The following is a 57671-nucleotide window of genomic DNA, read 5'->3' on the forward strand; positions in this document are numbered from 1 at the left end:
CGGCGAATGTCTACACCCCTGCTGACTACGATCCCGCCAAAAAATACCCTGCCGTGGTGGTCGCCCATCCTAATGGCGGCGTAAAAGAGCAGGTTGCCGGGTTGTATGCCCAGCGCCTCGCCGAACAGGGCTACATCACCATTACCGCCGACGCGGCGTATCAGGGCGCCAGCGGTGGGATGCCGCGCAGCGTGGATAAACCCGCTAATCGCATTGAGGATATCCACGGCATGGCTGACTACATCAGCCAGTATCCTGGTGTCGATACCACCCGCCTCGGCCTGCTGGGTATATGCGGAGGCGGCGGGTATTCACTGGTTGCGGCCGAAACTGACAAGCGGTTCAAATCGATTGCCACCATCAGCATGTTTAACTCAGGTCTTGTGCGCCGTAACGGGATGCAGGATTCACAGCTGGATACTCTCCAGCAGCGTCTTCAGCAGGCTTCTGACGCACGTGCTCAGGAAGCCGCCGGTGGTGAAGTGCTTTACTCCGGCGATGCCAACCTGACCGATGAACAGATTGCTAAATTACCTTTTGCCTTGTACCGCCAGGGCTACGAGTACTACTGGAAAACCCACGCCCACCCGAACTCGACGTTTAAATACACCACCAGCAGTCTGCTGGATTTGATGAGCTTTGACGTCACGGACCATATCAATCTCATCAATAAACCGCTGCTGATGATTGCCGGTACAAAAGCCGATACGCTCTATATGACTGAAGATGCGTTCGCGAAAGCCACCGGGACGAAGGACAAAGAACTCTTCCTGATCGATGGCGCGACCCATATCGAGACATATTGGGTGCCAAAATACGTTGACGAGGCTTTGCAAAAGTTAGACGTCTTCTTCAATAAGAATATTTATTGAGTCTCCGGTGACGCCCCAGCCGCGCAGGCTGGGGTATGCCCATCAGCTGTAGCTACGAGCCGCTGCATTTCACATGACGCATTCATGCGGCAGTTACAGATTAACGAAGTTGCGGTTAAAGATAATTACGCTGCTTAAGTAGGCATTATGAGTTTGATTCATAAATGCTGTGGATAGGTGGTGGTCATTTTTTTAGCTGAACGGTCAGTGCCATCAGGGCGCTGGCAGCTGTAAACAACGCAATTATCCAGCACATCGTCCATGGCGTGCCGTCACTGAACAGAGCGAGAAGCAGTGAAGAGATGATGCCGCTGCCGTATTGCAACGCGCCCATTAGCGCCGAGGCAGAGCCTGCCACATTAGGCACTGCGTCCAGAGCGCAAGCCGTGGACGTCGCCGCGATGATGCCATTCATAGAGAAGAACACGAACACCGCGCCGACAATCACGGTCATTCCGCCTATGCCCAGGCCTGTTGTGACCGCCAGCACGATTGCCGCAATAGCGGCGATAAGTACGGCATTCCTGAGCAACGTTTCCAGTGGATAACGGTGAACCAGACGCCTGTTGATCATGCTCACCGCCATCAGTCCCACAATATTGACTGCAAACAGCCAACCGTAATGCTGCGGATCAACGCCGAAGTAGGTGATGTACACAAACGGAGAACCGGTGATAAAGGCATAGGCTGCTACGTAATAGAACGTCAGGCATAGCGTAAACCGCATGTATTTGGCATTGGTCAGTAATGCGTAGTAGTTGTGAAAGGCTTTGGCTACGGAGGCTGGCGAGCATTTTTCAGCAGATAATGTCTCCGGCAACCAGAATAACGACATCAGCATGACTGTTCCGATAATAGCCAGCAGCCAGAAAATGGCATGCCACGAGGTGACTTTAATCATCTGCCCGCCGATCAGGGGCCCGGCAATCGGCGCGATGGCCATGATGATCATCAGTGTTGACAGCATTTGCGCGGCACGCGTGCGGCTAAACAGGTCACGGATCATTGCTCGAGCCAGCATCGGCCCGGTACAGGCACCTAACGCCTGAAAAACTCGCCAGAAGACAATTTGTACAATATCTGTTGATAACGCGCAACCCACCGAGCCGATGATAAATAGACCTAAACCGATAAACAGCGGTAGACGGCGTCCATAACGATCGCTAATCGGTCCCCATATCAGTTGTGCGATGCAAAAGCCGATAAGGAAGCCTGTGATTGTCAGCTCTGCGTCACCCTGTAAATCTTTGGCCATCATGGGCATAGCTGGAAGATAGATGTCGGTTGATAAAGAGGTAACAGCCATCAGAGCGCTGAGAATGAGTAGAAACGATAGGCCGGTTTTTTTAGCTTTAACCGTCTGTGTATGTGCCTGTTGATTAAGCATGGTGATCCGTTGGACATGAATTGATAGGGGTATGTTAACGGGTTTGTGCTCGCTGATAATTACAGGCAGAAGGATTGGGACTATGAGTGATATTCATTAATCGAAAAAATCATTGCAGGTTTTGTGGGGCCAGCGATAAGCAGTTTTCTCATGGTGTTATCTCTTCCTGCATGTTGCTAAAGTCGCCAGTACAACATGTCAGGCAATAGCGTTCAGATGACCGCTATCGTCGAAAGCAATAAATGATTTTGCGAACATAGTATTGTGCCTTACTGCCAGACAACACGCAGACGTAAGCCGTCCCTGAAGGGCAGGCAGACGCCATGCTGTTGTTCAGATTAAAAGGATTGAGAAGGGTATCGCGGTGCGGTTGCCACACTATGGCGTTCTGGCGTAAAAATAGTCAGAAATCTCGGTATTTATCAACTCATCCTATGCTCATCTGAAATCTACGGGATAAGTTTAGTTTCAGATGGGGCGCTAAGGCCCCTGTTTAGTGTTCTCAGGTTTGTGCGGTGTAATAGACGAATGTCAGCTTGTTGCCATCGGGGTCTATGATGTAAGCGTTGTGAAAAACTTCGCCGTAATGCGGGCGCAGGCCTGGTGCTCCCTCGTCGGTGCCACCGTGATTTAAAGCTAGCGCGTGAAGCTGCTGGGTGTGTTCGGCAGAACGAGCAATCCGGCCGATCAGCACACCATTTCAAATTACTCGTCCGCTTTATGAGCCCAGGCGGGCATTGCCGTCAGATAACGTTTTGCCCGTTTTTTTGCTTCTTCCGGGCCGACTTTTTGCCAGGAATCAAGGAAGCTGGCTAAGCCTGATACCGCTTCTTCCCAAGGTTTAAGATTGCCGTTGCTGTCGCTGCAGTACGCACAATATTGATCGCTGGCACTGTGCGCATCGGGTGCCGACATCGGCATTCCGCAAGCCTGGCAGAAATGGTCATGTTGTGACATATGATGCTCCTTATGGTGATATCCTGATTAATAAACATACTGAATATGTATTGTGCAGGTGATGCATCAGATCAAAGCAAAGGCGAAGCCCCCGGTATATCCATTCAGAAATACCGGGAACCTGTTGTTACCTGGCGATGAGAGCGAACACGCCCCAGCCAAAGTATTCCCGCGCGTAAGTCACGTGGCGTTTCGGCGAAAATGTTAGCTCGGCCCTGACTTCCGCCGCGAAGTCGTCGTCAGGATTAGCTTCCAGCCAGCGGCGCATGGTCAGCCATTTCGCGGCTTCATATCGATCCCAGCCTTCCTGGTCTGCCAGTACCATTTCCACCACGTCATAGCCGAGTTCATCGAACGCGCTGACAAGCCCCGGCAGCGTCAGGAAATCGCTTGTCGAGCTGACGCCGCAGGCCTGGGCTATCTCTTCCGTCGCCGGTAGCTGCCGCCAGTAGGGTTCACCGATAAGTATCATCCCGCCCGGTTTCAGGCTTTGCGCCAGCAGCTCGACCGTACCGGCAAACCCACCGGCAATCCATGTCGCGCCGACGCAGGCAGCCACATCGCATTTTTCTTCTGCCACATACCCGGCGGCGTCGCTATGAATGAAATGAACCCGGTGGCTCACGCCGAGTTCTTCCGCGCGCTGGCTGGCCTGCTCGCTGAACAACTGACTCATATCGATACCGACACCGGTAATGGCGTGATCCCGGGCCCAGGTACAGAGCATTTCCCCGGAACCGCTGCCGAGGTCAAGAATGCGGGTTTCCGGCTTCATGCGCAGCACGCGACCCAGCATGGCGTACTTTTCTTCGGTGAACGGATTATGAATGCGGTGCTCACTTTCACTAATAGTAAAAATACGTGGGATATCCAATGGTTGAATTCCTTTTATTGGTTGTGCAGTAAGAGAATCGGTAACATTTTTTTCTGCCAGCAGCGCGTACAGCTTGCCTGCAAAGGTTTCGCTGATCGGCCATTGCACCTCATCCGGGCGGGTAATGGCGCTCAAACCGGCCGTGCGCAACAGTTCGAGATAAGCTTCATCGCGCCACGCGGTCATTTGGCTGCCGAAACGCGTCACCTTGCCGCTCTCTTCGATAGCCATAAACAGCGTTGAGCTGGTTTGCGCAGCCGGATCCCAGGCGTGCTCCGTCAGCAGCAGGTGCGGAACGCCCAGGAACAGCCCCTGTGGGCAACGCTGCCAGCCGGGCTCAGCCATTCCCTGACGTTTAACTTCATCATAAGTATGTACCTCGATGAGCAGCTTTCCCCACGGAACCAGCCACTGCGTGCAGCGGTTAATCAGCGAGCGAGCGTCTGCCGCGCTAAACACGTTCAGTTCACCAAAGGTCATCATGATGAAATCGAACTGTCTGTCCGGCTCGTAGCCGCGTACGTCATGCTGATGATAGGTAATATCAAGCCCGTCTGCCTGCGCCTGCTGGCGAGCCCAGGCGATTGAAGCCGGAGAAAAATCTACGCCCGTACAGCGGAAGCCGCGCTTCGCCAATTGGCGCGTGTACAGGCCCGGCCCGCAACCAAGATCCAGAATGCAGGCGCCGGAGGGCAGTTGCCCGGCAATCCACTCAACCTGTTGTTCGATAATCGCCAGCTTGCGACTGGCCCAGTCGTGCTCCTGCGACAGATGGTTTTCCAGCATACGCTGGCTAAAAGCCGGTTCATCCCAGGGGATTTTGCGCTCCCCGGATGACAACGCGATGTGTCCGGGACCCGTAATAATCGTGCCAATAGTCATCATCATTTCCTTATTGATTACTCTCGCCAGTGCTCTGGTTTCATTAACGCCCGGGCGCACTGTATCTGGCCCGCTCGAGCCAGCGGTTGGGGCGAAAGAAACTGCAGCATCCAGCAGGCTTTATGCTCCTCGGCAATGGGATAAGGTGCTGGATAGCCTTTATCTCCGGCGCACGGTTCAAACCCATGTCTCGGGTAGTAAGCGGCATGCCCCAGAACAAATACCGCCTGACTTCCCAGTGCTCTCAGATGCTCAATTCCGTTTTGGATAAGCAATCCGCCTACGCCCATACCCTGGTATTCTGGTATAACCGCCTGGGGAGCGAGAATATGCATCAGAGGGGCATCAGATGCGCCCTTGAATGTGGCCCGGGTAAATAAGATATGCCCGACGGCTTTGCCTTCATGTCGGGCCAGCAGAGATAACACAGGGCGCGCGCTTTCATCTTCAAGTAAAGAGTCCACTAAATCGGCTTCTTTGCTGAAGCCAAAAGCGCGGGTTTCGACTTCCCGGATATCACTGGCATCACTTTCGTCTGTGATATAAAAAGTGAAGTGGTGTGCTGTCATTGAAACTCTCCTTAGCGATTATCAAGCTGAGCGCGAACGTTATTCAGCCCGGTGGTGTTGATCCGATAGGGCTGGCCGTTGACGGATTTGATCAGTTTTTTGGTTTTGAGTTTTTTGAAGGTGGCGAGGGTGCAGTCGGTGAGCAACAGCCCTTCGCGGGTGTAGCATTCAACGGCGGTGATGCGGCCTGATGCATCGCGGACGTGCGCGATTCGACCACCTTTGGCGAGAACGTGTAAGGTACGTTGTTCCTGACGGGATAAATTCATACTGGAAAACCTGTTTAATCATCATGTGCAAAACGTGCAAACACACAGCGGTGTCCGCATACGATTTCGGCGCATTGATAATCAGTCCGGCCTGGAAAGGTCGGGAAGCTGATTATCGGATGATTACATTCTCCAGCATCAAAGCCTCGGTTTGAGTTGATAGGTATTTACGGGGTGAATGATAACACCTGGTTATTGTCAGTGAATACCCAGGGGCGAAAAATGTGATCCCGGTTGGTATCGGGCTGAGGAGAGGGGATCATTCCTGGCCGCTCTTAATTTTGCTGTCGACCTGAGGCTGTGGTTTGCTGAAAAGATATCCCTGCACAAGCTCGCAACCCAGAGCCTGAAGCCGCTCAAGCTGCTCTTCGGTCTCAACGCCCTCAGCTATGACGCCCATATTAAGGCTTTTAGCCATACCGGTAATCAGCTTCACAATATTAAGCGCATCTTCCTGCGTAGATATCGGATTGACAAAAGATTTATCGATCTTGATTTTATCAAAATTCAGTTCGCTGAGTCTGGAGAGCGACGAATAACCCGTGCCAAAATCATCAATAGAAATTCTTACGCCCAGTGCGCGGAGTTTTTTGAGGATCGTAATGGGGTTATTTCTGTCACTGAAGAGGGATGACTCTGTGACCTCTAACTCAAGACGATTAGCCGGTAGCCCGGTCTCAGCCAGAACGGACTGCACCGTATTAATAAATGATTTGCTGCCCAATTGAACAGGCGAGACGTTGACGGAGATCCTGGCCGGAACAGCCCAGGAGACCGCTTCCCTACAGGCCAGCTTAAGTACAGTTTTACCTATCTCGTTGATCATGCCTGTTTTTTCAGCGGCGAAAATAAAGCTATCCGGGGAGAGCATCCCCTTGACGGGGTGCATCCAGCGAATAAGCGCTTCATAGCCGTAAATTTCCTTGCTGACGGAATTCACAATAGGCTGGTAATAAACAATAAACTCATCATTCTCTATTGCTCTTGCCATATCATTTTCAAGGGTTCTGCTCTCCTGCAACTTCTGTAGCATTCGCTGGCGGAAGACTTTGATTTGCTGAGAACCTTCTTTCTTGGCTTCATAGAGCGCCAGATCGGCAAATTTATAAAGGTAATCTGAACGTCGTTCGTTATCCGATAAAACAATACCCACACAGGTGGCTATTTTGATGAGTTGATTATTAATTGTATAGGGCTTGCTGATGCTATCACTGATTTCTCGCGCGCGTGAAACGGCTGCGGCTTCGGTTAAGCCACTGGAGAGAAACGCAAATTCGTCGCCGCCCAAACGATAAAATGTCTCTGAAAAGCGGCTCAAAGCGTTAAGGCGCGTGGATACCTCACGTAACAGTAAATCGCCAGCATCATGACCGTAGGTATCATTCACCTCTTTGAACCGGTCTAAATCGAATAACATCACCGTGACCGAAATATGTTTTTCCTCAGCCTGTAGATTAAGTTTATTGAGATCATCCCAGAAGAAAAGACGGTTTTTCATGCCGGTAAGGGAGTCATGATAAACATCGTATTCCAGTTTTGTATTCTGGATTTGCAGGGTTTCTTTGGACAGCTGAAGTTCTTCAGCCAGCGTTTTAACCTGTGTATGTGCTTTGAGAATGTTTTTATTTTGATAGATAATCAAAAAGCCCAGTATGAAGCTTAAAATAACCAGTAACAGCGAAAGTGCTGAATAAATATAATATAGAACCTGTATTTTTAGGTTAGTTTCATTGATTGTATTAACATCTTTTGTTAAAGCCGTTGATGAAAGCTGGCTTAGCGGGGCATCCAGTGAATGCATATTTTTCAGATAGAGCTTTAACTCTGAACGGCTCATTTTCTCAAGATGAGCATCCAGATAGTTCAGTATGTTTTCCAGGCGTAAGGCGAGCGTCTGATGCGCTTTGTCGCTGTTTATATAACGACCCAGGCCGCCCTCTTTCAATAAATCATTCTGGCTCAGCATGATTTCCAGGCGCATGCGAACCTGGTCTACCGTAACGTCATCAGTCTCGGTTGCGTACAGTCCAATCCATGATTCAAATCGGTAATATTCAGATACCAGTTGGGCTACAGACCAGGACTCAGTGTAGTGAGTCAGTTTTTGCAACTCCTGCTGACGGTCGTAGACAAGAAAGGCTATATATCCCGTAGTGATAAAAAGAGAAAAAATGATACCAACCAGTATCCTGTTCATTATGTTCTCCTGAACTACTATTCAATCTTCATTTTGCTGACCTGCCATGCCGATCGCGAGTAATAAATCTGATTATTGAGTTCAGGAAGACTGTCATAAGGGTAGACGATGAATGACGGACCTTTATCGCGGATGCGCATATATTCGCCATTGACCTTTAAAGCCAGGATGGCGTTGTATTTCTGGAAGTCGCTGAGAGGGATGACGGTCGTGTAATCATTGAGTGCAACCACATTCAGGACAGAACCCTTTGCACCCACATACTCCATGAGTTTGCGCATCGGGATACCCTCAAACTTCGTGCGGCCATTATACCAGGGAGAGGTCGTCTGGAAACTCACCATCCCCAGTTTTTCAAGGCTGGCAATATCAAAAACGGCTTTTCCATTTTCGTTCGTATTTTCTATATTACCGGTAATGGTTAAAATGGGTTTGCCCACAGGTTTTGGCAGTTCGCCAGCCCAGCCTAAACTTTGTACCAAAAAGCAGCACAGCATTAGGATTATTCGCATATTAGCCTCCTCTTTTTTCACAGAAGTATAAGAATTATAAGTTATTTATCCTATAAGTTTGTCTATTTTGTTGAACGCCACGTCTTTTTGCAAACGCTACTTGATTAAAATCATAAAAATCAAAACGATAGCGGTTTTTTGCCTCGTGATTGCAGACCGCTGGCTGGAGCTTACGTTTTTTAAAACATAAAAAGTCAGTGTAATAAGCCACCCGAGTTTAAAAAATGATCGCTTTGATTTATTGATATATTTACGCACCCCCATTTTTTATCAATGGTGGCATCGTTAAGATTGATTTATTTGTACAAAGAATGATAACGCACCCTCAATGTGAGGGAATAAGAGAGTGCGAGTACCTCTGACGTCATTTGCACTGAGTTTCGGTTAACCCGTCTCCAGCATACTGAAACTGACGATCCGCGAGCGCCCCAACTCTTTCGCCCGGTAAAGCGCCACATCTGCTGCGCGCAGCAGGTCGTCGCTTTGGGTGTGCTGCGGGTAACTGGCGATCCCGATCGACACATCCACCGGGCCAATCTCAGCAAGCCCATAGCGCAGCGACAGCGTATGGACGCCGTTATAAATCTCCGTTGCGCAGGCGTGAGCCGCTTCCTCATCCGCACCCGTTAGCAGCACCAGAAACTCTTCGCCACCAAAGCGGAAGGCCAGGCCGGCATCGTGCACGGCACGCTGAACAATTGTCGCCACGCTCTTAATCACATGATCGCCAGCCTCATGGCCGAAGCGATCGTTAATGCTTTTAAAGTGATCGATGTCGATCATCATGCAGCTCACCGGCTCATCATTGCGCATTGCCTGAGCTATCTGAGTGCGCAGGGTATCTTCCAGGTGGTGGCGGTTACGCAAGCCGGTGAGCGGGTCGAATAGCGCTTTTTCCAGCAGGGCATCGCGCAGACGCTGGTTGGCCAGCGCCAGACCCAGGGCTTCCGCCATTAATTCGAGATATGCGCGGGACGGCGCCGTTTCAGGCGTGATGTTCTGAAACGACAGCAAACCAATGGCTTCCCCCTGCGCAATGAGCGGCACGCACAGTGAGCTGTCTTTTTGTGATTCAGGCAGATGCTGGCAACCGATATCCGGCTCGCCGTTGACCGGTGGGTGGCTCTGACCACGGCGTATGGCCCAGCATTGATCGGGGTGGAAAGCATTTTTTTCTCCCTGTGGAGATAACCATTCCGCCGCACAGCGCATCTCCCACGGGTTTCGATCCAGGATATACAGACGTCCGGCGATACCCGGCGCAATGTTGGGAGCAAACAGCTCTGCCACCTCAATCACGTCGCTGACGTTCTCGCACCCCTGCAAGCGCTGGGTCATTCGCGCGAGCAGCTCGCGGATGGCCCAGTCTGCGTCGCGTTCTTTTTCAAGCCGCTGCCTTGCCAGCCCGTTCTCGCGGAAAATGCGAATGGCCTGCGCCATATCGCCTATCTCATCGATCTGGTTGAAATTGGGCGTTTCGACGCCGTAATCCTGTGAGGCCAGGCGGTGAACCACATCGCTGAGGCGCACTACCGGGCGCAGCACGCGGTGCTTGAGAATAAAGCCCATCACGAATAAGAAGAGCAGGGCGGTCAGGCCGACCATCACCTCTGAGGCGGTACGCAGCGTTTTCGACGTGTTGGTCGCCGCCTGGACATCGGCAATAATGCGCTTATCCAGCAGCATACGAAAATGGTCAATCTTGCTCTGGGCGCGTTCCGTTTCAAGTTCGTAGATTTTGCCGAAGAGTAACGCAATGGCCTGTTGTTCCTCACCCCGGGCGACGCTGGCAATTGCTGCCTGCTGTTCATCCTGTAGGCCATCAACAATCTTCAGCCCTTCATACAGCAGCGCCAGCTCTTCGCCCGTTGCGCCCGTATCTTTTAACTGTCCCACTTTGTGTTCAATATTCTTCAGTTCACCTTCTTTCGCCTAGTACGCTTTCAGCACATCGGGCTCTTTTTTGATGGCGTAAAGGCGCGCTAAATCGGAGAGCATCCAGGTTTCTGCTTCAATCTCTTCCGTAAGCTGGTCAAAAATTTGTCGTTGCTTAACAGCCTGACGCTCTACGTTGTCGGCATGGGAAGCCATCAGCATGACGATACCGGAGGCAATGGTCAGGCACACCGTGACACCATAGGCCCAGTTTGTGATCGTGGCGATTCGCACCTGTTGGATCCTTCTACGACAAATGTGGAAGAGCGTTCATTTCAGATTATAGAAAACCCCTGATTTATCGCGAAAAAAAAGGCGGCACAGGGCCGCCTGACAAAACGCGTTTCGTTAGAGATCCGGAGGGTTTTTTCCCTCTTCGATAAAGTCTGCGTCCAGCTCCTCGGCGTTGCCTGCGTGGTCGCGGCCGGAGAAGAGGTTCCAGCAGGCGATAAACAGGGCGGCAATCAGCGGCCCAATCACAAAACCATTAATGCCGTACAGCTCCATACCGCCGAGCGTGGTGATCAGTATCAGGTAGTCCGGCATTTTGGTGTCTTTGCCCACCAGCAGCGGACGTAAAAGGTTGTCCACCAGCCCGACGATAATGACAAAAAAGCCCACAATGAACAGACCCTGCCACAGCTGGTGAGTGGCAAACAGGAAGATCGCGGCGGGAACCCAGACGATAGCCGAGCCGACGGCGGGCACCAGGGAGAGGAACGCCATCAGCGCTCCCCACAGTACGCTACCGTCAATACCGACGATGGCAAAGGCGATACCGCCAAGCGTACCCTGAACCACCGCCACGACCGCCGTACCTTTTACCGTGGCTCGCGAGACGCCGACAAACTTAGCGAACAGGTGCTGTTTGGCGAAGTCAGACAGCGGCAGCGAGTCGAGGATCTGGCGCACCAGATAGGGCCCGTCTTTGAGCAGGAAAAACAGTAGGTACAGCATAATGCCGAAGCTAATAGCAAAGCCGAACGTCCCTTTACCAATCAGGAACGCGCTTCCCGCCAGATACTGTCCACCCTGTAACGCGACATCGGAAAGCTTTTTCTGAATCTGCGCGGCGTTGGTCAGGTTGTGATCCGCCAGGAAGCCGCTGGCCCAGTCCGGCAGGCGATTGAAGATACCGGCGATGACTTCCGGGAACTGCGTGTTGTTCTGTTGCAGCTTGGTGTAAACCATGTTCAGTTCCACCGCGAGCGAGGAAAGGATCACCATCAACGGAATAAACACGATCAGGCAGATAATGCCGAGTGTAAGGAGGGAAGCCAGCCCGTTGCGATCGCCCAGCGCGGTACGCAATTTGTTTTTCACCGGGTTGAAAATGATGGTCAGGATCGCGGCCCACAGAATCGCCGAGAAATAGGGTGACAGCACGTCAAAGAAAGCCCAGGTAACAAGGGCCAGGATGAGAATAAAGAAACCTTTGGTCAGTCCGTTAAATCGCATAGTGAGTCCTGGTGAAGAAGAAACTGTGTCGACTATAGAACTGATTTAAAGATTTACCAATAATTGCGCCGAAGTCGTGCCGGGTGGCTTTTTGTTAACAATCGCGGTATAACACCCTTCTTTGGATGTTTAGATGTCCATACGTTTAGAAGGTAATATGCAAACAGAACAACAAAACGGGCAGCTTAAGCGCACCATGAAAACCCGTCACCTGATTATGCTCTCGCTGGGGGGCGTTATCGGCACAGGGTTATTCTTCAATACCGGATACATCATTTCGACAACCGGCGCGGCGGGCACGCTGCTGGCGTATCTTATTGGTGCGCTGGTGGTCTGGCTGGTTATGCAGTGTCTGGGCGAGCTTTCCGTAGCGATGCCGGAAACCGGCGCGTTCCACGTCTACGCCGCTCGTTATCTCGGCCCGGCGACAGGGTATACCGTGGCGTGGCTCTACTGGCTAACGTGGACAGTGGCGCTGGGATCGAGTTTTACCGCAGCCGGGTTCTGTATGCAGTACTGGTTCCCGCAGGTTCCTGTCTGGACGTGGTGCGTCGTCTTTTGCGTGGTGATTTTTGCTCTTAACGTCATTTCCACGCGCTTCTTCGCCGAAGGGGAATTCTGGTTCTCGCTGGTGAAAGTCATCACCATCATCGCCTTCATTATTCTCGGCGGGGCGGCGATCTTCGGTTTTATCCCGATGCAGGACGGTTCACCGGCGCCGGGCTTAAGCAACATTACTGCCGAAGGCTGGTTCCCGCACGGCGGTCTGCCGATCCTGATGACCATGGTGGCGGTCAACTTTGCCTTCTCCGGAACGGAGCTTATCGGCATCGCGGCAGGAGAAACGGAAAACCCACACAAGGTTATTCCGGTTGCTATTCGCACCACCATCGCCCGGCTCATCATCTTCTTTATTGGCACCGTATTTGTGCTGGCGGCGCTGATACCGATGCAGCAGGCTGGCGTGGAGAAAAGCCCGTTCGTGGTGGTGTTTGAAAAGGTCGGCATTCCGTATGCGGCGGATATCTTTAACTTCGTGATCCTGACGGCGATCCTCTCGGCGGCGAACTCGGGCCTATACGCTTCTGGCCGTATGCTGTGGTCTCTGTCTAACGAGAAAACGCTGCCGCGCTGCTTTGCCCGCGTCAACAAAAACGGCGTGCCGCTGACGGCGCTCTCCGTTTCCATGCTGGGTGGCGTGCTGGCGCTGTTCTCCAGCGTGGTCGCGCCGGATACGGTGTTTGTGGCCCTGTCAGCCATTTCCGGTTTTGCGGTGGTGGCGGTGTGGATCAGCATCTGCGCGTCACACTTCGTGTTTCGTCGCCGTCACGTGCAGTCCGGGCAGCCACTTTCGGCGTTGCAGTATCGCGCGCCATGGTATCCGCTGGTGCCCGTGCTTGGCTTTATCCTCTGTCTGGTGGCCTGCGTCGGCCTGTGGTTTGACCCCAGCCAGCGTATTGCCCTTTATTGCGGGCTTCCGTTTGTCGCCCTGTGTTATGGTGCGTACTACCTGACCCGAAACCTGACCACGCAGGAGCCTGAACATGTCGCAGAATAATCCGCTTACCGCCCTCCTTGAAAACCAGCCGTTTGTCGTGCTGGATGGGGCGATGGCAACGGAGCTGGAAGCGCGCGGTTGTAACCTTGCCGACAGCCTCTGGTCGGCCAAAGTGCTGATGGAAAACCCGGAGCTGATCCGGGACGTGCACCTCGACTATTACCGCGCGGGGGCACAGGTGGCGATCACCGCCAGCTATCAGGCCACGCCTGCGGGCTTTGCCGCACGCGGGCTCGACGAGGCGCAATCCCGGGCGTTGATTGGCAAAAGCGTAGAGCTGGCACGCAAAGCGCGGGAAGCGTACCTGGCAGAGAATGCGCAGGCGGGCACGCTGCTGGTGGCGGGGTCGGTAGGGCCGTACGGCGCGTACCTTGCCGATGGCTCTGAATATCGCGGCGATTATGTGCGTCGCGCTGAAGAGTTCACCGCGTTCCACCGTCCCCGCGTGGAGGCGCTGCTGGATGCGGGCGCGGATCTGCTGGCCTGTGAAACGCTGCCTTCTTTCCCGGAGATTAAGGTGCTGGCGGCGATGCTGACGGCGTATCCTCGCGCCCGGGCATGGTTCTCATTTACCCTGCGTGACAGCGAGCATCTGAGTGACGGGACGCCGCTGCGGGATGTCGTTTCTGCGCTCGAAAGCTATCCACAGGTTGTCGCGCTGGGGATCAACTGTATCGCGCTGGAAAACACCACCGCGGCGCTGACGCATCTGCACAGCCTGACGTCGCTGCCGCTGGTGGTCTATCCGAATTCCGGCGAGCATTATGATGCGGTGAGCAAAACCTGGCATCACCACGGTGACGCCTGCGAGACGCTGGCGGGGTATTTACCGCAGTGGCTGGATGCTGGTGCGAAGCTGATTGGCGGCTGCTGTCGCACCACGCCGCAGGATATTGCTGCGCTGACGGTTCAGCGCTGAGGTCTTTGCCGGGTGGCGGCTGCGCCTTACCCGGCCTACAAATTGCACGAACCGTAGGCCGGGTAAGCGCAGCGCCACCCGGCGAAACAACCGCACAAAATTCACTATCCTTTCCCGCTTTTTTTCTAAAAACGAATCGTCATTAGCGATTCTTTTTTATTCCTTTATCAAAATTCTCGCGCCGGAAATACTGCCCTCATAACAACAAGGGGAGCAGACATTATGGCAATTTCATCGCGGATCACACTTCTCGGCGCACTGGCGCTGTGGGCATTTCAGGCGCAGGCGGTGGACGTCACCGTCGCGTATCAGACTTCCGCTGAGCCGGCGAAAGTCGCGCAGGCGGACAACACCTTTGCCAAAGCGAGCGGGGCGAATGTCGACTGGCGCAAGTTCGACAGCGGCGCGGCGATTGTGCGGGCGTTAGCCTCGGGCGATGTGCAGATTGGCAACCTGGGCTCCAGCCCGCTGGCGGTGGCCGCCAGCCAGCAGGTGCCGATTGAAGTCTTCCTGCTGGCGTCGCAGCTCGGAAATTCCGAAGCGCTGGTGGTGAAGAAAACTATCACGAAACCCGAAGATTTGATCGGCAAACGCATCGCGGTGCCGTTTATCTCCACCACGCATTACAGCCTGCTGGCAGCGCTGAAACACTGGGGCATTAAGCCGGGCCAGGTGCAGATCATCAACCTGCAACCTCCGGCGATTATTGCCGCCTGGCAGCGTGGCGACATCGACGGAGCATACGTCTGGGCGCCCGCCGTCAACGAGCTTGAAAAAGAGGGCACCGTGCTGACCGACTCCGAAAAAGTGGGGCAGTGGGGCGCGCCAACCCTTGACGTCTGGGTCGTACGTAAGGACTTTGCCGAGAAACACCCTGAAGTGGTGAAAGCCTTCGCCAAAAGCGCCATCGACGCACAGCAGCCATACATCAGCAACCCGGATGAATGGCTGAAACAGCCCGCCAACCTGGAGAAACTCTCACGTCTGAGCGGCGTGCCGGAAGCTGACGTGCCGGGGCTGGTAAAAGGCAACACCTATCTGACGCCTGTGCAGCAGGTCCAGCAGCTGAACGGGCCGGTGAGCAAAGCGATTGTCGATACTGCCACGTTCCTGAAAGAGCAGGGCAAAGTACCTGCGGTGGCGGCGGATTACAGCCAGTTCGTGACCGATCGCTTCGTGAAATAAGGGGGCTGCAATGCTGAACATTACAAACCTGTCTGCCGATTACGGCGGCAAACCCGCCCTGGAAGAGATCAACCTGACGCTGGACAGCGGTGAACTGCTGGTGGTGCTGGGACCGTCCGGCTGCGGGAAAACGACGCTGCTGAACCTGATCGCCGGGTTTGTACCGTATCAGCACGGCACGATCCAACTGGAAGGGAAACGGGTAACGGGGCCGGGCGCAGAGCGCGGCGTGGTCTTTCAGAATGAAGGACTACTCCCGTGGCGAAACGTGCAGGAAAACGTTGCATTTGGTCTGCAACTGGCCGGTGTAGCGCGTGAACAGCGCCTGAAAACGGCGCGCGATATGCTGAAAAAGGTCGGGCTGGAGGGGGCTGAAAAACGCTTTATCTGGCAGCTTTCAGGCGGGCAGCGTCAGCGCGTCGGGATCGCCCGTGCGCTGGCGGCTAACCCACAGCTGCTGTTGCTGGACGAACCTTTCGGGGCGCTGGATGCCTTCACCCGCGAGCAGATGCAAACCCTGCTGCTGCGCCTGTGGCACGAAACCGGCAAGCAGGTGCTGTTAATCACCCATGATATCGAAGAGGCCGTGTTTATGGCGACGGAGCTGGTGCTGCTCTCACCGGGGCCGGGACGCGTGCTGGAGCGCCTGCCGCTTGACTTTGCCCGCCGCTATGTGGCGGGAGAGCCGGTACGCAGCATCAAATCCGATCCGCTGTTTATTGAACAGCGTGAATACGTCTTAAGCCGCGTGTTTGAGCAACGGGAGGCGTTCTCATGAGCATTGTTTTCAGTGAAAAAACGCGGCGGACGCGCCTTGCATTACGCTGGCCGTTCTCTCGCCAGCTCTCCTTAAGCGTCGGCACGCTGGTGGTGTTGTTGGCGGTATGGTGGGCGGTTGCCGCGCAGCAGTGGATCAGCCCGCTGTTTCTGCCCCCGCCAGGTCAGGTTCTGGAAAAACTGATTACTATCGCCGGGCCGCAGGGCTTTATGGATGCCACGCTCTGGCAGCATTTAGGCGCCAGTCTGACGCGTATTCTGGTGGCGCTGCTGGCGGCGGTCATTATTGGCGTTCCGGTGGGGATCGCGATGGGACTGAGCCCGACGGTACGCGGCATTCTCGACCCGCTGATAGAGCTTTACCGTCCCGTCCCGCCGCTGGCTTACCTGCCCCTGATGGTGATCTGGTTTGGCATCGGCGAGACGTCAAAGATCTTACTGATATACCTGGCGATATTTGCGCCGGTAGCCATGTCGGCCCTGGCTGGCGTAAAAAGTGCGCAGCAGGTACGCATACGTGCGGCGCAGTCGCTCGGCGCCAGCCGCGCGCAGATACTGCTGTTCGTCATTTTACCAGGCGCGCTGCCGGAGATACTGACCGGGCTGCGCATCGGCCTTGGGGTGGGCTGGTCTACGCTGGTGGCGGCAGAGCTGATAGCCGCCACGCGCGGCCTTGGGTTTATGGTGCAGTCGGCGGGAGAGTTCCTGGCGACTGACGTGGTACTGGCAGGGATCGCGGTGATCGCCGCGATTGCCTTTGGATTAGAACTGGGACTGCGCGCGCTACAGCGTCGCCTGACGCCCTGGCATGGAGAAATACAATGAGTGAACGACTGACCATTACCCCGCTGGGGCCATATATTGGCGCGCAGGTCTCGGGCCTGGACGTAACCCGTCCGCTGAGCGATAACCAGTTTGAGCAGCTGTACCACGCGGTGCTGCGTCATCAGGTGGTGTTCCTGCGCGAACAGGCCATTACCCCACAGCAGCAGCGCGCGCTGGCCCTGCGTTTTGGCGACCTGCATATCCATCCGGTCTACCCGCATGCGGAAGGGGTGGAGGAAATTATCGTGCTGGACACCCATAACGATAACCCGCCCGATAATGACAACTGGCACACGGACGTTACCTTTATCGACACACCGCCAGCCGGGGCGATTCTGGCAGCAAAACAGCTGCCGGAAACGGGTGGGGATACGCTATGGGCCAGCGGGATTGCCGCGTTTGAGGCGCTCTCCGCGCCGCTCCAGACTCTGCTGAGCGGCCTGCGGGCGGAGCATGACTTCAAAAAATCGTTCCCGGAGTACAAGTACCGCAAAAGCGAAGAGGAGCACCAGCGCTGGCTGGATGCGGTCGCAAAACATCCCCCGCTGCTGCACCCGGTGGTGCGTACCCATCCGGTGACGGGCAAACAGGCGCTGTTTGTGAATGAAGGGTTTACCACGCGTATCGTGGACGTAGCGGAAAAAGAGAGTGAGGCGCTGCTCGGCTTCCTGTTCGCGCACATCACCAAACCGGAGTTCCAGGTGCGCTGGCGCTGGCAGGAGAACGATCTGGCGATCTGGGATAACCGCGTCACGCAGCATTACGCCAATGCGGATTACCTGCCGCAGCGAAGGATTATGCAGCGGGCGACTATCCTGGGGGATAAGCCGTTTTACCGTGCGCCTTGATTGCCGGGTGGCGGCGTTGCCTTACCCGGCCTACGTTTAATTGTAGGCCCGGTAAGCGCAGCGCCACCGGGCAACGGAGCTAAAGGTGTGCTTCTATATACCGCTGATAGCGGTTTGCCTTCAGATAACACAGATCCACCAGCACCAGCCCGTCGATACAGTTATTGAACGCCGGATCGCTGCCGAAATCGATAAACTGCACGCCGCCGGGTTCGCATAGCTCGGAATACTGTTTGTAGAGCGGCGGGATGCCGCAACCCAGGTTGCCGAGCAGGGATTTCAGCTTTGTCAGGTCATCCACGTAATCCACTCCGCCAAACTGTGCCAGCACGTCCGGAAGTGAGGCCGGGTAGGGTTGACGCGAGGCGGCTAGGGGATGGCTGGCCGGAAACCAGAGACGATAAAACGCCACCAGCAGATCCCGTGCGGCTGGCGGTAAGCCGCCGGAGATGGACACCGGACCAAACAGGTAACGGTAATGGGGATAGCGTGCCAGATAGGCGCCAATGCCTGACCACAGATAGTCCAGACCGCGACGCCCCCAGTAGCGCGGCTGTATAAAGCTGCGCCCCAGCTCAATGCCGTGCTCCAGTATGTCCTGCATTTTTTCGTCGTAGTGGAACAGGCTGTAACTGTACAACCCCTCGACGCCGCGCTTTTCCACCTGCATGGCCGTTGGCATAAAGCGGTACGCGCCGACAATTTCCAGGTCATCGTCATCCCACAGAATGAGGTGCAGATAGTCATCATCGTAGCTGTCCGTATCCCGGCGCTTCCCGCTGCCTTCCTCCACGGCACGAAAGGCAATCTCGCGCAGCCGCCCAAGCTCGCGCAGCAGAGGCGCCTCTTCCTGCCCGTTGCGCTGCCAAAGATAGATGGCCTTACCATCGCTGGTTTTGCCCAGACACTCGGCCTGCGCCAGTTCGCGCTTGAGCGTCGCCCTGTCTTCCGGGCGGGCAATGGCGCACTGGGTTTTAAAGACGCCAGGCAATCCCTTGCCAAGACGTATCACGTGCTGACGACACTGCTCGGCCATCTCACGCGATGAAAGGGTAGAACTAAACCGGTCATTCCAGGCAATCTGCTGGCCGATTTTGATCGGCAGCTGACTGTGACGGCGGCGAAACATCTGTTGCATCAGCAGCAGCATGGATACCGTTGGCGAGACCAGGGTACTGGCATAAAACAGCAGGCTGTTGTGCGCCTGGATATGTACCGGGAGTAGCGGCACCCGTAGTTTGCCGGCCAGCTTGATAAAGCCCGGATGCCATTTTTTATCGCGGATGCCTTTGCGCGTTGGGCGGGAAACTTCGCCCGCCGGAAAGAAGATCAGCACGCCGGCGTTTTGCAGGTGCTGCTCCATCTGTATCAGCGAGGATTTTGCGGTTCTGCCGCCCATATTATCTACGGGAATAAATAATGAACTGAGGGGCTCAAGGTGGGACAGCATCCTGTTGGTAACAACCCTCACGTCGCGGCGCACGCGGGAAACGGCATACAGCAGCGCCAGCCCATCCAGGGTGCCGGTGGGGTGGTTCGCTATCACAATGAGTGGGCCGTGTTCGGGGATTTGTTCGAGGTCGCGGGCGGAAACGGAGCAGTGAATATCAAGGTGTTCCAGTACCTGCTCCACCATATCCAGCCCTTTCAGGTGACGGTGGCTGGCGGCAAACTGCTGAAATTCGTCTTCGTGAAGCAGTCTTTTTAACAGACTTTTTTGCCAGGGTGCGGGCCTCGCCTGAGGCCAAAGGTCATCAAGAACGCTGTCGAGACTAAACATTGATCACTCCTCCTGCCGTCTTGCCCAGACAGTAGAAGGAGGAGATGTCGTTTGTATTGCAGTTTGGTGAAGATTAGCGCAGAGAGCAGGCCGGGTAAGGCGAAGCCGTTACCCGGCGCTAAAGCGGATTAACGCAGAATTTTCTTCTCAGCCAGATCCAGCGCGAAATAGCTGAAGATCAGATCCGCGCCCGCGCGTTTGATCGCCCCCAGGCTTTCGAGGATCACTTTCTCTTCGTCGATGGCACCCGCCTGCGCGGCGAATTTGATCATCGCGTACTCGCCGCTCACCTGGTAGGCGCCCAGCGGCAGTTCGGTGCGTTCGCGAATGTCGCGCAGGATATCCAGGTATGCGCCAGCCGGTTTCACCATCAGGCAGTCAGCGCCCTGGGCTTCATCCAGCAGAGACTCACGAATCGCTTCGCGGCGGTTCAGCGGGTTCATCTGATAGGTTTTACGATCGCCTTTCAGCGCCGTGCCGGCTGCTTCACGGAACGGGCCGTAGAAAGAGGAGGCAAATTTGGTGGAATAGGACATGATGGCGGTGTCGGTGAAGCCCGCAGCGTCCAGCGCCTGACGGATCGCCTGTACCTGCCCATCCATTGCCGCAGAAGGCGCAATGAAATCCGCACCCGCAGCGGCGGCAACTACCGCCTGCTTGCCCAGATTCAGCAGGGTCGCATCGTTGTCCACGCCGTGATCGCACAGCACACCACAGTGGCCATGAGAGGTGTATTCGCAGAAGCAGGTATCGGACATGACGATCATCTCCGGCACACTCTCTTTGCAGATGCGCGACATGCGGGCGACGAGGCCGTCTTCTTTCCAGGCATCGCTGCCGGTCGCGTCAGTGTGGTGGGAGATACCGAACGTCATCACCGAGCGGATGCCCGCATTCGCAATGCGTTCGATCTCGCGGGCCAGATGCTTTTCAGGAATGCGCATCACGCCCGGCATCGCGTCGATGGCTTTGTAGTCATCGATCTCTTCTTCAACAAAAATCGGCAACACCAGATCGTTTAAGGTCAGTGTTGTCTCTTCAAACATGGCGCGCAGTGCGGGAGACTTGCGCAGGCGACGGGGACGTGCAATTAAATCGGTCATGGTATGCCTGATGTTTGTGGAACAAAGAGGTATAGTGTACCTGAAAGCAGGGAGCGGTGTTTTACTAAAGTTGTCTTTTAGATTTTTGAAATCGACTAATATTCGCTGTATGTATTTTGTCTATATTATAAAGCTTATTCTGGTGTTCAGTGTGATATGTAATATTGGTGAGGTTTCTATATTGGTTCGGGATTATAAATATTAATGATTTATTGCTTTTTATTATATGTGCCGAAGCAACTAAAGTAGTTTGCAATCAGTTGAATTTATAATATTTATTCATAATGATTGATATTGTCCTGGGTTTACAAGCTTATTTGTCTGAATACGGACTTAATGGAATCATTCATTGAACCTTTTCGAAGTGAAACTGCATAATTCCTTCCGCAATTTAATGTTGCTAAATGATTTGATGGACAAACTTGCTTACGTCCCTGAGGAGGGATGACCCAATGCAAACATGGAAAAAGAAACTGGTTGTATCACAACTTGCATTAGCCTGCACACTGGCTATCGCTTCTCAGGCCAATGCGAAAGATATATCCGGCACAACATATAATACTTTTGGCTATGACAATACCGCGTCCACGCCCTGGTATTATGGTTATGCTGACTGGGATTATTCAGATGCCACACATGATGGTGACATTTATCCAGTCATCAATAAATCAACCGTAAACGGAGTTATTTCGACATACTATCTGGATGATGGTGTCAATGGCCGTGCGAACGCGTTGAGTATTTCTAACAGCACCATTAACGGCATGATCACGTCAGAGTGTATGACCACGACGTGTGCAGATGGCGTGGATACTGACGGTACCACTCATACCCAGTATGATCGTTTTAGCCTGACTGTTGATAACTCCACCATCAACGATACCTACGAGCATTACGCCTACGATGTCGTCAATGGTGAAACCACTGAAACGCATTATCTGGACACCTATGGTCTGGGTAACGCGATCACGCTGGACGTTGAATCTGATATCGTTATTCAGAACAACTCCCATATCGCGGGCATCACGCTGACGCAGGGTTATCAGGAGCTGGATAACACGCCATACGACGGTGTTGAAGGGGTTGCTAACAGCAGCAATATCTTTACCGATACGCTGGTGGTGAAAGATTCTGTGCTGACCTCTGGTGCGTACAGCGATCTGGGTACCAGTGGCTTCTACGGTCAAACGGCGAAGCCGAGCGACTACGGTGAAACCAACGCCACGGCTGCGGATGATGCGGCGCTGATCGTTGTTGCTGGCGCGTCTGATAACGCTATGCAGACCACCGCTACCTTCGATCACTCTACCATTACCGGCGACATCCTTTTCGCCAGCACCTTTGATAACAACTTCTACGAGAATGGCGATCCGGCAACGGATACCACCGATGACGGCGTCTATAACCCAACTACCAACGGCTGGGATGATACCGACAAGCTGGATGTCACGCTGACCAACGGCAGTAAATGGGTGGGTGCCGCGCAGTCCAGCGTTGAAGCCATCGGCACGGCGCAGATGTATGGTGAAGGCTACAGCGATGTAGACTGGCACACGCTTTCTCCAAACAGCATCTGGCCTGATTCTACCTTTGACAGCAACGGTCATGTTGCAGGTGAAGAAGTTTATCAGAGCGGCCGGTTCAACGTGGCGCTGGATAACGGTTCCGAGTGGGATACCCGTAAGATCTCCAACATTGACGCGCTGACGGTGAACAACCAGTCTCAGGTCAATGTTGAAAACTCCGGCCTGCTGGCAGATTCCATCACCCTGACCAATGCGTCTAGCCTGAATATTGGCGACAGCGGTGGTGTGGCTACCGACAGCCTGTATCTGGATAGCTACAGCCGTGCTGCACTCACTGAAGAGACAGCTGAGCTGTATGCCAACACCATTACCGTGGACAACGGTGCAGAGCTGGCGCTGGGTCTGGGTCAGGTTGATACGCACAATATGGTGCTGACCGATGGCGGTGTGCTTAACGTTGCCAGCCGTGATTATGTGCTGAACAGCGACCTGAACAACGCACGCTATATCACCAACGATCGCTCTAAAGCGGGCTACGACTATGGTGTTGTCGCGCTGAACTCTGACGGCCATCTGGCGGTGAACGGTGACGTTGCCGGTAACTATAAAGTGCGCATCGACGATGCGACCGGCGCAGGCTCCGTAGCTGACTACGAAAACAAAGAGATCGTTCGCGTCTATGACAATAACGCGGATACCGCTGCCAGCTTTACTGCGGCAAACAAAGCCGATTTAGGTGCTTATACCTATCAGGCGCAGCAGAAGGGCGACACCGTTGTTCTCCAGCAGGAAGAACTGACTGACTACGCCAACATGGCGCTGAGCATTCCTTCTGCTAATACCAACATCTGGAATCTGCAACAGGATACCGTGGGTACCCGTCTGACCAACAGCCGTCATGGCCTGGCAGATAACGGCGGCGCATGGGTGAGCTATTTCGGCGGCAACTTTGACGCGGATAATGGCACCGTTAGCTACGATCAGGACGTAAGCGGCATTATGGTAGGTCTGGATACTCAGATCGACGGTAATAACGCGAAGTGGATTGTCGGTGGTGCGGCTGGTTTCGCGAAGGGTGATATCAGCGATCGTACTGGTCAGGTCGATCAGGACAGCCAGACTGCGATGATCTACGCGTCGGCGAAGTTCATGAACGACATCTTCCTCGACAGCTCCCTGAGCTACACCCGCTTCAACAACGACCTCTCTGCTACCATGAGCAACGGTCAGTATGTTGACGGTAATACCACGACTGACGCCGTTGGTTTCGGGATGAAACTGGGCTATGACTGGAAACCAAACCTGTCTGGCTACGTCACGCCTTACGCGGCGATCTCTGGCCTGTTCCAGTCCGGTGATGACTACCAGCTAAGCAACGACATGCGTATCGATGGTCAGTCTTACGACAGTATGCGTTATGAACTCGGCGTGGATGCAGGTTATACCTTCAACTACGGCGGCGAGCAGGCATTAACGCCTTACTTCAAACTGGCTTACGTGTATGACGATGCCGACAACAATGCTGATATCAACAATGACAGCATTGATAACGGCGTGGAAGGCTCTGCGGTTCGCGTGGGACTGGGCACTCAGTTCAGCTTCACGAAAAACTTCAGTGCTTACACTGATGCGACTTATCTGGGCGGCGGCGACGTTGACCAGAACTGGGGAGCAAACCTGGATGTGAAATACACCTGGTAATATAGAAAGCGCGGGGGATTTTTCCCCCGCTTTTTTATGTGTTTTAAAAATTATAAAGAACCGACATATACAGATGACTTGAGGTATGCATGAACGTTAATGCGAAGCCACTTTCTGAATTAAGCCGGCTCATAAAGTGTCTGGAAGTCGCCGGTACCCCATTTAAGATCGAACCACAACAATTAATAACTACCGGCAATAATGATGATGAACCATTGACCGTTGTCATACAATCCGGCCTGACGGCCGTCCACCGTAAATCAGACGAATTACTTATGGGTATTGCGCGGGCACCGTATATCCACGGTTTAAGCGCATGGATAAATGAAAACTATCTTGAATATTCTTTGATGGCACAGACGCCTTGTACCGGATTTTATTTACCGGCATCTGACGCGTACCAGCTTATTCAGGACGCGCAACTTTGGCAAGAGGCTTTCTGCTGGCTGTCATGGCTTAACCATTTATTGGGAAAACGTGATATGCAGCTGGTAGGAAATAACTCCTATAGCCAAATTCGGGCGATGCTGATCAATATGGCCGAGTGGGATGACACGCTACGTTCAAAAATTGGTGTTATGAATCATATTCAGCGTAGCACTCGTATTTCTCGTTCGGTCGTTGCTGAGGTTCTGGCGGCGCTGCGGCAGGGGAACTACATCAATATGAGCCGGGGCAAACTGATCAGTATCAACCGTTTGCCCACGGACTATTGAGATCAGTTAGAGGCCGTAAGCACCTGCGCTTTATTGGCGCTCAGCTCGGCCACCAGATTATTTACGCCATCACTCATATTCACGAAGCGTGTATTTGGCGACCGGGTGACCACCACAAAAGCGCCTACGTTTGATTGCGGAATCATCGCCATGTAGGTGATGAATCCGCCACCTCCACCGGTTTTTTGAATAATCCCCGGTCGGCCATCTTTTGGCGCCATATACACCCAGCCCATGCCGAGGGCATCGGCTTTACCTGGAACATCCATGCCAATGACGCGTCGTAGCTGAGCACGCTGGTAGATGAGCGTCTGCATTCGGTCGGCCTGATTGCTGCGCGCGTAAAAATCCGATGAGAGGAACTGTTGCATCCAGCGCATCATGTCGCCAGGCGTAGAGTAAACGCCACCGCTGCCAATGGCGGCCAGCGTGTTATTGCACGGGCTGGCCCCTTTTTCCGCCACCATCAGACGCTTGCACTGGTCCGGGGAGGGGGTGTAAGTGGTATCTTTCATCCCGAGCGGACGCGTGATCTGCTCTTCAAACAGTTGAGGGTAGGGCTTACCCGACGCCGTCGCTAAAGCGTCGGCCAGCAGATCAAACGCCAGGTTAGAATAGCCGGCCTGCGAGCCCGGGGCCGATTTCAGGGTTGCTGTGCTCAGGTAGTTCCAGCGTTGCTCGCGGGTTGGCCAGACAAAGACAGGGCGATGCGCAGCGCCACCGGGCTGTTCTCGCGGCAGGGCGCTGGTATGGGTCGCCAGATTCACCAGTCTGATCGGCGTTCCCTGATATGTCGGAACGCGAGCGCCGGGCGGTGCATATTTGCTGAGCGGATCGTCGAGTTTCACCACGCCCTGATCGAGCAGTTTCACCAGCATTTCGCTGGTCATCAGCTTGGTTATCGATGCGACACGGATAACGGAATCCAGCTGCGGACGAACGTTATTTCCCGGTCGTGTTTCACCGAAGCTGCGAAACACCCGCTGGTTACCGTCGATCACGACCAGCGCCATTCCCGTCGCACCGCTGCCGTAATAAATAAGGTTCGCGTAGCGATCGGCAATGTCAGAGGCAAGAACCGGGGCCGTCAGAGGCTGTGCTGCCTGGGCGGTGGACAGGCTCACCGCACACAGCGCGGCGATAGAGAGCAGACAACGTTTCAACGAAAAGCATCCATCAAGTGAATAAGGAAAGTTACGGGTAGTTATACTACTAATCGGCGTCGGGCAATGGCCCGATTTGCATAACGATAGCGAGAAAAACGTAACCGTGGGTAAATTTGAACAATTTACTTGCGGCGTGGCTCCCATTTTGTGACATCGACCGTATGATAGACGCTACGATCGCTGTTGCGAATGAAACGCACCGAAACAATTCCTGAAAACTGTGAAGCGAACTAATAATTCACCCGCAGGTCTCACTTTTTTGCCTGAGCCGGGAGGCTGGCACAGGCAAGGTTTCGTGTGGCGATATGTTGAACACAGCAACAGCCATAACAACAAGAAGGAAGCACAATGTTTAAGTCTTTTTTCCCAAAGCCGGGGCCCTTTTTCCTGTCGGCATTTATTTGGGCACTGCTGGCTGTCATTTTCTGGCAGGCCGGTGGCGGCGCGTGGCTGATCCGTCTTACGGGGGCAACGGGCGATATTCCCATTAGCGCAGCGCGCTTCTGGTCCATGAGCTATCTGCTTTTCTACGCTTATTACGTGCTCTGCGTAGGGCTTTTTGCCATGTTCTGGTTTGTCTATTCTCCTCACCGCTGGCAATACTGGTCGATTCTCGGCACGTCGTTAATTATCTTTGTCACCTGGTTCCTGGTGGAAGTGGGCGTAGCGGTCAACGCCTGGTATGCGCCATTTTACGATCTGATCCAGACGGCGCTGAGTTCGCCGCATAAAGTGACCATTAACCAGTTCTACCATGAGGTGGGGATCTTCCTCGGCATCGCCCTTATCGCCGTGGTGATTGGCGTGATGAATAACTTTTTCGTCAGCCACTATGTGTTCCGCTGGCGTACCGCGATGAACGAACACTATATGGCACACTGGCAGCACCTGCGGCATATCGAAGGTGCCGCACAGCGTGTGCAGGAAGACACCATGCGTTTTGCCTCTACTCTGGAAGATATGGGCGTGAGCTTTATCAACGCCATCATGACGCTGATCGCCTTCCTGCCGGTGCTGGTGACGCTCTCGTCGCACGTTCCGGAGCTGCCGATTGTCGGCCATCTGCCATACGGCCTGGTGATTGCTGCGATTGTCTGGTCGCTGATGGGAACGGGGCTGCTGGCGGTGGTGGGGATCAAGCTGCCGGGGCTGGAGTTTAAAAACCAGCGCGTGGAAGCGGCCTACCGTAAAGAACTGGTGTATGGCGAAGACGATGCCAACCGTGCGTCACCGCCTACCGTGCGTGAGCTGTTTGGCGCCGTACGTCGTAACTATTTCCGCCTCTATTTCCATTACATGTATTTCAATATCGCGCGCATTCTTTATCTTCAGGTTGATAACGTTTTCGGGTTGTTCCTGCTGTTCCCGTCCATCGTTGCGGGTACGATTACGCTCGGTCTGATGACCCAAATCACCAACGTCTTTGGTCAGGTTCGCGGTTCGTTCCAGTATCTGATCAGCTCCTGGACTACGCTGGTGGAGCTGATGTCCATCTACAAACGTTTACGCAGTTTCGAGCGTGAGCTGGACGATAAGGACGTGCAGGAAGTCACCCATACATTAGGTTAAAAAGGAATTGCTATGCCATTTGCCGTACCACGTGCATTACCGCTGACGTTACTCGCCGCTTTCGTGCTGGCGGGCTGTGCCGAAAAAGGGGCTGCCCCGCTCAAAGAAGGGGAGAAGCCCGTTGATGTGGCGAGCGTGGTGCGGCAAAAAATGCCCGCCAGCGTGAAGGATCGCAGTGAGTGGGCTGATGCGCTGGCCGCGACCTTCAAAAGCCAGAAGATCGCGCCTACCGAGGAGAATATCTGCTCGGTGCTCGCGGTGGCGCAGCAGGAATCGATGTATCAGTCAGATCCTGTAGTGCCTGGCCTGAACAAAATCGCCTGGAAGGAGATCGACCGCCGGGCCGAATCGATGCATATCCCGGTTTTCCTGGTGCATACCGCCCTTAAAATCACCTCGCCAAACGGTAAAAGCTACAGTGAACGGCTGGATACGGTGAAAACCGAGAAACAGCTTAGCGCCATTTTCGATGATTTCATCAATATGGTGCCGATGGGGCAGAAGCTGTTTGGCTCGCTAAATCCGGTGCATACCGGCGGTCCGATGCAGGTCAGTATCGCATTTGCGGAAAAGCATACCGACGGCTATCCGTGGGATATCGACGGTACGGTACGTCAGGAGGTCTTCTCCCTGCGCGGTGGGCTGTGGTTTGGGACGTATCACCTGCTGAATTATCCGGCCAACTACGATAAACCGCTGTATCGCTTTGCCGACTTTAACGCGGGCTGGTATGCCAGCCGAAATGCAGCCTTCCAGAATGCGGTAAGCCGCGCCAGCGGTGTGAAGCTCGCTTTGGACGGCGATCTCATTGCTTACGGCAGCAGTGAGGCCGGGACCACCGAACGTGCGGTGCGAAAACTCTCGACGAAGCTGGAGATGAGCAACAGCGACATTCGCCGACAGCTGGAGAAGGGCGACAGCCTGGCGTTTGAGAAAACGGATCTGTATAAGCAGGTCTTTGCGCTGGCCGAGAAGAAAAGTGGAAAGGCTTTACCCAGAGCCATTCTGCCAGGCATTCAGCTGGAAAGCCCGAAGATCACGCGTAACCTGACGACCGCCTGGTTCGCGAAACGCGTGGACGATCGTCGGGCACGCTGTATGGGACTGTAATCAGTGGCGGTTGCGCAAGCGCAGGACAAGGGCAATCACGCCCAGAACCATGCTGCCCGCGAGGAAGGGAATGAGTCCAAATACGGTGCTCACGCCTAAACCGATTTCAACGCGCGGGCGGCCTGTATCCTGCACCTGCATCAGATGCTCATACACGCCAGGGGCATGCACCAGCATATTCAGCAGTTGGGTTCCTGCCCAGAAACAAAACAGAACAAACAGGGCATAGGCGATATTCCCCGCCGTGGAGGTTTTTGGTTGTTTTCCGCCAAAAATCGGTTTCGACAATGTAAAGTCTGCCATAAGACCTCCCGATAATATCACTCTGTTTTAATACGCGTCGTACAGGGTGAGTGTGACAGGTCATAGCATTTGTCAATATCAGAATCGTGGGAAATTCGGCTCAGGATTTCTCCTGGATTGTCGATTTCTGCATCACGTCACAAATTGATAACATAAGTGAAACTGCGCTGCATTTCAGAATTTACGTATCCGCCACAGACGCCTTTATCAAACTGTGAGAGGATAGTTTTTTTTCTGCCGGAGTTGTCATGAAGCTCACTTCCAAATTACGCCGTGACTGGCATTACTACGCCTTTGCGATCGGGCTGATCTTTATTCTCAACGGTGTTGTCGGGCTGCTGGGATTTGAAGCGAAAGGCTGGCAAACCTATGCGGTTGGGCTGGTGACCTGGGTAATCAGTTTCTGGCTGGCGGGATTCATTATCCGCCGTCGTCCCGATGAGACGACGACGGCAGAGAAAGCCGACTAAGCGTTAGTTAACGGAACTTTTCAGGGCGCTGTCAGCGGCGTGGCGCTCCAGTGCCAGTTCAATCAGGCGGGTGATCAGTTCCGGATAGCTTATCCCGCTGGCCTGCCACAGCTTCGGGTACATGCTGATATTGGTAAAGCCCGGCAGAGTGTTGATTTCGTTAATCACCACCTCGTTATCCGGCGTCAGAAACACGTCGACGCGCGCCATCCCACAGCATCCCAGCGCCTGATAAGCTTCAACGGCGATCGCCCGGATCTTGTCGTTAACGTCAGGATCGAGCGCGGCGGGAACCACAACCTGGGCACCTTTATCGTCAATATATTTGGTGTCGTAGGAATAGAAGTCACTGTTCAGTACCACTTCACCACAGGTACTCGCCTGCGGGAAGTCGTTGCCCAGTACGGCGCACTCAATTTCACGACCGTTAATTCCCTGCTCAACCACCACCTTATGGTCAAACTCAAAGGCCAGACGAACGGCATCGTTAAACTGCGCTTCGCTGGTGACTTTGCTGACGCCGACGGACGAGCCCTGATTCGCCGGTTTCACAAACAGCGGCAGGCCGAGTTGCGCCTGGATCTGCGCGAAGCTGTGTTTATCGCGGTTGGCGCGAGTGAGCGTCACGAACGGCGCAATATTCAGACCGGCGTCGCGCAGGAGACGTTTTGTGACGTCTTTATCCATGCAGGCGGCAGAGCCCAGCACATCGGAACCGACAAATGGCAGGTTCGCCATCCGCAACATGCCTTGCAGGGAGCCGTCTTCGCCCAGCGTGCCGTGAACGATAGGGAATACTACGTCAATCTGTGCCAGCGCCTGCGCGTTCCCGGCATCGATAAGCTGTCCCTGTTCCACGCCTGGAACCGTTGCGACGCTGACATCAGAAGGATTAAGGGCAATGTGCGCCGGATCGTCAGCGTGTAACAGATACTGGCTGGCATCGTTAACATGCCACTGGCCCTGTTTATCAATGCCCAGCAGCACCACGTCAAAACGGCTTTTATCAATCGCATCAACGATATTTTTAGCCGATTGCAATGACACCTCGTGCTCTGCCGATTTTCCCCCAAAGACAATACCTACGCGCTGCTTTGCCATCTCACTCTCTTCCAGTCTGACGAAAAGCCCATAACATACCACGATGCCCGGCGGGTTTCGCGGCCTTCTGCCATAATGTTTTGGGGATGCTGAAGGGGGGCGCGTGAAAGGAAAAGGTCTGCTTATTCTTATTGTTATTGCCGGGATCGCCACGGTGGGCTACCGCTGGTTGCCGCCGTATTACAATCCTTTCGTGCCGCTTACGCTTGACGATCCGCCCGGAAAAATAACCCAGTTTAAACTTCGACGTTTAACACCGCAGGCATGCGAAAGCCTGTTAGCGCAGGCGAATCAACGCCAGCTTATCCGTACCCAGGCTGTCGCTGACAGCGCCGGTGAGTGTCCGCTGAGTAACGTGGTGCGCGTGCGCGATTTTGGCCCGGTGAGCCTGAACAGCAGCTTTCTGGCCAGTTGTCCGCTGGCGTTAAGTTCGGCGCTGTTTGTCAGCCAGCAGGCCCGACCGCTCACCAAAACCTGGACCGGAAGCGAGCTTACGCGTATTGAACATCTGGGCAGCTTCGCCTGCCGCAATATCTACAGCCGCCCGGATGCGCGGCGCAGCGAACATGCCACGGCGGATGCGCTGGATATCAGCGCTTTCAGGCTGGCAAATGGACAGCGCGTTACCGTCCTGAACGGCTGGAAAGCGGAAAAGACGCAGCCCTGGCTACAGGCCCTGCTCTCGGCAAGCTGTGGCTATTACGGTAACGGTCTGGGGCCGGACTATAATGCCGCCCATGCCAACCATTTCCATCTGGGGATGCGCGGCTATGGATTATGTCGATGAAGCATAATCTTCCGCCAAAAATTGGATAAATTGTGACTTATTTCACAAATATGATGACTGGGAAGATAAAACACCAAAGTCTGCAAGGCCGCATCTCTGGCGCTATGTCATTGCGCGTAACTTGCTAATCTGTCGGCGAATTCGCCTAAAAATGAAGACTATTTCTGTTATGGAATCCTGGAAAGTTAATCTCATTTCAGTCTGGTTCGGCTGCTTCTTCACCGGACTGGCTATCAGCCAAATATTGCCCTTCCTGCCGCTGTATGTGTCGCAGCTGGGAGTGACTTCCCATGAAGCGCTCTCGATGTGGTCCGGCCTGACGTTCAGCGTGACGTTTCTGGTCTCCGCCATTGTGTCGCCGATGTGGGGCAGCCTGGCGGATCGCAAGGGGCGCAAGTTGATGCTGCTCCGCGCCTCGCTGGGGATGGCGATAGCCATTTTGCTCCAGGCCTTCGCCACCAACGTCTGGCAGCTGTTTATTCTGCGGGCGATAATGGGGCTGACCTCCGGTTACATTCCGAATGCCATGGCGCTGGTGGCCTCACAGGTACCGCGTGAGCGAAGCGGCTGGGCGCTCAGCACGCTTTCCACGGCCCAGATCAGCGGGGTCATTGGCGGCCCGCTGCTCGGCGGCTTCCTGGCGGACCATGTCGGGCTGCGTGCGGTCTTTATCATTACCGCGATCCTGCTAACGATCAGCTTTCTGGTCACCCTTTTTCTGATTAAAGAGGGCGGGCGGCCTGTTGTCAGTAAATCCGAACGCCTGAGCGGAAAAGCGGTTTTCGCCTCGCTGCCTTATCCTGGCCTGATGATTAGCCTCTTTGTGACGACGATGGTGATCCAGCTCTGTAACGGTTCGGTAGGGCCGATTCTGGCGCTGTTTATCAAGTCGATGGCGCCGGACAGCAGCAACATTGCTTTTCTGAGCGGGATGATTGCCGCGGTGCCGGGCGTGTCGGCGCTGATGTCTGCTCCGCGTCTGGGGAAACTGGGCGACAGGATCGGTACGGCACGTATTCTGATGGCAACGCTCATCATTGCGGTGATCCTTTTCTTTGCCATGTCATTCGTCACCACACCTCTTCAGCTCGGCATCCTGCGCTTCCTGCTTGGCTTCGCAGATGGCGCCATGCTGCCCGCTGTTCAGACGCTGCTGGTGAAATATTCCAGTGACCAGGTAACCGGCCGCATTTTTGGCTACAACCAGTCGTTCATGTATTTAGGCAACGTAGCAGGCCCGCTTATCGGCGCCTCGGTCTCGGCGATGGCGGGTTTCCGCTGGGTATTTGCCGCGACGGCGGTGGTGGTCCTGCTGAATATTATTCAACTGGCCTTTGCCTTGCGACGCCGCAGGCGAATCGCTGAGGCAAAGTCGGCCCGGTAAACACGATAATATATTATTTATTCTTATGAACGCCGCATTTTTATATAACGAAATGCGGCGCCTTTCTTTCAGGAAAACGTTTCGCTTTCGCGCTGAAATATCTTTTTTGGCAGCGATGTCACTTTTGCATAAGATAAAGCCAATCCATGCTTTTCATTATTCAGAGAGGGTGTTAATTTCAGGGTAAATCACATAAGGAAATAGCACCATGAAAAATCTCATTGCTGAGTTGTTGGTTAAGCTTGCCCAAAAGGAAGAAGAGTCGAAAGAGCTGGTTGCCCAGGTCGAGGCGCTGGAAATCGTTGTGACGGCGCTGCTGCGACAGATGGCAAAACCGGAGCAGGAGGCGTTGATCGACAACGTTGAAGGCGCGCTGGAAAAAGCGCGTCCTGATTCCCAGGTGCCTGCGGAAGATGCGGAGCTGCTTCAGCAATACGTAAAGAAGCTTTTAAGGCATCCTCGCAGCTAACCTGTCTGAGGTGAAATGACGTGTCACAGAATTGTCATGCAGGATGCCTGGCGTCGCTCTGTTTTTATTTTTACACATTTATGCAGGGAAAATTAAATTGAGACAGAGCACACCTTTCACCGCATAATTTCTGTTATTAATTACCGCCTCCCCCCCGGCGAAACCGGTTAATGAATATTGTGCCGATACAGGGCTGAAATAACCGCAGAGCCCGGCGAAAATCAGAGTCGCAGGGTGGTTTTTTTCCCGTAACGAGCCAGACTTAACGTGGAACTTCACATAAAGGATGGTGCAATGAAAACAACAATACTGGTTACCCTGCTCTCTGGCCTGTGTCTGATCGCCTCAGCACACGCGGAAGAGAAAACGTTAACGCCCCAGCAGCAGCGCATGACGACCTGTAACCAACAGGCGACATCGCAAAGCCTGAAAGGGGATGCCCGTAAAACGTACATGAGCGACTGCCTTAAAAATGGTGCGGCTAAACCCGGTGAAAAAAGCCTGACCCCACAGCAGCAAAAAATGCGTGAGTGCAACGCCCAGGCGACACAGCAGATGCTGAAAGGCGACGATCGCAGCAAGTTTATGAGCGCGTGCCTCAAAAAACAGGCGTAGTGCTAACGGGTGAGTCACGGCTGTGGCTCACCCAAAATTTCATACTTTCCCCGCTATCCCCCTCTCTATAATTTGGGAAAATGTTTCAGAATATTCCCAAAAATGATGAATGATGAGTTTTATGACAATCACGAGAACATTCGGGAAGCGTGGCACCAGCAGCTTTCTCAGGATGATTCATACCGTTCCGGTCTGCGATTTGCCCGGCGAATACGGCTGGCACGCATCGTTGGTCTGGCGGCGCTATTTGTTCCGCTTGCCAGCGTCCTGGTGAGCCAGTTTCTTTCCGGCGTCTGGTGGTTATTGCTGGTGGGCTGGGTCTTTGTCTGGCCCCATCTGGCCTGGCAGCTGGCTTTTCGTTCGGCTGAACCCCATAGCAGTGAAATTGTTAATCTGAAAATCGATGCCATTATTGCCGGTGTCTGGATGGGGCTAACAGGGTTCAATGCGCTACCAACGGCGACGCTGATCGTGATGATCGGCATGAATATGATGGGATCGGGGGGATGCCGGTTATTTCTGACAGGACTCGCGCTACTTGCCCTGTCTGCCCTGTTGACCGTGCAATCCACGGGTACTCCTGTGGTATTGACCTCTGAACCGCTGTCGTTGTGGCTGACGCTCCCCGTGCTGGTGGTCTATCCCATACTGTTTGCCTGGCTCAGCCACCGCACGGCGATCCGTCTGGCAGAGCATAAGCGTCGGCTTGAGCTGATGAGTACCCGCGACGGAATGACCGGCGTGTTCAATCGCCGCCACTGGGAAACGCTGCTGCGTAACGAATTTGAGGCCTGCCGTCGCAGCCATCGACAGGCGACGATACTGCTCATCGATATCGATCACTTCAAGACGATCAACGACACCTGGGGGCATGACGTGGGAGATGAAGCGATTGTCGCCATCACGCGCCAGCTTCAGCTGACCCTGCGCTCAGGCGATTATATTGGCCGTTTTGGCGGGGATGAGTTCGCGGTGATCATGTCCGGCACGCCTGCCGACAGCGCGATTGCAGCGATGTCGCGCGTCCACGAACGGCTGGTCAACATGCCGCTGCACGGAGCACCTATGGCGAGGTTGTGTATCAGCGTTGGGGTTGCCCCCTGGGGGGTGCAGTTCACCCACTATCGTGAATGGCTAAAGGCGGCGGACGTGGCCCTCTATAAAGCCAAAAATGCCGGACGGGGCCGCACCGAAGTGGCCGCCTGACGCCCGGCGTAGCGCATCAGGACTTACTGAGCTTCTCTGATTTTTCCATGCATTTTTCCATCGCCTCGATCACGGCGGAGCGGAACCCGCGATCTTCCAGCACGCGCACGGCTTCAATGGTTGTGCCCCCCGGTGAGCACACCATATCTTTCAGTTCGCCCGGATGTTTACCCGTTTCCAGCACCATTTTGGCCGAACCCATCACCGCCTGCGCTGCAAATTTGTAGGCCTGCGCGCGCGGCATTCCACCCAGTACGGCGGCATCGGCCATGGCTTCGATAAACATAAAGACATACGCCGGGGCAGAGCCGCTCACGCCGACTACCGGGTGGATCATCGGTTCGGCAATCACTTCCGCTTCGCCGAAGCAGCGGAAAATATTCAGTACATCCGCCACGTCTTCAGATGTGACCAGCGCGTTCGGGGTAACGGATGTCATACCGGCATTCACCAGCGACGGGGTGTTTGGCATGGCGCGAACAATCTTACGGTCGTGGCCCAGCGCGCGGGCGAGCTGATCGAGGGTCACGCCTGCGGCAATCGATACCACCAGGGTCTCTTTGTTAAGGCTGGAGGTGATCTCGCTCAGGACTTTAATCATGATATTCGGCTTAACGGCGCCAAAGACAATATCCGCCACCTGAGCCACGTCCTGTGCGCTTTCGGCAGCGTTGACACCATACTCATCACGCAGCGCCGCGACTTTATCCGGGGATGGGGTATAGACCCAAATCTGCCCCGGCAGCACCTGCCCGCTGGCAATCAGTCCGCCGAGGATAGCTTTGCCCATATTTCCGCAGCCGATAAACCCGATTTTCTTATCCATCACGTCTCTCCGTTATTATGCGTTGTTATCTCTCATTGATAGCTTAACAACGAAATGCAGGCGACAATAGTCACCAGAATCATAATGGGGAGAGACTATGGCGATTTGGGTTGATGCGGACGCGTGTCCGAATGTCATCAAAGAGATTTTATTTCGTGCTGCCGAGCGCGTGCAGATGCCGCTGACGCTGGTGGCGAACCAGAATATCCGCGTGCCGCCCTCCAGATACATCCGTTCTCTGCGCGTTCCGGCCGGGTTTGACGTGGCGGATAACGAGATAGTACGCCTGTGTGACGCAGGAGATCTGGTGATCACCGCGGATATCCCGCTGGCTGCCGATGTACTGGCGAAAGGGGCGGCGGCGCTGAACCCGCGCGGAGAACGCTATTCGCCGGCAACGATCCGGGAGAAGCTCACCATGCGTGATTTTATGGATACGCTTCGTTCCAGCGGCGTGCAAACCGGTGGGCCGGACAGCCTGTCGCAGCGCGATCGCCAGCAGTTTGCCGCCGAGCTGGATAAATGGCTGCTGGAAGTGAAGCGCCGCCCGGCGTAGCCCACCTCCGGGCGGTTTTGTGGTACAGTGTGGCTTCCACAGGCTTGTCATTCCGTACCGCTTTGCAGTAAAGTTAGCGCAACATCTACTGCAATCATTTCTTTACAGCCTTCAGTTATCCGGCAGCAAGGGGAACACCTGGTTATGAACCCACCCATCTTTTTAGTTGGCCCTCGCGGCTGTGGGAAAACCACCGTTGGTCTGGAGCTGGCGCGTCTGTGCCAGAGTCAGTTTGTCGATACTGACCATTGGCTCCAGGAGAATGCCGGTAAGACCATTGCCGATATCGTTGAGGATGAGGGTTGGGAGAGCTTTCGTGCGCGTGAAACAGCCACGCTGGAAGCGGTGACCGCGCCGTCAACCGTGATCGCGACCGGTGGGGGCATTATTCTGGCACCGTATAACCGCCAGTTTATGCGCGAAAAGGGTGTCGTGATCTACCTCTGTGCCCCGGTCTCTACGCTGGTGGGGCGGCTGGAGGCGTTTCCGGAAGAGGGACAGCGCCCGGCGCTGACCGCGAAACCGCTGAGTGAAGAGGTCAGCGACGTCCTCGCCGAACGCGATGCACTGTACCGCGAGGCGGCACACCACGTTGTGGATGCGTCAGCGTCACCCGAGAAAGTTGCGATTCAGATTATTACCGCCCTGCGTTTGGCTTGCGCCAGCTAACAGCCGTCTATACTCATAGCTCAGACATAAAAAAAGGATGAGCTATGCCAACCAGACCTCCCTATCCACGTGAAGCCCGCATCGTTACCGTTGAAAAAGGTAACGGCGATCAGACCGTAACCTGGTACCAGCTGCGTGCCGATCACCCTAAACCTGATTCGCTGATCAGCGAACATGAAACCGAACAGGAAGCGCTGGATGCGAAACGGCGCTATGAGGATCCTGAGAAGTCCTGACAGGAATCCGAATTCGTTACAACCGTGCCTGAATCACACTTTTAACATATCGCTGATGTTAAGCAGCAGTTAATATTTAGTTATTACAGGTGGATTCGGAAAGGCCAGTCGATCTTTACATTACGGTGTAGAGATCCCCTGCTACCCTTGGTGCTGTTTTGTTGAAAAAATGAACAGTGCAGCGTAGTGAGCCTGTACCTGTGTGGCAGTTGTGGTAGTAACGGAAGGCGATCAAAATGAAGGCGACGTTGGCGATCCTCACGATTGGTGTGGTGCCTGTAAGCGAAGTATTACCGCTCTTAACCGAGCATGTCTCTGAACAACAAATTACGCATCTCAGTCTGTTAGGGAAGCTGAGTCGGGAAGAGGTCATGGAAGACTACGCGGTCGGAGAGGGGGAAGATCCCCTGGCAACGTTACTCAGTGACGGTAAACTGGCGCATGTGTCGCGCCAGAAAATCGAGCGCGCGCTACAGGGCGTGATCGAAGTGCTCGACAATCAGGACTATGACGTTATTTTGCTGATGAGCACGGCACCCGTTAAAGGACTCAGCGCGCGTAATGCCATTCTGCTCGAACCGATGCGGATTATCCCCCCGCTGGTGGCCTCAATTGTTGATGGTCATCAGGTTGGGGTCATCGTTCCCGTTGAGGAACTGCTGGATAACCAGACGGTGAAGTGGGCCGCGCTGGAGCACACCCCGCTTTACGCGCTGGCAAACCCGTTCTGGGACAGCGAAGCGAAGCTGATTGCGGCCGGGCAGGAGTTGATCGACAGAGGGGCGGATGTCCTGATGCTCGACTGCCTGGGCTTCCATCAGCGGCATCGTGATTTACTGCAAAAGGCGCTGGATGTTCCGGTGCTGCTCTCTAACGTCCTGATGGCGCGCCTGGCGTCAGAATTACTGGTGTAATGATTTTGCGTGACAGGTCATGAGCATGGCCCCTATAGTGGATTTTTCTCTATAAATATAAGGGCCAGTTCATGCTTCAAAGTAACGAATACTTTTCCGGTAAAGTGAAATCCATTGGTTTTACCAGCAGCAGCACTGGCCGCGCCAGTGTCGGCGTCATGGCGGAAGGGGAATACACCTTTGGCACCGCAGAAGCGGAAGAGATGACGGTGGTCAGCGGCGCGCTGAACGTCCTGCTGCCGGGTGAAACGGAGTGGAAAGTCTATAGTGCCGGGCAGGTCTTCAACGTGCCGGGCCACAGCGAGTTCCATTTACAGGTTGCAGAGCCAACCTCTTATCTTTGCCGCTATCTGAAATAAAAGCATGCCGGGTGGCGCATTCGCTTACCCGGCCTGCGTTTTGCCTGTCAGCGCTGCGCTTCGCCGCCGAGACCTTCCACCAGGTTCTGAATTAACGCCGCCAGCTCGCCGGTCATCAGGATAAAGTCTGCGTCAAAGCGCTGAGCATAATCTTCGCGGTCGATATCTTCGTTCTGATCGCGCAGTTCATCGCAGAACTTAAGGCGCTTCACGGAGCCGTCATCACACATCACAAACTGAATGCGCTGCTGCCAGTCGAGTGCCAGTTTGGTCACCACTTTGCCCGCTTCAATGTGCACGGCGATTTCGTCGCTCACCAGATCCTGTTTCTTCGCGCGGATCACGCCGCCATCTTCCAGCAGCGCTTTCAGCTCTGCTTCATCAAGGATCTGGAAGCCCTGCGCGGCAGTCCCGCTGCGCACCCACTCGGTCAGGGTCAGCTCAATCGGCGTTTCCAGCGCCAGCGGTACCACCGGTAATGAGCCAAGGCTCTTACGCAGCAGCGCCAGCGTATCTTCCGCTTTTTTGGCGCTGGCGCAGTCCACCATGATCAGCCCGTTAACAGTGTCGATCCACATCATGGTCTGGCTAAAGCGGCTAAAAGCGCGCGGCAGCAGCGAGTGCAGCACTTCATCCTTCAGCGAATCTTTTTCGGTTTTTTTAAGCTTACGGCCCTGTTCAGCTTCCAGCTTGAAGATTTTCGCTTCGAGCGCCTGCTTAACCACGGGCGTCGGCAGGATCTTCTCTTCTTTACGGGCGCAAACGATGATTTGCCCCGTGCTGCTGGCGTGGGTCAGCGCATCGCTTTGAGAACCCATTGGCGGAACCCAGCCGGTTTTTGCCATATCCTGGCTACCGCAAGGGGTAAAGGAGTAAGCGGCTAACTGTTTTTCCATCTCTTCTGCACGCAGCGAAACGTCGCGGCTGAGACGGTAAACCATCAAATTTTTGAACCACAGCATGATAATTTCCACGGCCTTGTCGTTAAATCAGCGGGCATGATAACGAATTGTCGCATCGCTTGCATTGCTAATCGGGAAGCGGGCTTCTACTCTGTTGATAATCAAAATAATGAGGAGTGTCTTGTGCGTATTGGGATTGATTTGGGCGGCACCAAAACAGAAGTTATTGCGCTGAGCGAGCAGGGGGAGCAACTGTTTCGCCACCGTCTGCCTACGCCGCGCGATGATTATCACCAGACCATAGAGACGATTGCCCGCCTGGTCGATATGGCAGAGCAGGCAACGGGCGAGACGGGCACGGTCGGGATGGGGATCCCCGGCTCCATTTCGCCGTATACCGGCGTGGTGAAAAACGCCAACTCCACCTGGCTCAACGGTCAGCCGTTTGATAAAGACTTAAGCGAACGCCTGAACCGGGAGGTGCGTCTGGCGAATGACGCTAACTGCCTTGCGGTGTCTGAGGCCGTGGATGGCGCAGCGGCTGGCGCGCAGACCGTATTTGCGGTCATTATCGGCACCGGCTGCGGGGCGGGCGTGGCCTTCGGTGGGCGCTCGCATATTGGCGGCAACGGCACCGCGGGCGAGTGGGGACACAATCCGTTGCCGTGGATGGACGAAGATGAACTCAAATACCGCGCCGAAGTACCGTGCTACTGTGGCAAGCAGGGCTGTATTGAGACCTTTATTTCCGGCACGGGGTTTGCCACCGATTATCATCGTCTGAGCGGTCAGCCGCTGAAAGGTAACGAGATTATGCGTCTGGTTGAGGAGCAGGATCCGGTGGCTGAACTGGCGCTCAGCCGCTACGAAATGCGGCTGGCTAAGTCACTGGCGCATGTGATCAATATTCTTGATCCCGACGTGATTGTACTGGGCGGAGGCATGAGCAACGTCGACCGGCTGTACGCCACGGTGCCAACGCTGGTGAAACAGTGGGTATTTGGCGGCGAGTGCGAAACGCCGATCCGCAAAGCCGTCCACGGAGATTCCAGCGGAGTGCGCGGCGCGGCGTGGCTCTGGCCGGAATAAACGCAAAACCGTTTTTGATGTTTGTGCCCTCTCCCCGTGGGAGAGGGCCAGGGTGAGGGCACCAGAGCGCATCATCCCCCCATTTACTGCACCGCAAACTCCCTGTCCAGCCTGCTATATCCCAGCCCGTTGATCTTCTTCACTTTGATCTGCACCGGAATACGCTCTTTCATTGCCTCTACGTGGCTGATCACGCCGATAGTTTTCCCGGTGGCGTTCAGCGCGTCGAGCGCGTCCAGCGCGGTGTCCAGCGTTTCGCTGTCGAGCGTGCCGAATCCTTCATCCAGGAACAGCGAGTCAATGCGCGTTTTGTGACTGACCAGATCGGAAAGCGCTAAAGCCAGCGCCAGACTGACCAGGAAACTCTCCCCGCCGGAAAGGGTACGGGTATCGCGTACCGCATCGGCCTGCCAGGTATCGACCACTTCCAGCTCCAGCGCGTCGCTGGCTTTACGCTGAAGCAGATAGCGGCCATGCAGACGGTTGAGCTGCTGGTTGGCAAGCCACACCAGATTATCCAGCGTCAGCCCCTGGGCGAATTTACGGAATTTATCGCCGGTGCTGGAGCCTATCAGCGCATTGAGATAGCCCCAGTCGTCGGCCTGACGCGCCGCCTCCTCAATCTGCTGCATAAGCGCCTGCTGGTGCAGACGGTTATCGGCGTCCTGTTTGAGCTGCTGGCGGATCTCCCCCTGATGCGTGGTGTTGTCCCGAAGCTGTTGCGCCAGCTGGTGTAACTGCGCCTGAAGCGTTGCGGCATCTGTTTCCAGCCCCTCGGGGCGCTGTGCCTGATGCGCCTGAAGCTGCATGCTTGCCTGCACCGAAAGCGCCGTGGCCTGCTGGAGCTGGTTCTCCAGCGTCTGCTTTTGTTGTTCAAGCTGGCGGATCGACGTTTCATCCAGCAGGGCGGAGAGAAATGCTTCCCGATCGGCAAAGCAGCTCGCGGTCAGCGCGGCGTTGAACTGAGCCTGTGATTGCTGGAGCCGTTCACGCTCAAGCGTCTCCTGTTGCTGTAGGGTGGTGAGCTGACTTTGCAGCGACACGCATTCGTCGTGGATGCCGCGCCAGTTCTCAGGGATAACCGCGTCGGCTTCTGCATCATTGGTAACCGGCAGCGTCTCCAGAATGGGCATCAGGGCGTTAATACCTTCCTGAATCGTACCGTGCTGGGCCTGTTTTTCCTGCCACAGGGTATATTCGCTTTCGCGCGCGCTCAGCCAGGCGCTTTCAGCCCCTTCATCGGGTACGCTAAGCGACAGCGATTGTAACGAGGCCGCCAGCGCCTGACGCGTCGCCGTCAGCTGCTGCTGGTACTGGCGCGCCTGACCTTCCTGTTCATTGAGCTGGTTTTGCAGCGTCAGACGCTGGCTGAGCTGATACAGCTGGCGTTCATACTGTTCCTGTTCGCTCATCCAGGGGGCTATATCATCCTGAATATTCAGCGCTATGTTCAGGGAGGCGCAGACCTCCAGCCACTCCTTAGTAAGTGCTTGCTCTTCCTCAGAGAGAGCCTGTGCTTCCTCTGTCTCGCGCTGGATCTGTTGGGTCAGCGCATTCACCTGCCCGAGCACCAGCAATCCTTCCTCTTTTAGCGCGGCAACCTCTTTCTCCAGCGCGTCGCGGCGGCGCTGATTGTCAGTCAGTTCAAGCGCCTGATACTGCACAACTGCCGGATGTTCGCGTGAACCGCAGAGCGGGCAAGGCTTACCCGCTTCGAGCTGTGCACGATAGTTCTCAAGATCCTTGATTGTCGCCTCACGCTCACAGAGCGCTTTCAGGTCGGCATAGTGCTGATTTTTCTCTTTGAACTGCTGACGCCGCAGGATCAGCGTTTCATTGAGCTTAGCCTGCTCAGCCTGCGCTTTCTGCACGCTTTCCGCATTATGGCGCAGCCGTTTTTGCAGCGGCTGATAGCGAGCGTGAAGCGCTGTCAGACGCTGGCGGAGCGCCCGCGATTGCGCCTGTTGCTCCATTGCCGTCGCGAGATCCTCAGCCGTCAGCATCAACGTACTTTCAGGCATCTCAGCCAGCTTCTGACGAAGCTCAGCCATGCGCGCTGACTGGGCAACAAGCTGATTTTTATCGCGATTTAGCTGCCTAAAATGCGCCCGCCAGCCGGCAATTTCCTGCCCCCACTGACGGAAACGATCGTGTTCGGTCAGCCACTGCGTCAGTACCGTATGCTCTGTCTGCAACTGTTCACGGTTGCGCAGTGCACCGTTGCGAATACGCGAGCGCTGCGCCGCTCTGTCGAGTAAGCGAGTATTTACTTCAACAATTCGCTCTGTTGTCTGCGCCAGGCGGGTGGTCTGCTCCTGCTGATACTCCCATAGCGGACGTAGCTGGGCGGCGGGCTGCGCCAGCTTGAGCTTCGCCAGTTGGGGCGCGGCGTCCGTCAGAGCCTGTTGCGCCTGCTGCTGCGAAGCGGCTGCACGCTGCTGCTCACGTATCAGTTCGTCGTTACGCGTAAGCCACTGAAAATCTTTCTGTTGGCTTTGCTGCTGTGCCAGCAGGACTTTTTCTTCGTCAGTAAGTGCCTGCAAACTTTGCTGCAAGTGCTGCTGCTGTTCCTCGCTCAGCAGCACAACCCCTGCGGCCTGCGCTTCGCACACCTCCAGCGCGTTACGTGCCGCTTTGTGTTTTTCAAAAACCATGGCGGAAATCTGGCCGTAAATTTCCGTGCCGGTCAGTTCCTCCAGCAGCTCTGCGCGATCGCTCGGTTTCGCATTCAGGAAGGCGGCAAACTGCCCCTGAGAGAGCAACATCGAGCGGGTAAAGCGACCATAGTCCAGCCCGGTAAGCGCGGCGGTTTGTTCCAGCTTATCCGTGACTTTGTCGGCCAGAATTTTGCCGTCTTCGCAGCGGGCCAGCTCAACGCGCGGTGCCTGTAAGTTCCCGTCCGGCTGGTTGCGGGCGCGGTTCTGGCTCCAGAAAGCGCGATAAGCAACGCCTTTGACCTCAAATTCTACTTCCGCCAGGCATTCGGCGGTATCGCGCGTCATCAGGTCGTTTTGCGCCTGAGAGACCTTATTAAGACGCGGCGTTTCGTGGTAAAGCGCCAGGCAGATGGCATCCAGCAGCGTGGTTTTACCCGCGCCGGTTGCGCCGGTGATGGCAAACAGCCCGTTGCTGGCGAACGGCTCCGCGGTGAAATCAATTTTCCACTCACCCTTTAGCGAATTCAGATTTTTCAGGCGCAGGCTCAGAATTTTCATGCGTTTTCGTCCTCGTCATGGAGGGAATGCAGGGTCTGGGCAAACAGCTCGTTAAGCCTGGTGCGTCTGGCCTCGTCCACCTCTTCATGCGCAAGCCGCCGCGCGAACACCTCTTCAACCCGAAGTTCGCTAAGCGTTTCACGCTGGGCGTTGAGCAGTATGTTCTCGCGCTGCTCGCGGCTGCGGCGTACCAGCAGCACCTCCACGGGAAGGTCTTCCGTCAGCGTCTGTATTTTACGCTGCATATCGTACAGGTAGTCGTCGGTGGTGATTTCGATATCGAGCCAGACGGGGGGATTAAGCGCTGCGCCGCGCCACTGCTCAAGCTGAGCGGTAATAGCGGCCAGATCGCCTTTCAGCACCGCCAGCGGCTGGGTGACCGGCACCTCAAGCGTCTCAACGGCGCTGAGTTTGCCTCCGGTGAAGCTCACCAGATGCACGGATTTGGCTTTGCCCGTTTCGTCAAAACTGAGCGAAATGGGCGAGCCGCAGTAGCGGATATGCTCGCAGCCGCCGATGATCTGCGCCCGGTGAATATGCCCGAGGGCAATGTAGTCGGCGGGGGGGAAGTTTTGCGCCGGAAACGCGTCCAGCGTACCGATATAGATCTCGCGCACCGCATCACTCTTACTGGCTCCGACGGTGGTGAGGTGTCCGGTGGCAATGATCGGAATGGCCTGATCGCCGCGCAGGGCGCAGGCTTCCGTATGTTGCTGGTGATAATAGCGGGTGATGGCCTGCAACAGATGCTGCTGTTTTTCGCTGCCGGACAGACCTGCCTGGCTTTGCACGATATCGCGCGGGCGTAAAAACGGAATTGGGCACAGCACTGCGCCCGGCGTGCCGTCGCGTTTTTTCAGGATCTGCGGCGCGTGTCCGGCGCTGGCCACCACGGTGGTATTGAGGAACGCCAGAATATCGCGGGATTCATTCAGCGTCGCCACCGAGTCATGGTTTCCGGCGACAATCACCAGGTGACAACCGGTTTGCTGGAGGTTGACCACAAAACGGTTGTACAGCTCACGCGCATAGCTCGGCGGCGATCCGGTATCAAAAATGTCGCCCGCCACAATAATCGCGTCCACCTCGTGAGCCTGAGCCGTCTCCAGCAGCCAGTTCAGGAACGCTTCATGTTCCGCGGCGCGGCTTTTGCTGTAAAAATTTTGACCCAGGTGCCAGTCTGAGGTGTGAAGTATGCGCATAAAAGATCCGTGGCAATAATAAGAAAGCAGGATTATAAACGTTCGGGGAACGGAAAATAACCGCTGTAATAAAACAACAGTTTGCTATTTATAGTGGTAATGTTTTTCATAAATCTGTCATAAATCTGACGCATAATGACGCCGCATTACAGACTTGTAACTTAAATACGATAAGACAGGGCAAAGTATGGCGAGACGTATTCTGGTCGTAGAAGATGAAGCTCCGATCCGTGAAATGGTGTGCTTCGTGCTTGAACAAAATGGCTTCCAGCCGGTTGAAGCGGAAGATTATGACAGCGCGGTGAACCAGCTGAATGAACCCTGGCCCGATCTGATCCTGCTGGACTGGATGCTGCCTGGCGGTTCCGGATTGCAGTTTATCAAGCATATCAAACGCGAGGCGATGACCCGCGATATCCCGGTGGTAATGCTGACGGCGCGCGGCGAGGAAGAGGATCGCGTGCGCGGTCTGGAAACCGGCGCGGACGATTACATCACTAAACCGTTCTCCCCGAAAGAGCTGGTGGCGCGTATCAAAGCCGTGATGCGCCGTATTTCACCGATGGCGGTGGAAGAGGTGATTGAGATGCAGGGGCTGAGCCTGGATCCTACCTCACACCGGGTCATGACCGGTGAAAATCCCCTCGATATGGGACCGACCGAATTTAAACTCCTGCACTTCTTTATGACCCACCCGGAGCGCGTTTACAGCCGCGAACAGTTGCTGAATAACGTCTGGGGAACTAACGTCTATGTCGAAGACCGAACGGTTGACGTCCATATTCGCCGCCTGCGTAAAGCACTGGAACTGAGCGGCCACGATCGCATGGTACAGACGGTCCGCGGCACGGGTTATCGTTTCTCGACCCGTTTCTGAACAATGACAGGAGTGTGACGCGTGCTGGAACGTCTGTCATGGAAAAGGCTCGTCTTTGAACTGATCTTATGTTGTATTCCGGCCCTCATTCTGGGGGCTATCTTTGGCTATCTGCCGTGGTTTTTACTGGTGGCCGTGACGGGATTGCTCGTCTGGCATTTCTGGAATTTACTGCGTCTCTCCTGGTGGCTGTGGGTCGACAGAAGTATGACACCCCCGCCGGGAAGCGGGAGCTGGGAACCGCTACTCTACGGCCTGCACCAGATGCAGATGCGTAACAAAAAGCGCCGTCGTGAGCTGGGAAGCCTGATCAAACGCTTTCGTAGCGGTGCGGAGTCGCTGCCGGACGCGGTGATCCTGACGACAGAAGAAGGGACAATCTTCTGGTGTAATGGCCTCGCGCAACAGCTGCTGGGCCTGCGCTGGCCGGATGATAATGGTCAGAACATCCTGAACCTTCTGCGTTATCCCGAGTTCACGCTGTATCTGAAAAAGCGGGATTTTTCGCGCCCGCACAATCTGAAGCTCAATAACGGTCGCCATCTGGAAATCCGCGTGATGCCCTACAGCGATCGGCAGTGGCTGATGGTGGCGCGGGACGTTACCCAGATGCACCAGCTTGAGGGCGCGAGACGTAACTTCTTTGCCAACGTCAGCCACGAGCTGCGTACGCCGTTGACGGTGCTTCAGGGCTACCTGGAGATGATGCAGGAGCAAACGCTTGAGGGGGCGCCGCGTGAGAAAGCACTGCATACCATGCGGGAGCAGACGTTCCGCATGGAAGGGCTGGTCAAACAGCTGCTGACGCTTTCAAAGATTGAGGCTGCCCCGTCGCTGGCGCTAAACGACATCATTGATGTGCCGATGATGTTGCGGGTGGTGGAGCGCGAAGCCCAAACGCTGAGTCATAATCAGCACACCCTGAGTTTTGACGTTGATAACACGCTGAAAGTGCTCGGCAGTGAAGATGAGCTGCGAAGCGCTATCTCAAACCTGGTCTATAACGCCGTGAATCATACCCCGAAAGGAACGCATATCGCGGTGTGCTGGCAGCATACCCCGGCGGGCGCTGAGTTTAGCGTCGAGGACAACGGGCCGGGGATTGGGCCCGAGCACCTCCCGCGTCTCACCGAACGATTCTACCGGGTGGATAAGGCGCGCTCGCGGCAGACCGGCGGGAGCGGACTGGGACTGGCAATTGTGAAGCATGCCGTCAGCCACCACGAAAGCCGGCTCAATATCGAAAGCACCCTGGGTAAGGGCACGCGCTTTAGCTTCGTGATTCCGGAACGATTAATTGCCAAAAAAAGCGCCTGACGGCAGATGTGTCAGGCTACCTTTCCACGGGCCAGCGATTGCTGGCCCGTTTGCTTTGCAGTCAAGCGAAACGCGGATGAATATTATACGGCTGGTGCTTTTTTGTTCGCATGATTAGCCATGAGTTTTTCTTATACATGGCATATTATTTTGGTCTGAATTTTCATGCTGGCATATTGTTCTGGTTTTACGATCCCTTCTTGCCTTTAAACGTTATAAGCGTTTAAATTGCCCCCCATATACTGTCAGACCGACTGTATTTGCGTGGTAAATCGAAAAACTATTCTTCGCCACGCCAGGACGGGAGCATATCCCGCTGAAATTGAGCAAATTTTCCGCTGTATCGTCCCGTGAGGGATGGCGAAAATCTCAACGTATTCAACACCACATCCACAGGCAGTAAGGTTTTATGACCCATCACTTGAAATCGCGTGACATTATCGCGCTGGGCTTTATGACATTTGCGCTGTTCGTTGGCGCAGGTAACATCATTTTTCCTCCAATGGTTGGCTTACAGGCGGGTGAACACGTCTGGACGGCTGCGTTTGGCTTCCTGCTTACTGCCGTGGGCCTGCCGGTACTGACCGTTATCGCGCTGGCGAAAGTCGGTGGCGGTGTGGACAGCCTCAGCACCCCGATTGGCAAAGTGGCTGGCGTTCTGCTGGCAACCGTCTGCTATCTGGCCGTTGGCCCGCTGTTCGCGACCCCGCGTACGGCGACCGTCTCCTTTGAAGTGGGTATCGCCCCGCTGACCGGTGACGGCGCGATGCCGCTGTTTATTTACAGCCTCATTTACTTCGCCATCGTGATTCTGGTTTCTCTCTATCCCGGCAAACTGCTGGATACCGTGGGTAACTTCCTGGCTCCGCTGAAAATTGTGGCGCTGATCGTGCTGGCGGTTGCGGCCATCGTCTGGCCTGCGGGGCCCATCAGCTCCGCGATGGACGCTTATCAGAACGCGGCGTTCTCAAACGGTTTCGTGAACGGCTATCTGACAATGGATACGCTCGGTGCGATGGTGTTTGGTATCGTTATCGTTAACGCCGCGCGTTCCCGCGGGGTGACCGAAGCGCGTCTGCTGACTCGCTACACCATCTGGGCTGGCCTGATGGCCGGTGTCGGCCTGACGCTGCTGTATCTGGCGCTGTTCCGTCTGGGCTCAGATAGCGCAACGCTGGTCGATCAGAACGCAAACGGCGCGGCGATCCTGCATGCTTACGTGCAGCATACCTTTGGTGGTGCAGGCAGCATGCTGCTGGCGGCGCTGATTTTCCTGGCCTGTCTGGTGACGGCGGTGGGTCTGACCTGCGCCTGCGCGGAGTTCTTCGCCCAGTATCTGCCGCTCTCTTACCGCACGCTGGTGTTTATCCTCGGCATCTTCTCCATGGCGGTGTCAAACCTCGGTCTGAGCCACCTGATTCAGGTGTCAATTCCGGTGCTGACGGCGATCTATCCGCCATGTATCGTGCTGGTGGTGCTGAGCTTCACCCGCCCGTGGTGGCATAACTCGACGCGAATTATTGCGCCGGCCATGTTTATCAGCCTGATTTTTGGTATCCTAGACGGGATCAAAGCATCAGCATTTGCAGAAATCCTGCCAGCCTGGACACAGCGTCTGCCGCTGTCCGAGCAGGGCCTGGCCTGGCTGATGCCTTCCGTTGTAGCGCTGGTTCTGGCGATTATCTGGGACCGTGCGGCAGGGCGTCAGGTGACATCCAACGCCCATTAATCAACGGCAACAAATTGTTTAACCACGGGGCTTAAGGCCCCGTGGTTTTTTGTTTTTTTCGTGTTGAATGGCAAGATTTTAATGGAAAGCACTAACAAACTTAAACGTGGATTGAGCACCCGCCACATCCGCTTTATGGCGCTGGGCTCGGCTATCGGCACCGGTCTTTTTTATGGCTCGGCAGATGCCATCAAAATGGCCGGTCCAAGCGTTCTGCTGGCCTACATCATCGGCGGCGTGGCGGCCTATATCATCATGCGTGCGCTGGGGGAGATGTCGGTTCACAACCCGTCTGCCAGTTCCTTCTCCCGCTACGCACAAGAAAACTTAGGCCCGCTGGCCGGGTTTATCACCGGCTGGACCTACTGCTTCGAAATCCTGATTGTCGCCATTGCCGATGTGACGGCGTTTGGCATCTATATGGGGGTCTGGTTCCCCGCCGTGCCGCACTGGATCTGGGTCCTGAGCGTGGTGCTGATCATCTGCGCCGTTAACCTGATGAGCGTGAAGGTGTTTGGCGAGCTGGAGTTCTGGTTCTCCTTCTTCAAGGTCGCGACCATTATCATCATGATCCTCGCCGGTTTCGGCATCATCATCTGGGGTATCGGCAACGGTGGGCAGCCAACCGGCATCCATAACCTGTGGAGCAACGGCGGCTTCTTCAGCAACGGCTGGCTCGGGATGGTCATGTCGCTTCAGATGGTCATGTTCGCCTATGGCGGTATTGAGATTATCGGCATCACCGCCGGGGAAGCGAAAGATCCGGAGAAGTCCATTCCGCGCGCCATCAACTCGGTGCCGATGCGTATTCTGGTGTTCTACGTGGGCACGCTGTTTGTGATTATGTCCATCTACCCGTGGAACCAGGTGGGCACCAACGGCAGCCCGTTTGTCCTGACTTTCCAGCATATGGGCATTGCGTTTGCCGCCAGCATTCTCAACTTTGTGGTACTGACCGCCTCGCTGTCGGCCATCAACAGTGACGTGTTCGGCGTGGGTCGTATGCTGCATGGCATGGCGGAGCAGGGCAGTGCGCCGAAGGTGTTTGCCAAAACGTCGCGTCGCGGCACCCCGTGGGTAACGGTGCTGGTCATGACCGTGGCGCTGCTGTTCTCGGTTTACCTGAATTACATCATGCCGGAGAACGTCTTCCTGGTGATTGCGTCACTGGCGACCTTTGCGACGGTGTGGGTGTGGATCATGATCCTGCTGTCGCAGATTGCGTTCCGTCGCCGCCTGTCGCCAGAAGAGGCCAAAGCGCTGAAGTTTAAAGTGCCGGGCGGCGTGCCAACGACCATTGTCGGTCTCATCTTCCTGGTCTTCATCATTGGCCTGATTGGTTATCACCCGGATACCCGTATTTCCCTGTACGTGGGCTTCGCGTGGATCGTCCTGCTGCTGGTGGGCTGGATGTTTAAATGTCGCCGCGATCGTCAGCTGGCGGAAGCACAGTAAGGTAAAAATGCCGGGTGGCGCTGCGCTTACCCGGCCTACACTCCCTTTTGCCCTGGAAAAAATCTCCTCCTCCGTTCTCCTCCCCCAATAATCCCGAACACGATGAGCTATCTTTAATCACCCTGTGGCAAGGTGACGTCAATTTCATCAAAGGGGATTCGTGATGTTAAACGCCTGGCACCTTCCGGTTGCCCCATTTGTTAAGCAAAACAAAGACAACCTTGTGATTACGCTCTGGCTGGCAGGGGACAATCAGCCTGAACGCGTGACCCTGCGCGCCGAAGTGGATAACGAAGAAACGTCGCTGAAAATGCACAAAGTGCGCAGTCAGCCGCAGCCGGGCGTCACGGCGTGGCGGGCAAATATCGATTTGCGCAGTGGGCAGCCGCGTCGCCGCTACGGCTTCAAGCTGCTGTGGAACAACCGGCAGCTGTGGTTTACCCCGCAGGGCTTCAGCCGATTCCCTCCGGCCAGGCTGGAGCAGTTTGCCGTGGATCACCCGGATAACGGCCCGCAGTGGGTTAACGATCAGGTCTTTTACCAGATTTTCCCGGACCGCTTTGCGCGCAGCGAAAAGCGCACCGCCGATCAGGACAAGGTTTATTACCATCATGCGGTCGGTCACGACATCATTCTAAAAAAATGGGACGAGCCGCTGACCGCCCAGGCGGGGGGATCGACCTTTTACGGCGGCGATCTCGACGGTATCAGCGAAAAGCTGCCGTACCTGAAAAAGCTCGGCGTCACGGCGCTGTACCTGAACCCGGTGTTTAAAGCGCCAAGCGTGCACAAATACGATACGCAGGACTACCGCCACGTTGACGAGCAATTTGGCGGTGACGAGGCGCTGCTGCGGCTGCGGCACAACACGCAAAAAGAGGGTATGCGCCTGATCCTTGATGGCGTGTTCAATCACAGCGGTGATTCTCACGCGTGGTTTGACCGTCACAATCAGTCGATGGGCGGCGCATGCCATAATCCGGACTCACCGCAGCGTGACTGGTACAGTTTTGATGAGAATGGCCGCGCCCTGGACTGGCTGGGCTACCCGAGCCTGCCGAAGCTCGATTTCCAGTCGCCATCGCTGGTGAATGAGATCTACGGCGACGACGACAGCATCGTGCGCCACTGGCTGAAAGCGCCGTGGAACATGGACGGCTGGCGGCTGGACGTGGTGCATATGCTGGGTGAATCAGGCGGGGCGCGGAATAACCTTCAGCATGTCGCCGCCATTACCCGGTCGGCAAAAGCGGCCCGGTCGGAAGCGTTCGTCTTCGGGGAGCACTTTGGCGACGCGCGTCAGTGGTTGCAGGCTGATGCAGAAGACGCGGCGATGAACTATCGCGGCTTCACCTTCCCGCTGTGGGGTTTCCTCGCTAACACCGATATCTCTTACGATCCGCAGCATATCGACGCCGAAACCTGCATGGCGTGGATGGAAAACTATCGCGCTGGCCTGTCGCATCAGCAGCAGCTGCGGATGTTTAACCAGCTCGACAGCCATGATACCGCGCGCTTTAAATCATTGCTGGGTAAAGATGTGGCGCGTCTGCCGCTGGCGGTGACCTGGCTCTTTACCTGGCCGGGCGTACCCTGCATCTACTATGGCGATGAAGTGGGGCTGGAGGGGAATAACGATCCGTTCTGCCGTAAAACCTTCCCGTGGGAGAGTGAAAAACAGGATCAGGATCTGTTCAGCCTGTACCAGCGTATGGCGACGCTGCGCAGGCAGAGTCAGGCCCTGCGCTACGGGGGCTGTCAGGTGATGTACGCCCACGATAACGTAGTGGTGTTTGTCCGCGTCTATAACCAGCAGCGCGTGCTGGTGGCGATCAACCGGGGCGAGGCGTGTGAAGTGGTGCTGGAAGATTCACCGCTGCTGGCCGGTAAAACGTGGAAGATCAAAGAGGGTAAACCGACGTTCCAGGAGAGCGTGCTCACGCTGCCCGCGATTTCCGCTGGGGTCTGGTTCGGCAGCTAAGCGCAGGCAGAATGGTTTTCACCTTTTAAGATGGCGCAAATGCAACGATTTGTGTCAATCTTAGCGGATCGTTTACGGTGAAGGTGGAAACATGGACGAGCTTTACATCCTTGGCTGTTTGTTCCTGGTTTTTGCGCTGGTCGTGGCACCCGTGCTCGCGGTGATAGGTTTTAACCGAAGCACGGCGGCGCGGCAGGAGATTGCCCGGCTTCGCCAGCGCATTGAGGCGCTTGAGCAGCGCGGTGTCGCTGAGAAACTGCCGGAGCCGGTGCAGGCCGCCGCGCCGGTGGAGACGCCAGCGTCGGTGGCAGAAGCCGTTACCGCACCTGTCGATCCCTGGCGTCCCGAACCGCCCGTCACTGAAGCAGAACCAGCGCTTGTACCGGCGGCAAAACGGCCTTCCGCCTTTGGCGGCATCCTGTCCTCGCTGACGCGCTGGTTTATGCAGGGCAATCCGCTGGCAAAACTGGGGATTGTACTGCTCTTCCTCGGCCTCTCTTTCCTGCTGCGCTATACCGTTGAACATTCACTGTTTCCGCTTGAGCTGCGTCTTGCCGCCACGGCGCTGTTTGCCATGGTTCTGCTGGCCGTGGGATGGCGGCTGCGGCACAGGCAGCGGATCTACGCGCTGATCCTCCAGGGCGGGGCGACCGGCGTGCTTTATCTGACCGTCTTTGGCGCATTCCGGCTGTGGCAAATGCTGCCGATGACGCTGGCGTTTGCGCTGCTGGTGGTGATTTGCGCGGCGAGCGTCGGGCTGGCCGTGCTGCAAAAGGCACTGAGCCTTGCCATGCTGGCGAGCCTCGGCGGATACCTTGCGCCGCTGCTGTTGTCTACCGGAGGCGGCAGCTTTGTGGCGCTGTTCTCCTTCTATCTCCTGCTTTCCATCGGCATTCTCGCCATCAGCATCTGGCAGCACTGGCGCGAGCTCAACCTGCTCGGGCTGCTCTTCACGTTTGGCGTTGGCGGGGTATGGGGGCTGAGCGACTACCAGCCGGAAGACTATGCTATCTGTCAGCTGTTCCTGATTGCCAATACGCTTATTTTTGGCGTGTTTAGCGTGGCGCTGTCGCTGCGGGCGCAGGAAAAAGGCAAACAGATTATTGACGGTGCACTGCTGTTTGCTCCGCCGCTGATTGGTTTTGGGATGCAGTATGGCATGACGTCTCACTGGACGTACGGCCCTGCGCTCAGCGCGCTGGGCTATGGTGCGTTTTATCTCTCACTGGCGTTTCTCGCACTGCGACGCTATCCGTCTGTCGGGCGGCCACTGGTTATGGCGGCGCTGGCGATCGGCGGCGGGTTTGCCACGCTTGCCATTCCGCTGGCGCTTTCAGCGCGCTGGACGGCGATGGCCTGGGCGCTGGAGGGGCTGGGTATTCTCTGGCTGGGCGTGCAACAGCAGCAGCGGCGCATGAGCTATAGCGGGACGGCGCTGCTGGTGCTGGCGCTCGGCAGCGCGATATGGGCGCAAATGGACGGCGTCACCTCGTTGAGCCTGCTGCTTATTTTCGCAGTGCTCAGTCTTTGCTGGCTTGCTGCGGCCTGGCTGTGGCAGAAAATCGCGCAGCCGGGCAGTTGGGCATTGCTGGGCGGTGGGCTGCTGTTCTGGTTAGTGGCGCAGCTGGGCGCATCTCAGCTGTTCCTGAAGCAGGAGTTATCGGTTCTGGCAGGCGTGCTGGCGCTGACGGCGGCGTCGGCCTGGGGATGGCGGCAGGCCGCCGCTCGTCTGGCGTGGCGGGAGCTGGATGCCAGCAAATGGCTGCTGTGGCCGGTGATGCTGCTGATGGTGCTGTATCAGATCTGGCAACAGCAAATCCTGGCGGCCAGCTGGGCAAATCTGGCCTGGGCTATTGCGCTGCCTGCCGCCCTGATGCTGCTGCGGCGCGACGAAGATAAACTTCTGCCGCGCATCTCAATGGGGCTGCATCTGTCGCTGGTGTGGATGATTTTACTCGCTATAGCCGCCGAGCTTTACTGGTTTGCCCGCTCCCTGCCGTGGGGCATGGCGGCCTGGGGAAGCGGCATTGCGATGGCTGTCGGCGGTGGGGTGATTATGGCGCTCTCCGCGGCCGTACGGCGTCGCGGGTGGCCGTTCCGGGTATGGCCTGCGCTCTACGCCTGCCTTGCCGTGATCCCTGTGGTTGTGGCGCTGGTGGTATTGCTGGTCGTGACCAATTTGCAGGACGGTGTGGTCTATCAACAGACATGGCTGCCGCTGGTGAACCCGCTTGAGGAAGGGGCGGCGTTCGCGCTGCTGGGGCTGGTGGTGTTTTATCGGGAAGTGGATCGCTACTATCCGGCATCGCTTGCGCAGTCCCGTCCGTGGCCCGCCGTTGTGCTGATGGCCCTGGGTTTCTGGTGGCTTAACGGCGCATTGCTGCGCGCGCTGGCGTGGTACGGCGAGGTGGCCTGGAATTGGGAGTCGTTGTGGCATTCGCGGCTTATCCAGACCACCTTTGCCCTGTTCTGGATGTTGTGCGCGCTGGTGGTCATGATCCGCGCCACCCGTCACGCCTCCCGTCAGCAGTGGCTTGGCGGTGCGGCGCTACTGGGGGTGGTCATGCTCAAACTGATGCTGGTGGACAGCGCGGGCGGTGGCGGCCTGGCGCGCGCCGTCGCGTTTATTGGCGTGGCGATCCTGGTCCTGATTGTGGGCTATTTCTCGCCGCTACCGCCTAAAGCAGGAGAAGAAAAATGAAATGGATGAACGCGGTTGTTTGTGCGGCACTGCTGGCCGTGGCCGGTCCGGCATTCTGCGAGGGCGCGCCAGCGGAATCCCCGCGGGATTATGCCTATGGCCTGTCCCTTGATACCTCTGCCTCTTCGCCGTGGTATCGGGTCATGCTGCCGCTGGCGGTTTATCAGCAGAGCACATCGCCCGATCTGCGCGACGTGCGCGTGTTTAATCAGTCGGGCGAGCCGGTACCGTTCAGCCTGGTTACCACGACGCGTCCGCAGCCGGCACCGACCACCACGGCGCTGCGCCTCTTTGCGCTTAACGCCTCGCCGGGCGGAGAAGAGGACAGCGGCGATAAAATTATGCTACGGGCCAGAAACGGCGTGGAAATTGTGCTGGAAGGGCAACACGCGGCGGCTGCCGGACAGCACTATCTGCTGACCCTGCCGGAAAACGCGACGGAGGTTCCGCTCTCTCAGCTCCAGCTTTTCTGGGACACGCCGCAGGGCTCGTGGCAGGGGACGGCATCGGTCTATTACAGCGAGGATCTGAAAAACTGGTATACCCTGCGCGAAGAGATGCCCCTGCTGGACGTGATGAGTGGACAGGATCGCCTGAAGCTCGACCGCATCGATACCGATCTGGTGTTATCGCCTGAGGCGAATCGTTATCTGCTGCTGGTGCTGAACACGGGGCGTTCTGCCCTGACGTTAACCGGCGTCAACGCGATTAACGCGACTGAACAGCCGGAATCTGAGCACATTAGCCTGGCGGGAGAGGGGGAGCGGTTATCCGAAAGCGAAGCCGTGTGGCGCTGGAAACATCCGCAGCCTCTGAGTGCGATCGGCTTCATGCTGAATGGCGACGGTGTTCTCCCGGCAGAAATAGCCTGGCGGGAGGCGGATAAGGATCGGTGGCATACGCTGAAAAAAGAGGTGATCTACCAGCTCGGCGGCAAAACGTCTGAACCTGTTCCGCTCCCTGGCGGGCTGGTCGAGGCGGTAAAAATCAAGACCCTCAATGCGCGTTTGCCTGAGAACCTGCCTGGCGTGACCGGGCAACGCGTGCGCTACGATCTGGTGTTTAACGCGCAGGGGAAGGGGCCGTACCTGCTCGCGTGGGGGAACGGGGCTGCGAAACCGGCGAGCGTGGAGACGGATATGCTGATCCCGACCGAACTGCGTAAAACCTACGATCTGGCAGCCCTGCCGATGGCGGATACGCTGGAACCTGTCCCGCTGGGTGGCGAGGCGCGTTTAACCGCGACGTCTGCGGCTGAGCAGGAAAGCAGAATGAAAACGCTGATGGTCTGGGGCGTACTGATTGCGGGGGTGATGGTGCTTGCGGGTATGGCATGGCGCATCTGGCGCGAGGTAAAAAAAGACGGCGCAGCATAAGCCATAAAAAAACCCGCGTATTCGCGGGTTTTTTGGTAAACCGTGCCGATTACAGGCTGGATACGTTCTCAGACAGGTATTTAGCTACGCCGTCTGGGGAAGCCGCCATACCTTCTTTACCTTTTTCCCACTGAGCCGGGCACACTTCACCATGCTCTTCGTGGAACTGGAGCGCGTCAACCATGCGCAGCATTTCGTCGATGTTACGACCCAGCGGCAGATCGTTCACAACCTGGTGACGAACGATGCCGTTCGCGTCGATCAGGAAAGAACCACGCAGTGCAACGCCAGCGTCCGGATGTTCGATACCGTAAGCCTGCTGGATTTCGCGTTTGATGTCCGCAACCATCGCGTATTTCACTGCACCGATGCCGCCGTTTTCGACAGGGGTGTTACGCCATGCGTTGTGTACAAATTCAGAGTCGAAGGAGACGCCAACCACTTCCACGCCACGCTTCTGGAATTCTTCGTAACGTTTGTCGAACGCGATCAGCTCAGACGGGCAAACGAAAGTGAAGTCCATTGGCCAGAAGAACAGAACGGTCGCTTTACCGTTGGTGTGCTGTTTGAAGTTGAAGTTTTCAACGATTTCACCATTGCCCAGAACGGCGGCAGCTGTAAAATCCGGAGCCGGACGAGTTACCAGAACCATATGATTCTCCTGTAGATACTAAGGTTATTTGGAACGCAACGCGGGCCAGTATAGAGGCAGTACGGGAATAAGACAAAGAGGTGGTAACAATCGTTCCACCAGCTTTTACCTATCAATCGAACCGACTTCACAGTTCTTTATTTTTCGCCTGCGTCATCATACGCGGGTAGAACTGCCAGAAGCGGGTTTCCAGCGCATCATAATGTTCATCCAGGTCATGCCATGAGTCGCGCAGCGCGTCCAGACGCGGTCGACGGCTCGCCATGCCGTTCAGGACGTTCTGAATGAAATCCATCTCGCGGTATCGCTCCAGCCAGCGTTCAGACCAGAGATAGTTATTCAGATTCACAAAGCGCGGCGGGGAGTCCGGCAAAATGATCGACACCTGCGCGTGGGCGTAGCGCACAAACTCAGGCAGCGACATATCAGGCGACAGCCGGGACCAGTGGCGCGACAGGAAATGATCCCACATGACGTCGAGCGTGATCGGCGCCACGCGTCGGGTTTCGGGGCGGAACCAGGCTTTGGCTTCCGTCACTTCCGGCAGGTTATCGGTCAGCACGTCGATGCGGCGGTGCATAAAAA

General features: G+C 55.5%; 49 protein-coding genes and 2 pseudogenes (2 of these 51 cut by a window edge). 30 read left to right on the plus strand and 21 right to left on the minus strand.

Annotated features, from left to right (window positions below):
• A protein-coding gene (locus ACJTMZ_RS20110) for an alpha/beta hydrolase (RefSeq protein WP_047057910.1) crosses the window boundary here: on the plus strand, nucleotides 1–872 show its 3' portion. Its footprint begins 181 nt before the window's first position; 872 of the gene's 1053 nt are visible here — the last part of the coding sequence; its start codon lies beyond the left edge, outside the window; it ends in the stop codon at nucleotides 870–872.
• A gap of 184 nt (nucleotides 873–1056) precedes the next feature.
• Here ACJTMZ_RS20110 and ACJTMZ_RS20115 read toward each other — a convergent pair whose 3' ends face one another.
• The 10 genes and pseudogenes from ACJTMZ_RS20115 to ACJTMZ_RS20160 form a co-directional block, all read right to left on the minus strand.
• Nucleotides 1057–2259 carry a multidrug effflux MFS transporter gene (locus ACJTMZ_RS20115; protein WP_408626972.1) on the minus strand — a complete coding sequence of 401 codons (1203 nt, stop codon included), beginning with the start codon at nucleotides 2257–2259 and terminating at the stop codon, nucleotides 1057–1059.
• A gap of 502 nt (nucleotides 2260–2761) precedes the next feature.
• Nucleotides 2762–2938: pseudogene (locus tag ACJTMZ_RS20120) on the minus strand (glyoxalase); the annotation flags it as partial.
• A 26-nt stretch (nucleotides 2939–2964) separates the two neighbouring features.
• Entirely contained in the window at nucleotides 2965–3216 is a 252-nt protein-coding gene (locus ACJTMZ_RS20125) for a zinc ribbon domain-containing protein (protein WP_047057908.1), read from the minus strand.
• Nucleotides 3217–3343: 127 nt separating this feature from the next.
• Nucleotides 3344–4972 (minus strand): methyltransferase domain-containing protein, encoded by a 1629-nt coding sequence (locus ACJTMZ_RS20130; RefSeq protein WP_252011127.1) that lies wholly within the window; start codon nucleotides 4970–4972, stop codon nucleotides 3344–3346.
• 17 nt (nucleotides 4973–4989) lie between these two features.
• A complete protein-coding gene (locus ACJTMZ_RS20135) occupies nucleotides 4990–5541 on the minus strand; it encodes a GNAT family N-acetyltransferase (protein ID WP_047057906.1) in 552 nt (183 codons plus the stop codon).
• An 11-nt stretch (nucleotides 5542–5552) separates the two neighbouring features.
• Nucleotides 5553–5810 (minus strand): YjhX family toxin, encoded by a 258-nt coding sequence (locus ACJTMZ_RS20140; RefSeq protein ID WP_047057905.1) that lies wholly within the window; start codon nucleotides 5808–5810, stop codon nucleotides 5553–5555.
• Nucleotides 5811–6069: 259 nt separating this feature from the next.
• Nucleotides 6070–8007, minus strand: a complete 1938-nt coding sequence (locus ACJTMZ_RS20145; protein WP_045327882.1) for a bifunctional diguanylate cyclase/phosphodiesterase — start codon at nucleotides 8005–8007, stop codon at nucleotides 6070–6072.
• 17 nt (nucleotides 8008–8024) lie between these two features.
• Complete coding sequence (locus tag ACJTMZ_RS20150) at nucleotides 8025–8519, minus strand: molybdopterin-dependent oxidoreductase (RefSeq protein WP_032652666.1); 495 nt, start codon at nucleotides 8517–8519, stop codon at nucleotides 8025–8027.
• 384 nt (nucleotides 8520–8903) lie between these two features.
• Nucleotides 8904–10688, minus strand: a pseudogene (locus tag ACJTMZ_RS20155) (diguanylate cyclase).
• A 114-nt stretch (nucleotides 10689–10802) separates the two neighbouring features.
• Nucleotides 10803–11912, minus strand: coding sequence for an AI-2E family transporter (locus ACJTMZ_RS20160; protein ID WP_017383139.1), 1110 nt, complete (start codon nucleotides 11910–11912; stop codon nucleotides 10803–10805).
• 157 nt (nucleotides 11913–12069) lie between these two features.
• Here ACJTMZ_RS20160 and mmuP point away from each other — a divergent pair, with 157 nt between their 5' ends.
• The 6 genes from mmuP to tauD all read left to right on the plus strand — a co-directional run bounded on the left by mmuP (nucleotide 12070) and on the right by tauD (nucleotide 18024).
• Nucleotides 12070–13470, plus strand: coding sequence for an S-methylmethionine permease (gene mmuP, locus ACJTMZ_RS20165; RefSeq protein ID WP_023303171.1), 1401 nt, complete (start codon nucleotides 12070–12072; stop codon nucleotides 13468–13470).
• On the plus strand, nucleotides 13457–14389 hold the full coding sequence (mmuM, locus tag ACJTMZ_RS20170) for a homocysteine S-methyltransferase (RefSeq protein ID WP_015571328.1): 933 nt from the start codon (nucleotides 13457–13459) through the stop codon (nucleotides 14387–14389). The genes mmuP and mmuM overlap by 14 nt, the downstream gene beginning before the upstream one ends.
• Nucleotides 14390–14611: 222 nt before the next feature.
• Entirely contained in the window at nucleotides 14612–15574 is a 963-nt protein-coding gene (tauA, locus tag ACJTMZ_RS20175) for a taurine ABC transporter substrate-binding protein (protein WP_032652671.1), read from the plus strand.
• A gap of 10 nt (nucleotides 15575–15584) precedes the next feature.
• Nucleotides 15585–16352: a taurine ABC transporter ATP-binding subunit gene (gene tauB / locus ACJTMZ_RS20180; protein WP_045344607.1), complete on the plus strand. Its 768-nt coding sequence runs from the start codon at nucleotides 15585–15587 to the stop codon at nucleotides 16350–16352.
• Nucleotides 16349–17176 carry a taurine ABC transporter permease TauC gene (gene tauC, locus ACJTMZ_RS20185; protein ID WP_047718012.1) on the plus strand — a complete coding sequence of 276 codons (828 nt, stop codon included), beginning with the start codon at nucleotides 16349–16351 and terminating at the stop codon, nucleotides 17174–17176. Before tauB ends, tauC begins: the two co-directional genes overlap by 4 nt.
• A complete protein-coding gene (tauD, locus tag ACJTMZ_RS20190; RefSeq protein ID WP_017694443.1) occupies nucleotides 17173–18024 on the plus strand; it encodes a taurine dioxygenase in 852 nt (283 codons plus the stop codon). The genes tauC and tauD overlap by 4 nt, the downstream gene beginning before the upstream one ends.
• A 79-nt stretch (nucleotides 18025–18103) precedes the next feature.
• Here tauD and ACJTMZ_RS20195 read toward each other — a convergent pair whose 3' ends face one another.
• Entirely contained in the window at nucleotides 18104–19804 is a 1701-nt protein-coding gene (locus ACJTMZ_RS20195) for a lysophospholipid acyltransferase family protein (RefSeq protein WP_017383146.1), read from the minus strand.
• 128 nt (nucleotides 19805–19932) lie between these two features.
• On the minus strand, nucleotides 19933–20907 hold the full coding sequence (gene hemB / locus ACJTMZ_RS20200) for a porphobilinogen synthase (RefSeq protein ID WP_015571323.1): 975 nt from the start codon (nucleotides 20905–20907) through the stop codon (nucleotides 19933–19935).
• A gap of 452 nt (nucleotides 20908–21359) precedes the next feature.
• On the opposite strand from hemB, the gene ACJTMZ_RS20205 reads away from it, so the two are divergent.
• Nucleotides 21360–24134 (plus strand): autotransporter outer membrane beta-barrel domain-containing protein, encoded by a 2775-nt coding sequence (locus ACJTMZ_RS20205; RefSeq protein WP_408626973.1) that lies wholly within the window; start codon nucleotides 21360–21362, stop codon nucleotides 24132–24134.
• Nucleotides 24135–24223: 89 nt separating this feature from the next.
• Nucleotides 24224–24850, plus strand: coding sequence for a helix-turn-helix domain-containing protein (locus ACJTMZ_RS20210; RefSeq protein WP_015571320.1), 627 nt, complete (start codon nucleotides 24224–24226; stop codon nucleotides 24848–24850).
• Nucleotides 24851–24852: 2 nt separating this feature from the next.
• On the opposite strand, the gene ampH is transcribed toward ACJTMZ_RS20210, so the two are convergent.
• Nucleotides 24853–26013 carry a D-alanyl-D-alanine-carboxypeptidase/endopeptidase AmpH gene (ampH, locus tag ACJTMZ_RS20215; RefSeq protein WP_003859164.1) on the minus strand — a complete coding sequence of 387 codons (1161 nt, stop codon included), beginning with the start codon at nucleotides 26011–26013 and terminating at the stop codon, nucleotides 24853–24855.
• Between the two features lie 351 nt (nucleotides 26014–26364).
• Here ampH and sbmA point away from each other — a divergent pair, with 351 nt between their 5' ends.
• On the plus strand, nucleotides 26365–27585 hold the full coding sequence (gene sbmA / locus ACJTMZ_RS20220) for a peptide antibiotic transporter SbmA (RefSeq protein WP_032652682.1): 1221 nt from the start codon (nucleotides 26365–26367) through the stop codon (nucleotides 27583–27585).
• Nucleotides 27586–27597: 12 nt separating this feature from the next.
• A complete protein-coding gene (locus ACJTMZ_RS20225) occupies nucleotides 27598–28695 on the plus strand; it encodes a DUF1615 domain-containing protein (protein ID WP_017383149.1) in 1098 nt (365 codons plus the stop codon).
• Here ACJTMZ_RS20225 and ACJTMZ_RS20230 read toward each other — a convergent pair whose 3' ends face one another.
• Nucleotides 28696–28998: a DUF2755 family protein gene (locus tag ACJTMZ_RS20230; RefSeq protein ID WP_047057897.1), complete on the minus strand. Its 303-nt coding sequence runs from the start codon at nucleotides 28996–28998 to the stop codon at nucleotides 28696–28698.
• A gap of 248 nt (nucleotides 28999–29246) precedes the next feature.
• On the opposite strand from ACJTMZ_RS20230, the gene ACJTMZ_RS20235 reads away from it, so the two are divergent.
• On the plus strand, nucleotides 29247–29468 hold the full coding sequence (locus ACJTMZ_RS20235; RefSeq protein WP_015571318.1) for a DUF2754 domain-containing protein: 222 nt from the start codon (nucleotides 29247–29249) through the stop codon (nucleotides 29466–29468).
• 3 nt (nucleotides 29469–29471) lie between these two features.
• Here ACJTMZ_RS20235 and ddlA read toward each other — a convergent pair whose 3' ends face one another.
• The gene (gene ddlA / locus ACJTMZ_RS20240) at nucleotides 29472–30569 is read right to left on the minus strand and encodes a D-alanine--D-alanine ligase (protein ID WP_017383150.1); all 1098 of its coding nucleotides are present in this window, start codon (nucleotides 30567–30569) and stop codon (nucleotides 29472–29474) included.
• A 103-nt stretch (nucleotides 30570–30672) separates the two neighbouring features.
• Here ddlA and ACJTMZ_RS20245 point away from each other — a divergent pair, with 103 nt between their 5' ends.
• The 5 genes from ACJTMZ_RS20245 to adrA all read left to right on the plus strand — a co-directional run bounded on the left by ACJTMZ_RS20245 (nucleotide 30673) and on the right by adrA (nucleotide 35030).
• On the plus strand, nucleotides 30673–31356 hold the full coding sequence (locus tag ACJTMZ_RS20245; RefSeq protein WP_017383151.1) for an extensin family protein: 684 nt from the start codon (nucleotides 30673–30675) through the stop codon (nucleotides 31354–31356).
• Nucleotides 31357–31525: 169 nt separating this feature from the next.
• On the plus strand, nucleotides 31526–32740 hold the full coding sequence (locus ACJTMZ_RS20250) for a multidrug efflux MFS transporter (protein ID WP_015571317.1): 1215 nt from the start codon (nucleotides 31526–31528) through the stop codon (nucleotides 32738–32740).
• A 208-nt stretch (nucleotides 32741–32948) separates the two neighbouring features.
• Nucleotides 32949–33209 (plus strand): anti-adapter protein IraP, encoded by a 261-nt coding sequence (gene iraP / locus ACJTMZ_RS20255; RefSeq protein WP_003859148.1) that lies wholly within the window; start codon nucleotides 32949–32951, stop codon nucleotides 33207–33209.
• 294 nt (nucleotides 33210–33503) lie between these two features.
• Nucleotides 33504–33824: a phosphate starvation-inducible protein PsiF gene (psiF, locus tag ACJTMZ_RS20260; protein ID WP_015571316.1), complete on the plus strand. Its 321-nt coding sequence runs from the start codon at nucleotides 33504–33506 to the stop codon at nucleotides 33822–33824.
• Nucleotides 33825–33926: 102 nt separating this feature from the next.
• Complete coding sequence (adrA, locus tag ACJTMZ_RS20265; RefSeq protein WP_149604290.1) at nucleotides 33927–35030, plus strand: diguanylate cyclase AdrA; 1104 nt, start codon at nucleotides 33927–33929, stop codon at nucleotides 35028–35030.
• A gap of 16 nt (nucleotides 35031–35046) precedes the next feature.
• Here the strand turns inward: adrA and proC are convergent, their stop codons facing one another.
• Nucleotides 35047–35856, minus strand: coding sequence for a pyrroline-5-carboxylate reductase (gene proC / locus ACJTMZ_RS20270; protein ID WP_015571314.1), 810 nt, complete (start codon nucleotides 35854–35856; stop codon nucleotides 35047–35049).
• Nucleotides 35857–35953: 97 nt separating this feature from the next.
• Between proC and ACJTMZ_RS20275 the strand changes: the two genes are divergently transcribed.
• The 5 genes from ACJTMZ_RS20275 (at nucleotide 35954) to ppnP (ending at nucleotide 38590) form a co-directional block, all read left to right on the plus strand.
• Entirely contained in the window at nucleotides 35954–36412 is a 459-nt protein-coding gene (locus ACJTMZ_RS20275) for a YaiI/YqxD family protein (RefSeq protein ID WP_003859141.1), read from the plus strand.
• Nucleotides 36413–36556: 144 nt separating this feature from the next.
• Nucleotides 36557–37081 carry a shikimate kinase AroL gene (gene aroL, locus ACJTMZ_RS20280; protein WP_017383154.1) on the plus strand — a complete coding sequence of 175 codons (525 nt, stop codon included), beginning with the start codon at nucleotides 36557–36559 and terminating at the stop codon, nucleotides 37079–37081.
• 44 nt (nucleotides 37082–37125) lie between these two features.
• Entirely contained in the window at nucleotides 37126–37317 is a 192-nt protein-coding gene (gene yaiA / locus ACJTMZ_RS20285) for a protein YaiA (RefSeq protein WP_003859135.1), read from the plus strand.
• Between the two features lie 236 nt (nucleotides 37318–37553).
• Nucleotides 37554–38231: an AroM family protein gene (locus ACJTMZ_RS20290; protein WP_003859133.1), complete on the plus strand. Its 678-nt coding sequence runs from the start codon at nucleotides 37554–37556 to the stop codon at nucleotides 38229–38231.
• A gap of 71 nt (nucleotides 38232–38302) precedes the next feature.
• Nucleotides 38303–38590: a pyrimidine/purine nucleoside phosphorylase gene (ppnP, locus tag ACJTMZ_RS20295; RefSeq protein WP_003859131.1), complete on the plus strand. Its 288-nt coding sequence runs from the start codon at nucleotides 38303–38305 to the stop codon at nucleotides 38588–38590.
• A 47-nt stretch (nucleotides 38591–38637) separates the two neighbouring features.
• On the opposite strand, the gene rdgC is transcribed toward ppnP, so the two are convergent.
• Nucleotides 38638–39552, minus strand: a complete 915-nt coding sequence (gene rdgC / locus ACJTMZ_RS20300; RefSeq protein ID WP_006809928.1) for a recombination-associated protein RdgC — start codon at nucleotides 39550–39552, stop codon at nucleotides 38638–38640.
• A 123-nt stretch (nucleotides 39553–39675) separates the two neighbouring features.
• Here rdgC and mak point away from each other — a divergent pair, with 123 nt between their 5' ends.
• The gene (gene mak / locus ACJTMZ_RS20305) at nucleotides 39676–40581 is read left to right on the plus strand and encodes a fructokinase (RefSeq protein WP_017694434.1); all 906 of its coding nucleotides are present in this window, start codon (nucleotides 39676–39678) and stop codon (nucleotides 40579–40581) included.
• 83 nt (nucleotides 40582–40664) lie between these two features.
• Here mak and sbcC read toward each other — a convergent pair whose 3' ends face one another.
• Both sbcC and sbcD read right to left on the minus strand, forming a co-directional pair.
• Complete coding sequence (sbcC, locus tag ACJTMZ_RS20310; protein WP_045327545.1) at nucleotides 40665–43796, minus strand: exonuclease subunit SbcC; 3132 nt, start codon at nucleotides 43794–43796, stop codon at nucleotides 40665–40667.
• Nucleotides 43793–44998 (minus strand): exonuclease subunit SbcD, encoded by a 1206-nt coding sequence (sbcD, locus tag ACJTMZ_RS20315; RefSeq protein ID WP_045327547.1) that lies wholly within the window; start codon nucleotides 44996–44998, stop codon nucleotides 43793–43795. Before sbcD ends, sbcC begins: the two co-directional genes overlap by 4 nt.
• A gap of 187 nt (nucleotides 44999–45185) precedes the next feature.
• On the opposite strand from sbcD, the gene phoB reads away from it, so the two are divergent.
• The 7 genes from phoB to ACJTMZ_RS20350 all read left to right on the plus strand — a co-directional run bounded on the left by phoB (nucleotide 45186) and on the right by ACJTMZ_RS20350 (nucleotide 56434).
• On the plus strand, nucleotides 45186–45875 hold the full coding sequence (gene phoB, locus ACJTMZ_RS20320; protein ID WP_003859122.1) for a phosphate response regulator transcription factor PhoB: 690 nt from the start codon (nucleotides 45186–45188) through the stop codon (nucleotides 45873–45875).
• Nucleotides 45876–45896: 21 nt separating this feature from the next.
• A complete protein-coding gene (phoR, locus tag ACJTMZ_RS20325) occupies nucleotides 45897–47192 on the plus strand; it encodes a phosphate regulon sensor histidine kinase PhoR (protein ID WP_017383159.1) in 1296 nt (431 codons plus the stop codon).
• Nucleotides 47193–47601: 409 nt separating this feature from the next.
• Nucleotides 47602–48921, plus strand: coding sequence for a branched-chain amino acid transporter carrier protein BrnQ (gene brnQ / locus ACJTMZ_RS20330; RefSeq protein WP_017694430.1), 1320 nt, complete (start codon nucleotides 47602–47604; stop codon nucleotides 48919–48921).
• Between the two features lie 81 nt (nucleotides 48922–49002).
• The gene (gene proY / locus ACJTMZ_RS20335) at nucleotides 49003–50376 is read left to right on the plus strand and encodes a proline-specific permease ProY (protein WP_017383160.1); all 1374 of its coding nucleotides are present in this window, start codon (nucleotides 49003–49005) and stop codon (nucleotides 50374–50376) included.
• A gap of 163 nt (nucleotides 50377–50539) precedes the next feature.
• On the plus strand, nucleotides 50540–52357 hold the full coding sequence (gene malZ / locus ACJTMZ_RS20340; protein ID WP_252011121.1) for a maltodextrin glucosidase: 1818 nt from the start codon (nucleotides 50540–50542) through the stop codon (nucleotides 52355–52357).
• Between the two features lie 91 nt (nucleotides 52358–52448).
• On the plus strand, nucleotides 52449–55058 hold the full coding sequence (locus ACJTMZ_RS20345; protein WP_252011123.1) for a DUF2339 domain-containing protein: 2610 nt from the start codon (nucleotides 52449–52451) through the stop codon (nucleotides 55056–55058).
• The gene (locus tag ACJTMZ_RS20350; RefSeq protein ID WP_040117263.1) at nucleotides 55055–56434 is read left to right on the plus strand and encodes a DUF3999 domain-containing protein; all 1380 of its coding nucleotides are present in this window, start codon (nucleotides 55055–55057) and stop codon (nucleotides 56432–56434) included. The genes ACJTMZ_RS20345 and ACJTMZ_RS20350 overlap by 4 nt, the downstream gene beginning before the upstream one ends.
• Before the next feature lie 49 nt (nucleotides 56435–56483).
• On the opposite strand, the gene ACJTMZ_RS20355 is transcribed toward ACJTMZ_RS20350, so the two are convergent.
• The gene (locus ACJTMZ_RS20355; protein ID WP_003859113.1) at nucleotides 56484–57086 is read right to left on the minus strand and encodes a peroxiredoxin C; all 603 of its coding nucleotides are present in this window, start codon (nucleotides 57084–57086) and stop codon (nucleotides 56484–56486) included.
• A 127-nt stretch (nucleotides 57087–57213) separates the two neighbouring features.
• A protein-coding gene (gene acpH / locus ACJTMZ_RS20360; protein WP_015571305.1) for an ACP phosphodiesterase crosses the window boundary here: on the minus strand, nucleotides 57214–57671 show its 3' portion. Its footprint extends 124 nt past the window's final position; 458 of the gene's 582 nt are visible here — the last part of the coding sequence; its start codon lies off the right edge, out of view — the gene reads right to left on this strand; its stop codon occupies nucleotides 57214–57216.

This window comes from Enterobacter sp. DN (genome assembly GCF_046054285.1).
Lineage (GTDB): Bacteria > Pseudomonadota > Gammaproteobacteria > Enterobacterales > Enterobacteriaceae > Enterobacter > Enterobacter hormaechei_C.

What these genes read in the sequence shown, in the direction of transcription:
- ACJTMZ_RS20150 (WP_032652666.1), bottom strand. Translation starts at nt 8,519, where the DNA reads ATGCGAATAATCCTAATGCTGTGCTGCTTTTTGGTACAAAGTTTAGGC.
- malZ (WP_252011121.1), top strand. Translation starts at nt 50,540, where the DNA reads ATGTTAAACGCCTGGCACCTTCCGGTTGCCCCATTTGTTAAGCAAAAC.
- tauC (WP_047718012.1), top strand. Translation starts at nt 16,349, where the DNA reads ATGAGCATTGTTTTCAGTGAAAAAACGCGGCGGACGCGCCTTGCATTA.
- ddlA (WP_017383150.1), bottom strand. Translation starts at nt 30,569, where the DNA reads ATGGCAAAGCAGCGCGTAGGTATTGTCTTTGGGGGAAAATCGGCAGAG.
- ACJTMZ_RS20130 (WP_252011127.1), bottom strand. Translation starts at nt 4,972, where the DNA reads ATGACTATTGGCACGATTATTACGGGTCCCGGACACATCGCGTTGTCA.
- ACJTMZ_RS20125 (WP_047057908.1), bottom strand. Translation starts at nt 3,216, where the DNA reads ATGTCACAACATGACCATTTCTGCCAGGCTTGCGGAATGCCGATGTCG.
- ppnP (WP_003859131.1), top strand. Translation starts at nt 38,303, where the DNA reads ATGCTTCAAAGTAACGAATACTTTTCCGGTAAAGTGAAATCCATTGGT.
- proC (WP_015571314.1), bottom strand. Translation starts at nt 35,856, where the DNA reads ATGGATAAGAAAATCGGGTTTATCGGCTGCGGAAATATGGGCAAAGCT.
- psiF (WP_015571316.1), top strand. Translation starts at nt 33,504, where the DNA reads ATGAAAACAACAATACTGGTTACCCTGCTCTCTGGCCTGTGTCTGATC.
- ACJTMZ_RS20230 (WP_047057897.1), bottom strand. Translation starts at nt 28,998, where the DNA reads ATGGCAGACTTTACATTGTCGAAACCGATTTTTGGCGGAAAACAACCA.
- iraP (WP_003859148.1), top strand. Translation starts at nt 32,949, where the DNA reads ATGAAAAATCTCATTGCTGAGTTGTTGGTTAAGCTTGCCCAAAAGGAA.
- ACJTMZ_RS20345 (WP_252011123.1), top strand. Translation starts at nt 52,449, where the DNA reads ATGGACGAGCTTTACATCCTTGGCTGTTTGTTCCTGGTTTTTGCGCTG.
- proY (WP_017383160.1), top strand. Translation starts at nt 49,003, where the DNA reads ATGGAAAGCACTAACAAACTTAAACGTGGATTGAGCACCCGCCACATC.
- tauB (WP_045344607.1), top strand. Translation starts at nt 15,585, where the DNA reads ATGCTGAACATTACAAACCTGTCTGCCGATTACGGCGGCAAACCCGCC.
- adrA (WP_149604290.1), top strand. Translation starts at nt 33,927, where the DNA reads ATGATGAATGATGAGTTTTATGACAATCACGAGAACATTCGGGAAGCG.
- sbcC (WP_045327545.1), bottom strand. Translation starts at nt 43,796, where the DNA reads ATGAAAATTCTGAGCCTGCGCCTGAAAAATCTGAATTCGCTAAAGGGT.
- aroL (WP_017383154.1), top strand. Translation starts at nt 36,557, where the DNA reads ATGAACCCACCCATCTTTTTAGTTGGCCCTCGCGGCTGTGGGAAAACC.
- hemB (WP_015571323.1), bottom strand. Translation starts at nt 20,907, where the DNA reads ATGACCGATTTAATTGCACGTCCCCGTCGCCTGCGCAAGTCTCCCGCA.
- mmuP (WP_023303171.1), top strand. Translation starts at nt 12,070, where the DNA reads ATGCAAACAGAACAACAAAACGGGCAGCTTAAGCGCACCATGAAAACC.
- yaiA (WP_003859135.1), top strand. Translation starts at nt 37,126, where the DNA reads ATGCCAACCAGACCTCCCTATCCACGTGAAGCCCGCATCGTTACCGTT.
- ACJTMZ_RS20355 (WP_003859113.1), bottom strand. Translation starts at nt 57,086, where the DNA reads ATGGTTCTGGTAACTCGTCCGGCTCCGGATTTTACAGCTGCCGCCGTT.
- ACJTMZ_RS20275 (WP_003859141.1), top strand. Translation starts at nt 35,954, where the DNA reads ATGGCGATTTGGGTTGATGCGGACGCGTGTCCGAATGTCATCAAAGAG.
- ACJTMZ_RS20205 (WP_408626973.1), top strand. Translation starts at nt 21,360, where the DNA reads ATGCAAACATGGAAAAAGAAACTGGTTGTATCACAACTTGCATTAGCC.
- phoB (WP_003859122.1), top strand. Translation starts at nt 45,186, where the DNA reads ATGGCGAGACGTATTCTGGTCGTAGAAGATGAAGCTCCGATCCGTGAA.
- rdgC (WP_006809928.1), bottom strand. Translation starts at nt 39,552, where the DNA reads ATGCTGTGGTTCAAAAATTTGATGGTTTACCGTCTCAGCCGCGACGTT.
- ACJTMZ_RS20140 (WP_047057905.1), bottom strand. Translation starts at nt 5,810, where the DNA reads ATGAATTTATCCCGTCAGGAACAACGTACCTTACACGTTCTCGCCAAA.
- ACJTMZ_RS20250 (WP_015571317.1), top strand. Translation starts at nt 31,526, where the DNA reads ATGGAATCCTGGAAAGTTAATCTCATTTCAGTCTGGTTCGGCTGCTTC.
- tauA (WP_032652671.1), top strand. Translation starts at nt 14,612, where the DNA reads ATGGCAATTTCATCGCGGATCACACTTCTCGGCGCACTGGCGCTGTGG.
- ACJTMZ_RS20160 (WP_017383139.1), bottom strand. Translation starts at nt 11,912, where the DNA reads ATGCGATTTAACGGACTGACCAAAGGTTTCTTTATTCTCATCCTGGCC.
- ACJTMZ_RS20290 (WP_003859133.1), top strand. Translation starts at nt 37,554, where the DNA reads ATGAAGGCGACGTTGGCGATCCTCACGATTGGTGTGGTGCCTGTAAGC.
- sbcD (WP_045327547.1), bottom strand. Translation starts at nt 44,998, where the DNA reads ATGCGCATACTTCACACCTCAGACTGGCACCTGGGTCAAAATTTTTAC.
- ACJTMZ_RS20135 (WP_047057906.1), bottom strand. Translation starts at nt 5,541, where the DNA reads ATGACAGCACACCACTTCACTTTTTATATCACAGACGAAAGTGATGCC.
- ACJTMZ_RS20225 (WP_017383149.1), top strand. Translation starts at nt 27,598, where the DNA reads ATGCCATTTGCCGTACCACGTGCATTACCGCTGACGTTACTCGCCGCT.
- ACJTMZ_RS20210 (WP_015571320.1), top strand. Translation starts at nt 24,224, where the DNA reads ATGAACGTTAATGCGAAGCCACTTTCTGAATTAAGCCGGCTCATAAAG.
- ACJTMZ_RS20115 (WP_408626972.1), bottom strand. Translation starts at nt 2,259, where the DNA reads ATGCTTAATCAACAGGCACATACACAGACGGTTAAAGCTAAAAAAACC.
- ACJTMZ_RS20195 (WP_017383146.1), bottom strand. Translation starts at nt 19,804, where the DNA reads ATGTTTAGTCTCGACAGCGTTCTTGATGACCTTTGGCCTCAGGCGAGG.
- mmuM (WP_015571328.1), top strand. Translation starts at nt 13,457, where the DNA reads ATGTCGCAGAATAATCCGCTTACCGCCCTCCTTGAAAACCAGCCGTTT.
- ACJTMZ_RS20350 (WP_040117263.1), top strand. Translation starts at nt 55,055, where the DNA reads ATGAAATGGATGAACGCGGTTGTTTGTGCGGCACTGCTGGCCGTGGCC.
- ACJTMZ_RS20235 (WP_015571318.1), top strand. Translation starts at nt 29,247, where the DNA reads ATGAAGCTCACTTCCAAATTACGCCGTGACTGGCATTACTACGCCTTT.
- brnQ (WP_017694430.1), top strand. Translation starts at nt 47,602, where the DNA reads ATGACCCATCACTTGAAATCGCGTGACATTATCGCGCTGGGCTTTATG.
- sbmA (WP_032652682.1), top strand. Translation starts at nt 26,365, where the DNA reads ATGTTTAAGTCTTTTTTCCCAAAGCCGGGGCCCTTTTTCCTGTCGGCA.
- ACJTMZ_RS20145 (WP_045327882.1), bottom strand. Translation starts at nt 8,007, where the DNA reads ATGAACAGGATACTGGTTGGTATCATTTTTTCTCTTTTTATCACTACG.
- tauD (WP_017694443.1), top strand. Translation starts at nt 17,173, where the DNA reads ATGAGTGAACGACTGACCATTACCCCGCTGGGGCCATATATTGGCGCG.